The organism is Chitinophaga ginsengisoli (assembly GCF_003014595.1).
Lineage (GTDB): Bacteria > Bacteroidota > Bacteroidia > Chitinophagales > Chitinophagaceae > Chitinophaga > Chitinophaga ginsengisoli.
In genome coordinates, this window is sequence record NZ_PYGK01000013.1 from 115,343 (window position 1) to 173,013 (window position 57,671).

Sequence of the window (57,671 nt, forward strand, 5' to 3'; positions counted from 1 at the left end):
AAGCACGCTACCATTACAGGGAACGCCTGCATGGCACAGATCAGCATATTCTTATTTATTGTCATGAAGGAGAAGGTAGTATGATCATAGATAAACAGGAATATAAGATATCGCCTGGTGATTTTTATCTTATACCTGCTTTAACTAAGCATACCTATGCAGCCAATGCAGATAATCCCTGGACAATCTTCTGGATTCATTTCAAGGGAGAATCCGCTGATGACTGGGTAAAACAAATACATCAATATTTAAATAGTTACGGCGGATTTATACCAGACAGTGAAAAAACAATCCGCTTATTCAATGAAATATATACGCTGTTGGAACGGGGTTATAGTATGGAGCACCTGATGTATAGCAATATGTATCTCTGGCACTATCTGTCTACTTTTATTTATCAGGAGAAAAACAAATCCCGGATGAATAATACGGAGACTGACACCGTAGATAGTGCTATCGACTATATGCAGAAGAATGTAGATCAGAATCTGACACTGGAGAAGATCGCACAGCACGTCCAGTTTTCACCTTCTCATTTTTCCCTTTTATTTCGGAAAAAAACGGGGTTCTCTCCTATTGAGTATTATAATCACCTGAAAATGCAGCAAGCCTGCCAGTACCTGCTGTTTACAAAACGGAGGATCAAAGAAATTGCGCTGGAAGTAGGCATGTTTGACCAGCATTACTTTTCGCGGATATTTAAAAAGACAATGGGCGTTTCTCCACAGGAGTATAGAAATAAAAGAAGTTCAGAAGTAGGCACAAGCTAAGGCAAGCAGCTGGAAAATAAATTATTTTATTAAATTCGAATATGAACAATGCATCTACAGTTAAACCAGCAGACAAATTATCGGGCCTTGCCACAGGAATGTTAATGATGGCCACCTTTACCGGTATCTGGACAGTTATTGCCTATATGGGGTTAAAGGACAGCCCTTATAAATTCGCACTGATTTTGTTCCTCATATTAAGTTTGATACTTCTACGTTATGCCTTTAAGTTTATAAAAGCGTTAAAACATTCCCGGGATCAGGGTGTAGAAGTGGTTTCAGATGCAGATAAAAAACGCGACAAAAGGTTCACCCTTGTTTTTGTTGGTGAAGGGCTGGGTATTTTAATAGGGATCAACCTTGTTAACAATTTAGGTCACCCCGATCTGGTTATCCCGGTGATAGCACTAGTGATAGGATTACACTTTTTCCCCTTGGGCTGGTTGTTTAAACGTAACCAGGATTATTACGTGGCTGCGTGGTCAACAGCTGTAGCTGTGTGCGGGATACTATTTTCCATCTACAACGTGTTATCTTATTCCTGGGTAATCACATTTATTGGTGTGGGGATGGCTGTAGCAACGGCTGTTTGTGGAGGTTCTATGCTGATCAGAGGACTGAAGATGCGGATCATCGATAAATGATCATCCGCAATTCCGGCATTTCCCGAACCCATCATCTGCATCTGCGCTGTCAGCCGAAGAAGCGGAAGCATCACGCTCCTGATATCATCTTTTGGCTGCCAGGCACTAATGGCCGGCTTCACTGTTTCACATACTGATGTGCCGCACCCAATTTCTTCGTCACCATAATCCTTGCTCTGCTTAACGCCTCCCTGCTCGTAAAAAGATACCTGGCGATATTAGTCAGAGAAATCTTCTGAATGATAGCAGGACGGTGACGCATCAGAAAGCGATACCGCTCTAATGGACTTTTCAGTGATAGTATATACTGATGTTCTTCCTGTTCTTCCATTATATGCTGGTACACCTGAAGGTTTACATGTAATATACTGCTGTGCAGATCATACAATGGCCGGACATTATTGATATTAAACCTCAAAATCACAGAATCCTCCAGTGCGGTAATGTTCAGATAAGAAGGTTTATTATTATTAAAGCTTTGGCAATTGGTAAGAAAATCATCCATAAAACCAAATTTCAGGATCTTCTCGCTTCCGTCATCACCGGTAAAATTATATTTAAAATGGCCGGATAAAATAAAAGCAGCATATCGTGCTACTTTTCCGACCCGCAGAAAATGCTCTCCTTTCTTAATGTGTCTGACAGTTGCAAGTTGATCAAGCAAATGCCACTCGGCGACTGACACCTGAGGATATTTTGTTATAAGCCTTTGATAATAAGACGGTAGTGACATATTGGTATATGTTATCGGTTTATTGGGTGATACCCTCCTGTAAGTAATGTTGCAATGCAAAGTTAAACTCGGCCGGCTTTTCCATCATCGGTGCATGGCCACATTCGTTCAATATTACCAGTTTAGTATCAGGGATCATGCCTGCAAATTCCCGGGCAACGTGCATCGGCGTGATCCTGTCATTTTTTCCCCAAATTAGTAATGTTGGAGCAGATATCTGTGGTAAAAGATCCGCCACGTAATGACGCTGAGCATGTTTTGCAACCCGAAGGACACTCAGGCATTTCTGAGCATCCGTTGTAATACTTAACACTTGTGCAACAAGCGCTTCTGTCGCTATGGCCGGGTCGTGAAATGTATATTCAACTCTTGCCTTAATATAGGCAGCCGTGCTCCTTTTAGGGAAACCACCCATGTTGGTATTTTCGTATAGCCCGGAACTACCGGTTAAAATCAATTTTTTAACATTATAACCGTGACGTGAAGCGTATAAAACAGCCACATGTCCTCCCAGCGAATTACCAACCAGTATAACGTCTTTCAGGTTATTATCCTGTATAAATCCTTCCAGAAATTCCAGTAGAAAAAAAAGTGATTCCTTCTTCGGCGTATCATAAATTGGTAAAGCGGGAACATATACATTGCAGGACGTTCCAAATTGTTCAACAACACTATCCCAATTGCTAAGTTGCCCAAAAAGACCGTGAAGCAAAATCATACTTTGTTTCATCTTATAATTTTTAAGCAAAAGTAGCTGCTCCGATTATTTGCGTCCGTGACTACAATCACAATCACCATGGTATGCTGTTAAATCTATAAAACATCATAAGGCCTTCAGGAATTTTGTATTATCTTTCCTACAATACTATACCATTAAGCACTACCCAGCCTTATATACCATTCAGACTATAATATCTATTGAACATGGATACCCATGTAAACAAATCGGGGGAACAAAATAAGCGGGCAGCCGCAGATAGCGAGGCTCCAATACAAGGTGAAAGTGGCCAGGCTTTCACATTTGACGACAATCGTCCTCAATCTATTGTACAGCGCAAGCTGCAAGAGGTTATTTTGAATAGCCCCAGGGTAAAGCAGTTGAAAGCCTACCGGGAAATGGTAAATAACAGCGTTCCGCCAAAACAGTTCAATAAGATACAAGCTACCCCTGTTACTCAGTTTAGATGGGTAGATCATCCAAATAGCAATCAATCACATTGGGAAGGTCGCCACGAGCCCACCGAACGTGACTTGCGGGAATTGGTAGCGCGGGGCAGAGTACGTGTGGATCATGCATTAAACCCTGGCCTTTCTTTGGGATCATCCTCATCCCGGCCGAATGGTCTTTTTCTAGCTGCCGCTGACGGCCCGGCAGGTGCAGTAGGCGCTCCATTCCCATTACCCCCGCCCGCACCAGGACAGGTAATGCCTCAACGTGAAAGACTCACAAGTGTAGCCTGGCCACATGATGGACAACGGGTAGCCCATGAGGAGGAGCGGAGAGCCGAGAGAACAATTAATGGGGGAACAGCACGTGCCCAGGCAGCGGCTTACGGCTTGCCGGACTACCCCAGGGCCGCCCATGCGCATATTCAGCCAGATCACGCCATTCCTATTGGAGAAGATCGTGAAAATCCGGCGAATCGCCATCCTTCTACTGAAGCTGCCAATCAGCAACATTCAACCCGCGAGTATGCTCAATCCCGGATAGGACGCCAGGAAGGCATCGTCATAGCATCGCGGAGGCTAGAGGGGCCCTTGCCTGGCCGTCCCGGACTTTATGCCGGAATGGAGTTCGGAACAGGTTTCCTGACCGGCGCAGACGTTCGGACGCATAGAGATACTGTTCCCTATTTTACACATGAACCGGGAAGATATGGACAGGAGATTGAACGTTTTGAGGAATTACAAGACTTCGGTTTCCGTGCACTGGCCTCTTCTCTGAGAGACAGTGGAACCCTGTCAAGTGATGATTTCCCGGATGCTATGTATGTACCTCCGGATAGGGCATCCGTTAGGAGGAGACGCCGGAGTCGTAGTCGCAGCAGAAGTAGAAGCAGAGATAGACACAGGCGGCTCAGTCGCAGCAGAAGCAGGAGCCGATCACCTGAACCTGCATCGGGAAACAGATCCAGCCGTCCGGAGAACCGGGCTAGCCATGCTATTCCACAAGTGGGAGCGCCACGGGCATCAGCTGCTGCAGCAGCGGGGGCAACGGTAAGAGTAACAAGTGCTCCACCAGCAGCACCACAGGTAGCAGTAGGAACACAACAAACAGGGGCATCGGCTGCTGCGGCAGCAGGTGCAACATTACGGGCAACAGCATTACCAACAAATGCTCCTTCAGCAGCACCACAGGTAACAGTAGGAGCACAACAGACAGGGGCATCGGCATCGGCAGCAGCGGGGGCAACCCTTTCAGCAACAACTTCAGCTGCATCGCCCGCAGCACAAGCTGCGGCGGCACCTGCAGTCATAGCCCCTCCGGCAGTCCATAATTTGAATGCTGATCAAATGACAGCGCATTATTTAGGTATTATTCAATGGGCGCAGGCCCAGGGGACATTTAGCCGGGAGTTTCTTTTTGTCCGGGATCAACCGGATTTAGCCAGAGCCGTCCTCCAAATCGCAGGTATGGGGGCAGGACATGCCCAGGGTTATGTTGACGCCATGGCTGTACAGATCAGATTGCGCCCCGGGACAGAGCATGGATATGTTCACCCTGATATACAAAACGCTATTTTAAGACAACCAGGCCTGGATAATTATTTATTGGCAGTTATTCGCTATATGACGCGCGGATAAGAAAAAGTAACTAAAACATTAGTATTGGATTGCTGTTATCTATTCATGTGGCTCAACTCTCCTTGTTATTAAATGTGATGTGGGTCACGCAATTGCCACATAATTCCTTTGCAACTTTGCCTTGTCACTAAAACACAAAGCAATGAAAAACAATTCAAAAGTCTGGTATGTAACCGGAGCCTCACAGGGATTGGGACTCACACTTGTTAAAAAGCTGCTCGAAAGCGGTTATCGTGTAGCAGCTACCTCACGTAATGCTCAAAACTTAAAACAGGCAGTAGGTGTTATCGACACAGAACGTTTTCTTCCACTGGTTGTTGATCTGAACAACCCCGATTGTGTCAATGAATCTATCCAGCAAACGATCGCCGCTTTTGGCAACATTGATGTGGTCGTGAATAATGCCGGGTATGGCATGATGGGCGCCGTAGAGGAAATTGCCGAACAGGACATCAGGAAAATCTTTGATGTGAATGTACTGTCAGCTGTCAATGTAGTGAAGGGAGTACTGCCTTTCATGCGCAAACAACAATCGGGTTACATTGTTAACGTTGGTTCAGTGGCAGGATTTGTCGGGGCTCCCGGCTGGTCTGTTTACTCGGCTACTAAGGCTGCAATAGCCGCATTTTCGGAAGTACTGGCACTGGACGTGAAAGAATTCGGCATTAAAGTCACTGTTGCAGAACCTTCAGGTTTCCGTACCGGATTTCTTACTGAAAATTCCCTGGCCAATATTAATACCGGCATTGAGGGCTATGAAGCAGTCAAAGCGGCACGCGAACGCTACCTGGCAGGCAATGGCAAACAACCGGGCGATCCTGATAAAGCATCAGCAATACTAATTGAACTCGCAGAAAGTAAAGAACCTCCCCTGCATCTGTATCTGGGACAGGACGCATACAAACGGGCATCAGAAAAAATTGCCACCATGGCCGCAGAACTGGAAGCATGGAAGAACACTTCCATCTCGGCAGATTTCCAATAATACATCCTCCCCGGAAATTTTCCCTCATTTTTTTATAATCCCAAAAATATATTTACTTTTGAAGTACTTGACTACTCAAGTATATGGCAACAATAAATCATTCTCTTAAATTACTATTGAACCTTGCCAAAATGCAGGCAGTTATGTCGCGCAGATTTGACGGATTAAGCGTGCATGGCATAGGTTTTACAGATTTTGCGATCCTTTACCTGATTCACCAGGCTCCGGGAGGAAGACTCCGCCGGACCGACCTGGCAGAAAAGGCAGGACTCACCGCGTCCGGTATTACCCGGATGTTATTACCGATGGAAAAAACTGGCCTTGTTGCGAGAGAAGCCAGTGAAAGAGATGCGCGCGTAAGTTATGCCGTACTGACACCTGCGGGCCGGCGCATCTTTGAAGAAGCAAAGGAAACCGCCAACGCCATTGCCAAAGAGATTCTTCCCGCTGATATCACCAGGAACCAATCACTTACCGAACTATTTAAACTACTCGGCACGACTATTTAAACCCATGCAATATGTCACAGACACTCTCCCAACACATCCCTGCACCGCTGACAGCCGCAGTTGAAACGGCTTTGCAGCAAACTTTCGGCACCACCAGCGTTATGGATATTTCGCTGCTGACCGGCGGACTTTCTGCCGCTCCTGTATTTAAAATTATTATCAACGATAAACCCTATGTATTAAAGCTGGACAAAACGACCACCTTCTCCCCCAACCACAAACTGGCGGCAGCAGCAGGTATTGCTCCTCCCCTGCACTTCGAGGATACCGCAAATGGCATCTCTATCAGTGGTTTTATCGATAGTAAACCTGTGCGTACTGTTTTTGGACCAGACAGATTGCCGCAGGAACTGGCTGCGACCATCAAAGCCATTCATAGCGTGCCTTCTCATACTGACAGTAATGATCTACGGGCAACCATTGACGGCATAATAGCCGGATTCAGACAGCTTAATATGTTATCAGGACCTGTATTCGATGAGTGCTTCAGCAATTATGACATGATAAGAAGCAAATACCCCTGGAATGATGCAGAGCAGGTATTTAGTCACAATGATCTCAATCCAAGCAATGTCTTATGTGATGGAGAACGGATCTGGATCATCGATTGGGGCACCTCCTATTTAAACGACCGGTATATTGATCTGGCCAATGCTGCCAATTTCTTTGTACATACCGAAGAACAGGAACGCGCATTCCTCAGCACCTACTTTGACGGCCCGGCAGATGATTACAAAGCAGCGCGTTTTTACATCATGCGCCAGGTGGGCAGGATCATTTATTCCATGCTGATGTTCCAGCTTGCAGCGCAGGGGAAACCTAAGGACTACGTACATAACCAGGAGATGGAAGGCATCACGCTGAAAGAACTCTACCCGCAGATGGGAGCCGGTAAAATATCCCTGGCTACCTATGAAGGTCAGTTTATGTATGGGAAAGCCTTGCTGAATGAAGCTGTGCACCAGATGCGTACTCCTCGTTTTGCAGCCGCACTCACTGCCATCGGATAATTTTCCCTGCTTGTTGACAACAAACACCCTGGCCTTCGCCTGCTATAAAAAAGGACTGATCATCTTTGCAGATAATCAGTCCCTTTTATTATGCTATTGCCGGGGTTAAAACAAACTGGCAAAACTATCTTCTGATCTGATCTTTGCGATAGTATCTTCCAGCGCTTTATAAATGTGCATATTCAAAAACGGCCCGTCACTTACTCTTTTTACACCTGCCTTTTGCAAGTCATCAAACGATGGCAAGCCAGGTATACACATTACATTCACCGGCAATTTTGATGCAGCAGTAAGCTGTGTAATATCAGCTATCTTATTGACGCAGGGGAAAAACAATCCATGCACACCTGTTTCCTGGTAGACCTGTATTCGCGCCAGCGCACCTTTCAATGCACCCGGCATATCGAGTAAAAAGCTATCAGACCTCAGGTTGATAAACATTTTAATATTTTCTTTATCGAGCAGTCCCATTATCTGCCGCATTTTTGCTGCAAACTCACCTGCATCTATAATGCGTCTTTCAACACCGTTTACCACAGAATCTTCGATATTGATACCAGACACCCCTACCTCATATAAACGTTTGATATGACTGCTGATCTCTTCTGCAGTACGGCCATATCCTCCTTCGATATCCACACTTACTATTGCATCTGTTGATGCAATGATCCGTTGAACGACGAATAAATAATCATCAAAAGCCATTCCCTCGCCATCAGAAAAACCGAGGGAGGATGCCACAGCAGCACTGGATGTCGCTACTGCCTTAAAGCCCTGCGCTCCAAATACTTTTGCACTCTGTGCGTTCCATACATTTCCGATATGCAATAAGTCATTGCTGTGATGTAGTGCCAGAAATTCGTCAAATCTGTTTTTCATACTTTGTATTATTTTGAATGGATGTGTTGATTTACCAGTGATATTTAATAGCAAAGCTATCACAGCAAAACAAGGGTAAATTGTATAAAACGGAAAAGATTAACTGGCTGCCAATACCTGGTTGATGGGGGAAGCCTGCTTTGCAAAAGTATTGGGAGTTACACCTGTGAAAAGCTTGAATTCTTTAATGAAATGCGCCTGGTCAAAATAACCAGAACTGTATGCAATACTGGTCAGCTTTTCCTCGCTCTGGGAAATAAGGTTAAGGCTATGTTGAAAACGGTTGATCTTATAAAATAATTTGGGCGCTAAACCGGTGTATTGTGAGAACAACATGTTCAGATACCGGGTAGATACATTATGCCGATGGGATAACGAAACGATATTATCTTCACTGTAATTCTTCTTAAGATAATGCACAATGTCGCCCACGAATTTGATCTTGTTATGCCTCTTCTCCGATGCAGCCAGTTTCTGCCATAAATATTCCTCCAGCAATGCGATCCTGGATTCCAGCTTACGCGTCTCCAGCAACTTATCATGCAGCGTTTTTAACGATGGGCCCAGCGCATCGGCAGCATCGACTATTTTATTATTAAATTCAGATACAGGTTCGTTAAAGAAATAGGCGGCAGAATGTGGATAAAATTTAAAGCCCAGCATGATATTCCGGCCAACCGACTGTATAGCTAATGGCTTCGTGATCTGCCCCCAGAGCTCAATAGGCGGGGTAGTGTAAAAGGTATCGTCCGATTTTGATTGCCAGTTTCCTGCTCCCAGATTAAAGATCACTTCCATTGTTCCGCTGGGAAACACAATATCATCGTAGCTGCTATCCGAATCAGATTCGTAATAGTAGAAGCATTTGATATATGGCTGCAACTTTAAGCCGGGAATGATCTCTTTGAATATCATGATTACAAATATAGCCTTATTGCCGAAGGCTGCATTGTAAAAAACGGAACTGTTTTCCAGCTTATAAACTCACCGACTGAATCCCTGCTTTTACCGGTTTTTTCCGCAGCTTTACCTTTAGGAGGTTGCACTGCCCTGTGGTAGGGATTACTTTTGCTTCATGAAACAAATACTGTTTCCCGCTTGATAAACATATTTAATTATATCTTATCAATCAGATACTTATTATGAGACATCCGAATGAAACCATGCAGTTTGACGCAATTCCCCCTGTAATTTGGCGTATTTGCCTCCCTTAATATTAAGTATTTCGCACTAAGTTTGCGTTATAGGAAGCAGTATATGTAAATACAGATCAACAACAATCATCCCGCCGGAAGGCCACCGTATTCAATTTCATAAGTCTCAATTACAATTCTATGCATACAACCAGAAAGTCTGCAATTGGCTTTATTTTTATTACTTTATTGATCGACATCATGGGATGGGGACTGATCATCCCTGTTATGGCTGACTTGATTGCCCAGTTAAAAGGCATTTCAGTGAATGAAGCCAGTCCCTATGGCGCATTGTTGTTATCCGTTTTTGCTATTACGCAATTCGTTTTTGCGCCGGTAGTTGGCAATCTGAGCGACAGATTTGGCCGCCGACCTATCCTGTTGTTTTCCCTGCTGGGCTTCGGCATTGACTACATTATCCTGGCATTAGCGCCTACATACGGATGGTTGTTCATCGGACGTGTCATCGCAGGTATGACCGGCGCCAGCTTCACCACCGCTACTGCCTACATCGCAGATGTCAGCCCTGATGAAACAACAAGAGCCAAGAACTTCGGAATGATCGGCGCTGCCTTCGGTCTGGGCTTTGTACTCGGCCCTGCTCTTGGTGCATTACTGGCCACCTGGGGTATCAGAGCGCCATTTTATGCCGCTGCCGTTCTCTGCCTGCTGAACTGCTTATATGGCCTCTTTATATTGCCGGAATCTCTGAGCAAAGAAAACCGTCGTCCGTTTGAATGGAAACGTGCAAATCCCTTCGGCTCACTGAATTTCCTGACAAAACATCCTGAGATCGGTGGATTGGCCATCAGCTTTTTCCTCATCTACCTGGGCGCACAATCCGTACAGGGTAACTGGAACTTCTTTACCATCTACCGTTTTCACTGGAGTGAAACAATGGTGGGTATTTCCCTTGCTGTAGTAGGTGTGCTGGTAGGAGGCGTTCAGGCTGGACTGACCCGGGTGATCGTTCCAAAGATCGGTAACGAGAAAAGTATTTATGTCGGTCTTTTACTTTATACACTGGGATTAATCCTCTTTGCTTTCGCTACACAGAGCTGGATGATGTTTGCCTTCCTGATCCCTTATTGCCTCGGCGGTATCTGCGGTCCATCACTGCAATCCGTGATCTCCGGCCATGTACCGCGTAATCAGCAGGGAGAACTCCAGGGTGCGCTTACCAGTCTGATGAGTCTGACCACTGTCATCGGTCCGCTAATTATGAACAGCTCCTTCAGTTATTTCACATCTGATAAGGCGCCATTCTATTTCCCCGGTATTCACTTCTTAATTGGTGCAGTATGTATGCTGCTCAGTGTTATCATTACCTACAAGGTAATGACACGTGAAAAGAAAGAAAATCCTGAGCTGGCGAAAGTGATTGCTGGTTCCGGAGAACTGACAGATGCACCAATGCATTGATCTGACCCTTCATAGAAAAATATTCTGCATACAGCAAAAACGTCCCGTCATCTGATGGGACGTTTTTATTATCTCCCAACAAGATCCACCCAAAAGCCCTTTATATCAAAAACATTTTCAACACACAATCAGCCGGTGTACTATATGCCCTGGACGCTTTGTAACATTCCGTTATAATAACCGTTATACCAGCTATACTCATTTTTTATTATTTTCAAGCCATCCCGCCCCCGGCGGACTGCCAACCAAAATCTATATTTCAAGTCATTCCCTCGTAACGATGAAGTATTTAAAGTATTTATTAATCACCGGATTGCTCCTGTCCTCCAGTATGTATGCGGATGCTAACAGCAAGCCCTACTGCGACTCTCTCATTAAAAGAGGCATAGATTCTATGCTGGCAAAAAAATTCGTTCCGGCTATTACCCTGCTCACAGAAGCACAGCACCTCTCTGGCGAAAAGCACTGGCAGAAACAATTGTTCCTGGCTACCAACAATATCGGCCTCACCTACTATTTCATGCTGGACTACGGTGAAGCATTGCGGAATTTCCTCGCCGCATACAATATCGCCATGGAAGAAAAAGATGCGACACTGGAAATGACCGTCCTGAATAATATCGCCATCCTCTATTCCAAAGAGAAAAACTTCGATAAGGCGACAGAATATTTCCTGAAAACCTACAACATCGCCAAAGAAAAAAACGATAAGATCAGGATTGGTATTTACGCCTTAAACCTGGGCATCGTACATAATGAAATGCATGAACTGGAAAAAGCCAGGGAATACCTTCGGGAGGCGACCGCTTATCTGCAGCATGACGCCCGGCGATTACTGAGCGCCCAATATTCCTATGCCCAGAACCAATTCCAGCAGGGTAATACCGCTGAAGCCGACCAACTGGCCACAAAGCTGTTCGCTACCGCCCGCGATTCGGGTTACCGGGATGAACAGATCACCATCAGTACCCTGCTTGCCTCAGTGAAACTGAAGGAGAATAACCTGGACCAGGCAATCTTCTATGCGAATGAAGCCCTGGCCCGTTCTCCCAACCTGGAAGAAAAGATAGAGCTGCACCAGACCCTGTCAGACATTCACTTTAAGAATCACGCTTATGCCCTGGCACTGGCCGACAAAGACTCCATATTACGATTCCGGGATTCTATTAACATAATCAAGAACGGCCAGCAATTTGAGAACAGCAAACTGAAATTTGAGCTGCTGAATTCGAAACATACGCTCTCCCTGAATGAGGCACAGCTCAGTAGCCAGCGCCGGTTACTGTATACTGCCCTGGCCTTCATCGCCACCATTATCGCTTTTTTCATCTGGCTGATGCGTATCAAAACGGTGGAGAACCGCCAGAAAGCAGTGATCGCGGAACGGAGCCATAAGATCATGGCCCTGGAATTTGAGAACGAAAAAAGCCAGAAACTACTGCTGGAGGAACAACTGAAGGAGAAAGAAACTGCCGCCCTCCTGGAACAGGAAAGACTGAAAAATGAGATCGAGATCCGAAACCGCAAGCTTTCTGCCAAAGCCCTGTACCTCTCCGGCAGGAATGAGCTGATAGACGAGATCATCACTACCCTGTCCAAAATGCCTGATTTAAGTAAGGACAGTAGCCGGCATATTTCCCAGCTGAAAAGTTACCTGCGGACAGACGATGAATGGGACGACTTCAGCACCCACTTCCAGGAGGTGAACCAGGGATTCCTGAATGCCCTCCGGCAGAACCATTCCAACCTTACTTCAAACGATGTCCGTTTCCTGTCATACATCTACATGAACCTCAATACAAAGGAAATAGCATCCCTGCTGAACATCACGCCCGAAGGTTGCCGTAAACGGAAAGAACGGATCACCAAAAAGATGCAACTGGCTGATAATACATCACTTTTCGAATATTTGTCGGGGTTATAAGACCAATGTCACACTTTGTCCGGCCCCTGTCCTGTTAATTACATATGTGTTTTGAGAGAAGCGGGTTACTTTCACGGCAGTACCCAATCGACCAAAATACATGAGAAAAATTCTACTCTTCAACCTATTCCTCTTACTGTTTTTTTCATCCAGCGCCCAGCAGTTTTCCTATGAAGCCACGGGCGACCATGGGAAGCTATGGAACCTTGTACAGGATCCTGTAGTTCCCGAAAGACTTTATGCCATCAGCCTGATCAACCATATCATGGTCTCCAATGACAGGGGTAAGAATTGGGAGATCTTCTATTCCTTTGAGAACAGCGCTACCCAACTATCCTCTTTCAAACTACTGCCTGGTAATAAATCATTCGCTTTCACTGCCAGAGCCCCCGATATGTCAATGAATGGCCTGTATGTAGTCGACCTGGAAACCAAAGCCACTATCCGGCACTATATCACGCCGGATCAATATCTCGGTGCATGGGTAGCATCCTATGATATTTATGATGGGGAAGGAAAAACCGCGGTCCTTAATACCGAATACATGGAAGGCTTCTCCCTGGTCATCACAGAAGTCTATTTTACCAAAGATGGCGGAGAAAATATGTCCGGCATCTACTATAGCCGGGAGAACCAGAGCGTCCATGTTAATAACTCCTTTTTTCATCCCGACGATCCTAAAAAGATCTATCTCGCCAGAAGTCTTGGCTCTGAGGGGGTGAACGGAGGACTGCTCATTTCTTCAGATGAAGGTAATACCTGGCGGGAAGAACTGGCCGGCAAGGGTACATTCTCCGCCTTTGCCTTTAATCCTTCAAATCATAAAGAGTTCTTTATCGGCTCCTTCATCAATTTTGGTGCAGGGCCTGAGGCGCTTTTCCATACACTGGACAGTGGGAAGACTTTTGAACAGGTCCCCGTCACCTTTACCGACCAGACATTGAACAATATCGTCCAGATCGTATACGATCCGGGAAATAACAAGAACCTCTGGATGACCGATGAGAATGAAATACTGAAAAGCACTGACGGAGGCGCCCACTGGACCTCCACCACTTTTCAACCGAGATCACCTGTATACTACTACGGTACTTCGCTGGTCATCAACCCAAAGAACAGCAATGACCTGCTCGTCTTTTCTGATGCCTGGCCGCAACATAGCACCGATGGCGGAAAGACGTTCAACCAGCTCAAGCTGCCTTTCTGCGTCGCTTCATCAATGGCGCTGGGAAATGGCAGCAAGCCGCAATTATACTATTCTATACTGGGCGGATATGTCTCCAAAAATCTCAGCACTGGCAAATCAGCCGATTACAATATCCAGCCGTACGACATGGTCAATGTCCAGGAAATGCAGGTCATAGCAGATACTACCGTACCCGGACGTATTTTCCTGTTCCGGGCCAGCGACGGATTCTCTAATCCTGCTGAGCTGTTTTATAGCGATGACCTTGGCGTCACATTGAAACAGTTGCCTGCTGACGAGTTTGCGACAGGCCTGGGATTCATTCAACGGGATCCCAATAACAAAGACCGCTACTGGGTTTCCTATTCCTTTTACTCCTCTTTCTCTACCCTTTTCCGGCTCGATTTCAACGATCCTGCCAATCCGGAAGCGATCGCTGTACCCATTACCTTCGACGGAGTACTGACAGCCGCTTTTGTTCCTCATGGCAACAACGGTCAGACACTATATTTATCCGCCGGCAGTAAAGTATATGCTTCACAGGACGGAGGCGTCACCTGGGGAGAAAAGATCCAGGGGCTGGAACTGACAAACGGTTATGATATGGTGTGGGACCTGAAAGCCAATCCTTTCGACGAAAAAACAATGGCTGTTGCTACTACACAGGGCGTCTTCCAGACCACAGACGGCGGCGATCAGTGGACATTATCACTGCCTGCTACTGACCTGAAACAAGTGACTTATTCAAATGCTGTAAACGGGCACATTTTCGCAGCTTCTCTTTCCAGTAATTATTCAGATACCCGCCTGGCATTCAGCACCAATAAAGGCGCCAAATGGTCAAATGTATCTGCTGATATGCTGGCATACATTTCCTGTAATTCCACCATAGCATTCAAATGTTATGAAAACAGTGCGGATATTTATTTTGCAACACCAGACCTGGGAGTAGTAAAATACCAGCTGCATAACCTGCTGTCTCCTCAGCTGCTGTTCCTCACCTCTTTCACCGGCAGTCTACAGCGCGGTAATGCGTTCCTGGAATGGAGAACAAGAAATGAAGAAGGACTATCGCACTATGAACTGGAAAGAAGTACCAACAATAAAGACTTTTCCCTCATCAATACACAACAGGCAACCAACAGTAACGGTTCTTTCTACTACAAGTATGAAGACCAGGAATTCCCTGCCCTTGCAGCACAATTTGGCAACGTTTATTACAGGTTAAAACTGGTAAGTGAAGACAACAACTTCGCTTATTCGGATACCGTTAAACTGACTGCACGTGATATGTACATTTATCCGGTGCCGGCTACCGACGTTATCAATCTGCATGTACAGGGAGTTACACAGGCTGCCAAATACAGGATCTTACTGGTGGATGTCTCCGGCAGACAGTATTCCATCCAGCAGTACGATGTTCCTACAGGACAGACAACTATCACCATGCCTGTCACACGCCTCGGCAGTGGCATGTATATCATGCTGGTAGAAACCCGTCCGGGAGATATACGTAAGTTCAAGTTTATCAAGCTATAAAGCTTGTCCTATGTAACCCTGTGCCTACGAAGCGCCTCATCCGGGGCGCTTTTTTTTATGTCAGGATCATGCCTTTTTTGAACGCATTGCTTTCACCTGTTTAAGGGTCTTGTCCCTTGCAAATTGCTGGTATTCCTCAGATTCCACGGGGTAAATGGCCATCTTTCCTTCATCGTTAAAGTGGGCGCCCCAGCCATAACGTTTGGTTAATGGTGAAGAACGGAAACAGGCTTGTTCTTTGGAAAAGAACTGCATTTTTTCCTCTCCGGAGTCTTTTGTCTTCAGATGACTTTTTGCCGCGTAAACGTGAAAAAGCACATCGTCGGAAGTAAATTCATAAGGATTCTCGATCAACAACTCAAATTCAATATTAGCAATAGTTTTCTCTCCTCTCATTGGCGGAACTTCAGCTGTTTTTACGGGGCAATCTTCTGCAACCTCAATAAAGGTGTTGTAATAATTGGTCGTTTTCATCTACATACTTTTACAGGTTCAGGTTCATCCTGATATTACATTACCTGAAATATAAAAAATTCCTGGCAACATTAGTTACCAGGAACCGAAACTGTTTAATAAAAGTATATATTACTTATTTAACACCTCCTTTCTACGGCATTACTCCGCATATACTTTCTCCAGTTCTCTACTGATAAATCCAACCTCATCCGCCTTCAGTTGCAGGTTCATGGTTTGTGCATTTTGTGTTGCCTGTGCCGCATTCCGGGCGCCGGCCAGTACAATCGTAATACCGGGCTGTAAGGTAGTCCAGCGTAATACCAACTGCGACAAAGACGCATTTTTGCTTTCCGCCAGTGGAGTAATGCTATCCAGGAACGCCTTTACCTTGTCTGCAGAAAACTGACCGAAATAACCATTCCGATGGTCATCAGCCTTTAAAGCGGCATCCCGGAAGTATTTGCCTGTCAGTAACCCTCTCTCCAATGGACTATAAGCAATGATCCCGATGTTGTTTTCGATCGCGTAAGGCACCATGTCCTTTTCAATACCCCTGTTCAGCATACTATAAGAAACCTGGTTAGACGCCAGCCGGGTTGTTTTCGCCGCTGTTTTCATCAGTGGAAGATCGTAGTTGCTGACACCGGCAGCCCTGATTTTTCCCTGACTGATCAATGTATTCAACGCCTCCATGGTTTCATCTACCGGTGTGGTTGCATCCGGCCAGTGCAGTTGCAGCAGGTCTATATAATCAGTACCCAGCCGCTTCAGGCTTTCTTCCAGTTCTTTGATAATATTTGCTTTTGAAGTCAGCTTATACACAGGAATAGCTCTCCCGTTCTCCGATGCGTCAAAGAAGTACTCACCTTTTCCCTGATTACTGCCGTCCCATACCAGCCCGAACTTTGTCAACAGTTGTATCTTACCTCTGTCCTTACTTTTGATAGCAGCACCAATCAGTTCTTCACTCAATCCGAAGCCATAAAAAGGCGCCGTGTCTATCGTTGTTACACCATTGTCCAGCGAAGCATGGACAGCCGCTATAGAGTCTTTCGTTTCATTACCGCCCCACATATTACCACCTATGGCAAATGCACCATATGTAATAGCTGATAACTGCAGGTCTGTATCGCCTAATGTTCTGTATTCCATTTTATGTTAGTTCAGATTTGTAAATACATGCGTCAGATGTTCCCGGTACTGACCCAGGTCTCTCTTTACATCCGCATTCTTTTCTATATCGTGGAAATGCATACCAGGTAAAGGTTGCAATCCTATAAATGCATTCATGCGGTGAAAGCCAAACAGGATCCCCTCGTCCACACTGGTTTCTTTAAAGAACTCCCCTGGCAGGGTAAATGCTTCCTTAGGCGCATTCCAGGAAGTGGTCACCATATACTTTTTCCCATGTAACATACCACCGGTGCCATAATTAATGGCAGGGTTAGCCGCAGAACGTCCGTCGCTGCGATAAATGCCTGTACCATGCCCTTCAGTGAATACTTTGTCTATATACTGCTTGAAACCGTGCGGCAGCTGAAACCACCAGATAGGCGTGTGATAGATCACGACATCCGCCCATGTATATTTTTCTACCTCTTCTTTAAGATCGTAGTCATGATTGATGTTGGTGGTCTTAACTTCAAAACCAGGCCTGCTCCGGAAAAATTCAGCGGTAGCTGCTGAGATGGTCTCGTTGAACCGGCCGCCGGAATGGCCGAACTGCTGACCTCCATTGATGATAAATACCTTTGTCATAGTGTGTGTGTATTATTTTCTTTTTGACAGGACAAAAGTACCCCGGCCCCTGGTATTATTAAAACAAGTTAAATCATACCTTTGTATCAGAATTCTAATAGTATTCTTATGGTCAATCTCGAATGGTACAGAACATTTAAAGCGATATATAAAACAGGTACGCTGACCGGCGCAGCAGAAGCCCTGTTTATCTCACAACCCGGCGTCAGCCTGCATTTAAGCTCACTGGAAAACTATGTGGGATATAAATTATTCGACAGAACAGGCCGGAAAATGGTGCCTACAGAGAAAGGGAAAGTCTTCTATAACTTCATTATTGAGCCGCTCAATAAACTGGAAGATGCAGAAAAAAACTTTCAGAAAAGCACCGAGAAACATACGCCGACTATCAGTGTGGGCATGTGCTTCGAAACCTTTCAGATCACACTGGAACAATACATCTCCACACTACCCTTTAATGTCATCATCCGTTTTGGGGATTACCCGGAAATGCTGGATAATCTTGACAAAGGTATCCTCGACCTGATCATCACACCACAGAAAGGCACTTCCGCCAATATTGAGCACGACGCCTTTTCCTCTGAAACGATCGTGCTGGTAGCAGGCAATGAGGTAGATGCAAAAGCATTCAACAAAGTGGTGAAAGGAAAGGATACAGCAGCGATTGAAGAATGGCTGAAAACACAAAAGTGGTACGGTACCACAGGCGATATGGAGCACCTGTTCATGTTCTGGAAGTTGAATTTCAATCATCATCCTGACTTCAGGCCAAACTACATTGTACCTAACCTGAACTCTATTGTACGTTGCCTTAAAAGTGGAAAAGGCCTGGCCGTAGTACCTGATTTCCTCTGCAGAAAAGAGATCGAAAACGGGGAGATTAAGTTATTGTGGGAAGGCACTACTAAATTGAAGAATACATTGTATTTCGGTACACGCAAGAAAACAGCATATGCCGATGAAATAGACCTGATCAAGAAATTGTTCAGGAAAGTAATGCTGCCGGTATAAGAGGATAAATCCCGTCGGGGTAACAGTTCATTATCCGAACAGGAACATTTATCAGCATCCGGTATTTTTTGAGTTACTATATTATAACAGTGTTAACCCTCATTTTCAAACAAGTACGTATCTTTCAGAACAGAATCATTAAGTACATCAATCACCATAGAACAAACCATGCCAGTCACCATCAGAAGCATCACCATAACAGATAATGCTGCACTAGCAAAGATTATACGGGATACATTCGACGAATTTGATATTCCTAAGGTGGGAACTGTCTACTCCGATCCCGAAACAGACAGGTTATACGACCTGTTCCAGTTTCCGGGCAGCGCCTATTTTATCGCCGAAGAAGACGGCGTATTACTCGGCGGCTGCGGACTGTTCCCCACAGCTGGCCTTCCGGAGGGCTGCGCCGAACTTGTAAAATATTATCTCTCCGGCGAGGCCAGGGGAAAAGGTATCGGCAGAGCGCTCATGGAACACACCTTTGTGGCCGCTAAAGAACAGGGATATACGCAGATGTACCTGGAGTCCTTCCCCGATTTTGCCAAAGCCGTGAGCATGTATGAAAAAGCAGGGTTCCGGTACCTGGACAAAGCACTGGGTAATTCCGGGCACTTTGCCTGCACCGTATGGATGCTGAAAGATCTGTAATAAAAGAAAACCGCGGCCAGTACCGCGGTTTTCTTTTTCCTCCCCGTTTTCGGTTATTTCCACATTCAGAAAAAAGGTGAACCTTGCATCCGTATTCAAATGGTTTACCCCTACCGGAAAACAATACCGGCAAAAGACATCACGGAAGCCATATCCTGATTAGAACAAACACTATGCTTGATTTCCATGTTATGTTATGTGGCCTTCACCCTATCGGGTGAAGGTCTTTTTACGTTTCCCGGGGTTATCACCCTGGGCTACAAACAAGACGGCACCTGGCGGAGCCGATTACCGCGAATGATGACGTTGTGTTACCGGGTGATCTCCCGGCTACAAACAAAACGGCCCGCCGGTGGCGGGTCGTTTAATATTTTGAAATGTTACAACCATTTATCTCACGGTATCAAGGCTGTCAATGGACGATTGGATAGCTGTTAATCGGGCATGAATAGCTCCAAGTTTCAACTTTTCAGCATCTGCACGGTCTTGGGGCATACTGCAGTTCACTCTTTCATTTATATTATTAGCGCTATCCTTCAGTAATTTTTGTTCACTTAAAAGTCTGCGCTGCAGGTTATTGCGATCGCACCCACAGGCGAATATTATGAGAAGGCATAAGGTGGCTGAAAATTTCATTTGAAGTTTTTTAAACGTTGGGAATAGAATCTATATTTCGTGTAATATAATGTATAAATGACATCTTATTTACCCCGCCTGTCAAATTTCAAAATGTGATAATACCGGGTTGTCCCCCATGTAATCCCCAAACACATATTTCCGTAATTTTACAGCATGCATGCGGCGCACATATTGAACATGGATATCAACCCTGCGTTGAAGGATTCTTTTTCTGTAGAAGAGATCAGCGGACAACTGTTCGAAGACGATGCCCTGCGACGCATTTCCTTCAATGAACTGATCCTCGTTAAAGAAGGACATGGCGCTATCTCTATTGATGGTACGACATACAATATCACACCCCACAGCCTTTTCGTTATTTCGAAAGGACAGGTCTATGCAGTAAATGGTCACAATCACCTGGAAGGATATATACTGCAGTTTGGAGATTGCTTCTGGGAAAAAGCCCCGGCCAGCGCCAGTAACTGTAAAGCGGTGCTGTTCAATGACCCTTCCGGCCATCAGCAAATGCAGTTAAACCAGCCCGATGAAGACGCCCTGGTTAGCCTGATGCAAACCATACTGGATGAATTCAATACACCGGACTATGTAAACAAAGCCGATGCCCTCGCCGCTTACCTGAAGATCCTCATGATCAAAATAGCCAATATCAACAGCCTGCTACATCAGGGTCATAGTACCATTGAGCATAAAATATACCGGGAGTATGTGGAACTGGTCAGTAAAGAATACCGCAATACCCACGAGGTAAGCGAGTATGCAGAGAAACTGGGCATCTCCTACCGGCAACTGGCAGACCTCTGCAAACGCTGTAGCGGCAGAAGGGCTAAAGACATCATCAATGGTCAGCTGATAGCAGAAGCCAAAAGATTGCTGCAATTCTCTTCCAAACCTGTAAAAGAGATCTCCTATCTGCTGCATTTCGCTACGCCCTACCAGTTCAGTCACTTCTTCAAGAAAGAAACACAGGTATCCCCTAATGAGTACCGTACACAGTTTGTGAAAATTGGTATCTGATCCGTAGTTTTTAGCATTTTCCACACCTTCCCCAGCCGGTAATTTTGTGGCATAAACTGAAAGTTATGCCAGTAACAAGATTAACAAGACTAGCCGGAATAGACATACCAGACAGCCCTGTGGCGAAGCAGGCAACTGAACTGCTGCTGGAATATGGTACGGAATTTCTCTACAACCACTCCCTCCGTGTGTTCCTCTTTTCTTCACTCAATGCTCAAAGAGGCAATATCAAACATGATACTGAGTTGTTATACGTCAGCGCCATCTTCCATGACCTGGGATTAACACCCCATTACAGTAGTCCTGACAAACGTTTTGAAGTAGATGGGGCCAATGCCGCCAGAGACTTCCTGAAAAGCCACGGATATCCTGATCAGGCGCTGCAACGCGTATGGGATACCATCGCCCTGCATACCACCATTGGTATTGCTGAATATAAGGAACCGGAAGTAGCACTGATGTATTCAGGTGTGGGGCTGGATGTGATGGGAGAAGGATATGAGCACCTGCGTGAAGAGCATAGGAAGGAAATCATTCAGGCATTTCCGAGGACTGATTTCAAGAAAAAGATCATTCCCACCTTTTTCGATGGATTTAAACACAAAACAGATACCACCTTCGGGAATATCAAGGCGGATGTCTGCGCTTTTATGATACCCAACTTCCAGCGTAAGAATTTTTGCGACTGCATCCTGCATTCACCCTGGAATGAGTAAACTTGCCATGTCAACCAGATGTTGTTTAGGCGGGAGGCTGTTCAATTTTTATCGACAGCCTCCTTTATTTTTTGCCGCTTTCTTTCTTTTCCTTTTCCAGGAACTCTTCCAGCGCATCCAGTTTCTGCATCCAGAACGACTTAAACTGTTCCGTCCACTCAGACACTTCCTGCAGCTTCTGCAGATTGGCCTTACAGTAACGCTCCCTGCCCTGTTGGGTGATCATCAGCAAACCACATTCTGTCAGTATACGGATATGTTTGGACACCGCCGGCCTGCTGATGTCAAAATTATCGGCTATCGTATTCAGGTTCATTGTCTGATGTGCCAGCAGATTGATAATCTCCCGCCTGGTAGGGTCAGCTATTGCCTGGAAAACATCCCTTCTCATCGTTGATAAACGTGTTTTAAGCAACCGTTCGGTTACAAAATTAAGGAAAGCAGGGGTGCTTTCAATGGCTTCCCTTATAAATCCAGGCCATCCATTTATTGATTTTCTCCCGGATGCTTCGGAGATGCGTCGGGTATGCGTCGGGTATACGTCGGGTATAAAGCGTATTTGAGGTATGCCGGAGTCATCCATATAGTGGCATACCCGTCTCTTTTTATCAGTGCCCGGATAACTCGTACCCGCCCCCTGTTTTTATCACAGGAAATCCCCGGGCAAGGCCCCTTTCCTGCTGGGATAGATGGAAAATTTTCGTTAACTTCAGAGAAACCTCAATTGTTACCCGTGCTGAAATTTATCCTGAATAATGAAGATGTTGGTACCACCCTCCCGCCTGGTATGCCGCTGTTGGATTTCATACGTTACCATCAGCACCTGACCGGTACAAAAACCGGTTGCAACGAGGGTGACTGCGGCGCCTGCACCATCCTGGCAGGCGAGCTACTTCATGGCGTGCTGACCTACCGTTCCTTTACCTCCTGCCTGATGCCACTGGGTAATGCCCATGGCAAACATATCGTGACCATTGAAGGTATCAATATGCTGCCGGCACTCAACACCATACAACAGGCTATGGTGGACAATGCGGCCACCCAATGCGGTTTCTGTACCCCCGGTTTTGTAATGTCACTGGCGGGTTTCTGCCTCAGCAGGCAGGCGCCGACGCCTGAAAATGCAGTGACAGCCGTTGACGGTAATATCTGCCGTTGTACCGGCTATAAATCCATCGAAAGAGCGGCTGCTGCCGTTGCAGCACAACTGGTAGGCCGGAATAACGAGGAACCGGCCCAATTTGCCGCTGCACACCAACTCCTGCCTGCTTACTTCTCCGGCATAAAAGAGCGGCTTAAACGCCTTCTTTTGTCATTAAACGGGGAACTGACACCTCCTTCGGGAACAACACCCCGTTTTATGGGTGGAGGCACCGATCTTTATGTGCAACAACCAGAGGAAATACAGGAACAACCCCTCCGCTTCCTGTTCGGACAGGAAATGCTGAAAGGCATTACCCGGGAAGACAACCGCTGTGTAGTCGGTGCTGCCTGTACCGTAAACGATCTGCTGGCATCTCCCATCATGCGGACATATTTCCCTGCACTGGAAAGTTATGTCAGCCTGATCTCTTCCACGCCCATCCGTAATATGGCCACTATAGCCGGGAATTTCATCAACGCCTCCCCCATCGGCGACCTGACCATCTTTTTCCTGGCCCTGGATGCTACTATTGAACTGAGCGACGGTACCACCACGCGAACATTACCACTGCGGGAATTGTATAAAGGCTACAAACAACTGGACAAACGTCCGGAGGAATATATGACACGCTGCTGGTTTGACCTTCCCGATGCCAGTACCGGTTTCCATTTTGAAAAGGTGAGCAAACGCACCCACCTGGATATTGCCAGTGTGAATACGGCCATCTGCATCACTATGAAAGGAAACCTGATCGGCACAGTCAGGATCTCAGCCGGTGGCGTAGGGCCTGTGCCGGCATTACTTACGGATACAGCCGCCTTCCTGATTGGAAAGGCGCCCAGCGGAGCCGTCATTAAAGTGGCCTGTGCCATTGCACAGTCGGAGGTCACACCTATCAGTGATGCCAGAGGTACGGCAGTGTATAAACGGTTATTGCTGGAACAGCTCATAAAAGCGCATTTCATCACCCTGTTCCCTTCCCTGCAGGTGGAACTGTTATTATAACGTGCTATGAAGAATATTGATTCCAACACCCATGTCAGCGGTACCTCAGTGTACCTGGACGATGTGCCGGTAATAAACGGCACCTTGTTCGGAGCGGCGTTTGGGTCACCCGTAGCACATGGTACCATCAGGGAATTGATGCTGGAAGAAGCCCTGCAGATACCGGGAGTGGTGCGCATATTCACCGCAGCAGATATCCCCGGACAAAATGAGATCGGTGGCATTATCAAAGACGAGCCACTGCTGGCCGATCATCATGTGCACTTCTGTGGTATGCCCGTCGCCTTTGTAGTGGCACATACCCGGGAAGCTGCCAGGGCTGCCGTAAAGAAGATCAGGGTAAAGATCGATCCCTTACCCGTTATTACCGATCCGCGGGAAGCACAAGCAAAAGGAGAACTCATTATTCCGCCACGCACTTTCACACTGGGCGATATAGACAATGCATGGCGACAGTGTACACACATCTTTGAAGGCAGCGTGGACATTAACGGGCAGGAACACCTGTACATCGAGACACAGGGCGCCTACGTTATTCCGCAGGAGAACAACAGCCTGCGTATCTACTCCTCCACACAGGGGCCGACTGCCGTACAACGGGCGGTGACTTCCGTAATCGGACTGCCCATGCACCGCTTTGAGGTGATCGTGACCCGCCTGGGAGGCGGTTTTGGTGGTAAGGAAGACCAGGCAAATACCTGGGCTGCCCTTTGCTCACTGGCAGCCTGGCTACTGAAAAAGCCTGTCAAATACGCCCTGCACAGGATGGAAGACATGGCCATGACAGGTAAACGGCATCCTTATGCGGCCGACTTTAAAATAGGACTGAACGATGATTACAAGATCATCGCCTATGAGGCCTCCTTCTTCCAGAATGCCGGCGCTGCTGCGGATCTTTCCACAGCAGTACTGGCCAGAACATTATTCCATTGCACCAACTCTTATTTTATTCCGAACGTAAAGGCAACAGGCTGGAGCTGCCGGACAAACCTGCCACCCAATACTGCCTTCAGAGGTTTTGGCGGTCCGCAGGGAATGTACGTCATAGAAGCTGCTATTGCGAAAGCCGCACAGGCTTTACAGATGGATGCCGCAGTGATTCAGAAGAAGAACCTCATTCATACAGGACAGGAATTTCCCTATGGACAGATTGCCAAAAGTGAAGCACTGACCTGCTGGGAAAAAGCGGAAGCGCTGTACAATCCTGATGATCTTCGTAAAGTGGTTAACAGTTTCAATGCAGCGAATAAACTGTATAAAAAGGGCATTGCATTTATGCCGGTCTGCTTCGGCATTTCTTTTACCAATACCATGATGAACAACGCCCGCTCACTGGTGCACATCTATTCCGATGGCAGTGTAGGCATCAGCACGGGGGCCGTCGAAATGGGACAGGGTGTCAACACCAAGATACTGCAGGTAGCGGCGCAGACATTTGCTATTGCTCCTGAAAGAATAAAACTCAATCATACCAGCACCTACACCATCGCCAATACCTCTCCTTCTGCTGCCAGCGCTACTGCTGACCTGAACGGGAAAGCTACCTTAATGGCCTGTACCACCATCCTGGAACGGCTGAAACACGTAGCTGCCGATGGCCTGCAGGCAGCACCGGAAGATATTTCCATCGTGAATGAACAGGTTCTGGTGAAAGGCACACCTTCAACCTGGGACTGGCTACAGCTGATCACTGCTGCCTTCCGGCTAAGGGTGAACCTCTCCGAACATGCACATTACAGAACGCCTGAAATACACTTTGATGAGGTAAAAGAAAAAGGACATCCTTTCGCCTATCATGTGTATGGCACTGCCATCCTGGAAGTAACAGTAGATTGTCTGCGGGGCACTTATACCGTCGATACCGTACAGGTGGTGCATGATTTCGGTAACAGTATGAATACAGATATTGACCGCGGACAGATAGAAGGCGGCATCGTACAGGGCATCGGCTGGATGACAATGGAAGAAGTGATCTATGACAGGGACGGCAGGTTACGCTCCAATGCCTTATCCACCTACAAGGTACCAGACATCTATTCCGTACCAAAAACCATTGCAATAGACGCATTACAAACCAATGATGACAACCTGGCCATATTCCGTTCCAAAGCAGTGGGAGAACCACCACTGATGTACGGCATAGGCGCTTGGTTCGCACTCAGCAATGCAATACGGGCATTCCACCCGAACGCTGATATCCCTTTCAGTACACCTATGACACCGGAAAAAGTGTTGATGGCGCTATACTCAAAAACTAATCAGGAAACTAATCAGCATCATGAAGAAACAATTAGCCACCTGGGAATTGATCTGTAAAAGCCTGCGGCAGAATATACCAGTTATGCTGCTCTATGTACTGGACAGTAATGGGAGCAGTCCGGGTAGACAAGGCTTCTTTATGGCCGTAAACCAGGCCGGGGAACTAGAAGGCTCCATCGGAGGCGGTATCATGGAACACAAATTCGTGGAAATGGCCAAAGAACAACTGGACCATTTCGCGACCTCCTACTCCATTCACCAGCAATTCCACGATAAAGAAGCCAGGCATCAGAGTGGCATGATCTGCTCCGGCGATCAGACCATCCTGCTGTATAAATTGCTGCCCGAAAGCATCACACCCGTCAATAAGATCATTGCCTGCCTCTCACAAAACCAGCAGGGCATTCTGCAATTGTCTCCCCTTGGCCTGCGCTTTACCACCGAAATACACGGCGAGCAGGACCACTATTACACCATGCAGTCCGAACTGGACTGGGAATACCGGGAAAAGATCGGGTACCGCGATTTTCTGTACATCATCGGCGGCGGACACTGTGCACTGGCACTGTCAGACATCATGCAGAAACTGGACTTTTATGTACATGTCTTTGAAGACCGTCCGGATGTTCATACGCTGATACAAAACAATGCAGCCCATGAAAAGACCATCGTACGGGATTACAGTCAGCTGAAAGTGATGATCCCTCCAGGGGATAATCACTATGTGGTGATCATGACCGTTGGTTACCGCACGGATGATATTGCGCTGAGAGCACTGTTACATAAATCGTTCAGGTATTGCGGCATACTGGGCAGCGCGGCAAAGATTGAAAAGATGTTTGAAGCATACAGGGAAGAAGGGATCAGTGAAACATTACTGAACAGGATACATGCACCGGTGGGATTAAACATCAGCAGTCAGACGCCTGCGGAAATTGCTGTCAGCATTGCTGCGGAGATTATAAAAGTACGACATAACATTCCGGTACTACACTAAGGTTACTCTCGTGTCACTGTTGCGGTGATCAGGCCATAAGGCTCATCGGTGGCAATAAAGATCTCGTTCTCGTTCTGTATGTCGAACTGTTCCAGGTTGAAAGGGATATGGTGTTTATTGGGCATTTGCAAATGGATCTCACTGATGCCGGCATACGCTTCCAGTACCGACTTGCCCATCGCGTATAATGTCTGCTGTACAGAAAGGCTTTTATGACCCGCAAAGGTCAGCAGCAATAACTCACGTATATTGTTAAACTGTGCAGTATAATCAGCAGGCAGGTTGCCGTAGGTCCAGTTTATTTCACACTTCGTTGCCAGGATGCGGTCCGCCGTCTCTTTCAGCGTGGTATACTTGTCTTTGATGTATTTCTCAAAACCGGAATCTGTGGTTTTCAGGATCAGCAGGTCTGTAATACCGGACTGCACATTGACCTTGGTAGCCGTCTTTGTGACCCGGGTGGTCCGTTTCTCCGCGCCTCCGCCGATATATGTATGTGGATGCTCCACACCTTCAAACTGCATGCGGTGATACAGGTGTTCTGTTATTTCAATAGTAGATGCCGCTACCTGTGGCTGGGTAGTTACAAAGTAATTGGCCAGGTAGATGGCAAAGTCTTCTATGGAAGTCTTAAAATGATCTTTCGCCAGGGCATACACGGTATTTTTCTGTGTATCCGTCGGCAGGATCATGCTGTTATCACCTGTTATATGCGCCTCATCAAAATCTCCTTTCAACGATACATTTACCGTTACCTGCCGGAATTCGTGATAAGCAGGATGGCGGATGATCTTTGACAATTGCACTGCATTCTTACCGTAGCTGTTTTCTCCTAATTTGATTTTCATAATGGGGCATTTTATTTGATGATAACATACCCTAATATAAAGAATTAATTGCCTACTTTTACTTAGAACCCCACGATATGTATGACCTCATTATAAAAGGAAATAATATACTCACACCTGATGGTTTACAACAGGCGGTAGTACTCGTCAAAGACGGTAGAATACACACTATTCAGACCGATCTGCCGGATGGCGCTACTAACATCGTTGATATAGGCGATAAGGTGCTGATGCCGGGTATCATCGATCCTCATGTACATATTAACGAACCAGGCAGAACAGCCTGGGAAGGCTTTGACACCGCTACACGCGCTGCTATTGCAGGCGGCATCACCACACTGGTGGATATGCCCCTGAATGCCTTACCCGTTACAACTACGGTACAGGCGCTGGAGCAGAAGATACAGGCAGCAACAGGGCAGTTACATGCTGACTGCGCTTGCTGGGGTGGTGTTATTCCGGGTAATGAACAGGAGATTGAACCGCTGATCAGTAAAGGCGTCCGTGGCTTTAAGGCCTTCCTCGTACATTCCGGTATTGATGAATTTCCTAATGTTACAGCCGCCGACCTGGATAAGGTGATGCCTGTCATTGCCAGACATCATCTCCCCTTGCTGGTGCATTGTGAATTGATGGCGGACGACCAGCAGCCGCCTGTGCAGGAAAACAAACGCTCCCACCGGCAATATATAGCCTCCCGCCCCCAGGCCTGGGAACAGGCTGCTATAGACCTGATGATCCGCCTCTGCGAAAAATACAACTGCCGCGTACACATTGTACATCTTTCCGCGGCAAATGCTATTGAACAGATCAGGACAGCAAAGGAAAAAGGACTACCATTAACTGTTGAAACTGCCCAGCATTATTTGTATTTTAATGGAGAAGAAGTGCCCGATGGAAATACCAGTTTCAAATGCGCCCCTCCCATCCGGGAAAGGGAAAACAACCAGCAGCTATGGGAAGCATTGAAAGCGGGTGTCATAGACTTTGTGGCGACAGATCACTCCCCCTCTCCGCCTGAACTAAAAGCACTGGAGACGGGCGATTTCACAAAGGCCTGGGGCGGCATCTCTTCTCTGCAACTCGCACTGCCCGCATTATGGACAGCAGGAAGAAGCCATGATGCGACCATCCCCCAGATGGCACAGTGGCTCTGTGAAAAACCGGCAATACTGGCAGGCCTGCAAAACAGGAAAGGGAAAATAGCTGCAGGCTACGATGCGGATTTTGTGGTGTGGGACCCAGACCGCTTATTCACCGTCAATGCGGAAGAATTGTATCATAAACATAAACTGACACCTTACGTTAATGAGAAGCTTTACGGTATAGTGGAACAGACTTATATACGCGGGGTAAAGGTATTTGACCAGGGAAATTTTACGTCCCTTCACCAGGGGAAAATGATATTGAGTTCTTAATGCCCAAATGTCTGACATGGATTATTTACAAAGAGCGAACGCAGTGTTAGCCAGGATCCACGAACTGGCATGCATCAGTGAAGATCCGCATTGCGTAACCCGTACCTTCGGTTCATCCGCCTTCATGAGCGGTTGCAGTAAAGTAATGTCGTGGATGCAGGAAGCCGGTTTACAGGCAAGGATAGACAATATCGGTAATGTCAGGGGCAGATGGCCCAGCAAGGAACCCAATGCCCGTACACTGGTCATTGCCTCCCATATAGACACAGTGAAGAATGCCGGTAAGTTCGACGGTCCTTTAGGCGTGACCATGGCGCTTGACCTTATTACACACCTGCAACGGGAAGGTATCAGTCTTCCTTTCAACATAGAACTGATCGCCTTCAGTGATGAAGAAGGCGTACGCTTTCATACCACCTATCTTGGCAGTGCCACCGTTACCGGGCACTTTGATGCCAAACTGCTGGATAAGACCGACAGCGCCGGCATCACGCTCAGAGAAGCTATTCAGACCATAGGCGGGAATACAGACGCATTGGCGGCTGACGCTATTCCTGCGGAAGAATGGCTGGGTTATTACGAAATCCATATTGAACAAGGGCCTGTATTATACGAACAAAACCTGCCCATTGCCATCGTACAGGGTATAGCTGGTCAGCAGCGTATCCGCGTCAGGTTTCACGGCAGCTCCGGCCATGCAGGCACCGTGCCGATGGAAATAAGGAAAGATGCATTATGCGCCGCAGCTGAGTTCATACTGGCAGTGGAACGTATCGGCCTGCAATTCAATGATAACCTGGTAGCGACTGTCGGCCTCCTGGAGATCACCAATGCTGCCAGCAATGTGATACCGGGAGAAGTGACCTGCTCCCTCGATATCAGAAGTACAGACAGATTGCTACTTAAAAAAGTACGCCGCTCGCTGAAAGATGTGGCTTCACAGATCTGTGCAGAAAGACAGCTGACGGCCGATTGGGATATCATACAGAAAATAAAGCCGGTAGAATGTGATACAGCCCTCAATCATCTGCTGGCACAATCCATCGCAGCAGCAGGTTATAATGTGAAAGAACTTATCAGTGGTGCAGGCCACGACGCCGTTGTAGTAGCAGCCGTAGCACCAGTGTGTATGCTGTTTGTAAGATGTTTCAAAGGCATCAGCCATCACCCGCAGGAACATGTGGATGCAGCAGATATCGCTGCCGCCATACAGGTATCAGATCACTTTATTCATCGCCTGACAGCGGTATACAAAATACACTAGTATGGAAATATCAGCATTGACGAGGTCCGTAGTAAAAAGAAATCATGCCCTCATCTGCCCCGACGGACATGTGAACAGCGTAGTACCCGGATGGACCCATTGCAGGGTGAATGTCATCATCAATGAACAGATGGGCGCCAGACTGGGTCAAACACTGATCACCGCGGAAAAAGACTGTATCATTGAAGGACATACGGAAACGGCGCAGATCTTTTTCTATGTCATCTCCGGAAAATGCACAGCAAAAACAGAAACACAAACAAAGGCGCTGAGCGGCGGACAGTTTGTCTATGTCCCATCCAGACACGCTTACCGCTTAGAACAATTCAGTGAAGACACACAGATCGTTACCTTCCATAAGGTATATGAAAAGCTGGCGGGATATGATCATCCGTCGGTGATATTCGGAGACGCATCAACTGTACCCGGACCGGCCTTTCTCGGAGATCCGGCACTACGCTTACAGGTGCTGCTGCCGGAAGATCTTTCCTTTGATATGGCCGTAAATATATTCACCTACGATCCCGGCGGTCACCTGCCTTTTGTAGAAACACATATCATGGAACACGGACTCTTATACCTACAGGGACAAGGCGTGTACATGCTTGATCATGAATGGTACCCTGTTAAAAAAGGAGACGCCATCTGGATGGCCCCTTACTGCCAGCAATGGTTTACTGCAATGGGAAAAGAACCTGCTGTTTATATCTATTACAAAAACGTGAACAGGTTCCCCACTACTTTATAATAAATTCCACCCAATGACTTTGACAGCACTTAATGCATTACCACCAGAACAATTAAATGAAACGCTCAGCACCTGCTGTGGCGCTACCGCATGGATTGAAAAAATGAAAAAAGAATTTCCTGTAAAAGATGAAGCTACCCTGCTGGCAGCCGCCGCCAAACACTGGCACGAATGCACAGAACAGGATTGGCGGGAAGCCTTCAGTCATCATCCGAAAATAGGCGACCTGCATTCCCTGCAACAGAAATTTGCCACTACCGCACAATGGGCCAGCCGCGAACAGGCAGGAACGATTGACGCCTCTACCGTTATTCTACAGGCTTTTGCCAAAGGAAATAAACTGTATGAAGATAAATTCGGCTATATCTTTATTGTTTGCGCTACAGGCAAGTCGGCCCCTGAAATGCTGTCTATCCTGACTGAACGATTAAAGAACAGTCCCGAAGAAGAAATAAAGATCGCCATGCAGGAGCAGGAAAAGATCACTGCCATCCGGTTAAAAAAACTATTAAGTGCATGAGTCAGATCACCACACATATTCTCGATACTTCCAGCGGCATGCCCGCACAAGACGTAGCCGTTAGCCTGTTCCGGCAGGAAGAACAACGCTGGACCTGCGTTGTGGAAGGCGTTACCAATAAAGACGGCAGGATCACAGACCTGCTGGCAAAAGACGTGATCATACCTGCCGGCATCTACAAGCTAAGATTTGAAACGAAGATCTATTTTGAAAGCCGTGGTATCACTACCTTCTATCCCTTCATAGAAGTGGTCTTTTACATACACGGCAGTGAACATTATCATGTTCCCCTCTTATTAAACCCATTTGGTTATTCCACTTACCGTGGTACTTAAAACATCTATCAGACTATGCAACTGGCAATAGCAGAAAATGAAAAAGAACAGCTGCTGCAGGAGCTCAGGAAGGCCAACCTGCGATTCCAGCAGATATACCCGGGCGATAAACCTGACAGGCAGCCCGTACATACCGTATATGGCGGCGCTAATCTCTTTAAAGCCGATACCTGCATCCGCATGGGCGAAATTGCACTGAAACACCTGTATACATATGCGCCCAACTTTGTAGCCCTGGCAAGGGCCCTGCAACTGGAAGGACATGGCCAGTTACCACAACGGCAGGCAGATATCGCCCGCCTGGAAGAAAAGCTGGAAGGACTATCTGATACAGCCAGAAAGCAGGAACCAGCCTGGTTGTATTATACCGTATACAAGAAGATAGCAAGGAAACTTTTTGTAGAAGCAGTAGAAGATTTCCGTATTGACTTTGAGGACGGATTTGGCAATCGCCCGGACGACGAAGAAGATGCTACCGCCATTGCTGCTGCAAAAGAACTGGCACAGGGCATGCAGAACGAGACGATCTCTCCATTCATAGGCATCCGTATCAAGCCATTTACAGAAGACCTTAAACATCGTGGTGTGCGCACGCTGGATCTCTTCCTCACAACACTTTTGCAACAGACAGGCGGCATATTACCGGATAACTTCGTGGTGATGTTACCCAAGGTCACCATCCCGGAACAGGTCACCACACTGGTAAGGCTGTTTGAGCTGCTGGAGAAAGCGCATAGCCTCACACCGGGTACCCTGAAGATGGAAACGATGGTAGAGGCTACACAGATCATCATGGATGATGAAGGCAGGAATCCGCTGATGCGCATCATCAGGGCCAGCGAAGGCCGTTGCGTTGCGGCGCATTTTGGTACCTACGATTATACTGCCTCCTGTGGCATTACGGCGAGATATCAGACCATGGCACATCCTGTATGCGACTTCGCACATCATATGACGAAAGTAGCACTGGGCAGTACCGGTATCTTCCTGTCAGATGGCGCTACCAATGTGATCCCGGTAGCACCGCATAAAGGCGATCACATTACGTCTGCACAGTTGCAGGAGAATCATGACGCCGTACATCATGCCTGGCGCATAGGCTACGGACATACCATGCATTCCCTCATCAATGGCTTCTACCAGGGATGGGACCTGAATCCCGCACAACTGCCCATGCGTTATGCCGCTACGTATCACTTCTTCCTGAGCAACTATAATGATGCCCTTTTCCGGCTGAAAACATTTGTAGAACGTGCAGCTATCTCCACCCTCACAAAGGATATTTTTGACGACGCAGCTACCGGTCAGGGATTGTTGAACTTCTTCCTCAAAGCCATCAATTGCGGAGCTATTTCAGAAGAAGAAGTACTGGCCACCGGCCTGACACTCGAAGAGATCAGAAGCCGCTCCTTTTACAGGATACTGGAGGGCAGAAGAAAACACCGCTGAAGCTGCTGGCATTGGCCCGGCAATTGTATTACCGGGGATATATGCCCTCATCTGTTGTATATAGAATGCATTACGACAGGGATACCGCTACCTTGCGGATCATCTTCGTTTCAGGACTCGTCTACGACTATAAGAACGTCCCGGAAGAGGTGTATGAGGCCATGAAGCGCTCCGGCTCCAAAGGCATTTACCTCAACAAACATATCAAGGGACATTACGCATATGAAAAGGTAGTTGAAACAGGTCGCTAATGCTGCGAACGGCTCAGCGCCCTCCCAACCAGAGCAGCGCATTCAATGTGAGCTGATCCTGTTCTTTGTTGCCGAAAGTAAGGGAAAGGTCTTTGTTGGTATGATGCTCGTAATCAATATCATTGTGCCCCATATTCATATAGATCATCCGGTACTTTTTGTTTGTCCATACTACAGGATAGTAGCCGCTATGCCAGATCTCGTGCTGCTTGGGGCCGGTACCCAGCGGGAAACTGCTTGAATCGATAGACAACAGAATGGTAATGTCTCTATTGGCCTTCAGGTCGTTGGACCAGCGGTACCATTCATTAGGAGAGGATTTGAAGGTAGCAGGTATATGCTTCAGGACAGGATGCTCCGGATGCTCCACCCGCAGGATAGCAGAAGTAGGTCGCCAGGTATTACTGCCATAAGAACCCGATCCCAGAAATTCATTGTGATACCAGTCCCAGTTCTGGGGATAATCAGAAGGAGTAAGTGCGAAAGCTGAAAAGTGGAATCCCATCCAGGCGCCCCCTTTTTCCATATACTGCCGGAAAGCGTCCCGCTGTGCAGGCGTATCGGGCCGGGTATCAAGGAAGAGCACCACCTGGTAGCGGGACAGGAAGGCAGGATTCATCTTACTCCAGTCATTGGTGGAATCGTAGGTAAAGTTGTATTCTTGGGCTTTGGCAGCAAACCAGCGGTTGGCCTCATGTACAAAACTGATATGTGCCTGATCATGCAGGGCCGTATAAAAACCGATCACTTTAAAGGGCTTCCCTTTCTTTTGGGCATTCACAGTGATGAAGGTCAGGCAACAAAGGGCTACCAATAGGAACTGCCATATTTTTTTCATGAGACGTGGAATTGATATAATCCCAAAATATAACTTTATCTTTAGGTACACAACATAGCCCTGCCGTCTTCAAATCTCACATTCGCCATGAAAAAATTATTATGCCTCCTTTTCCTCCTCGGCGGCTTGCTCTATGCGCGCGCCCAGGACACTACAACTGCTAAGCTGGACTCCTTGCTCAGCACCTACAACAGGGTGTACAAATTCAACGGTACAGCTTTGATCACACAACATGGGAAGATATTGCTGCATAAGGCCTACGGCTTCCGTAATGTAGCCGACAGCGTCCGTAATGATACCGGCACCATCTTCCAGCTGGGCTCTGTCACCAAACAATTCACCGCCGTTATCATTCTGAAACTGGAAGAAGAAAAGAAACTCAGCGTGCAGGATAAAGTATCCAAATACTTTCCCGATTTCCCCAAAGGAGACAGCATTACAATACATCATCTGCTCACACATACCTCAGGTATTTACAATTATACCAATGACAGGACTTTCATGGAAAGCGAAGTCTTTAAGCCTGCCAGCCGTGAAAAACTGATGGCCCTGTTCAAAGACAAACCACTCGATTTTCCTCCCGGCACCAGATGGAATTATTCCAACTCAGGATATTGCCTGCTGGGATATATTGCCGAGAAGGCGGCCAACAAGCCCTATGAACAATTGGTGAGGGAGTATATTTTTAATCCCCTGCACATGACCAATAGCGGCTTTGATTTCAAACGTCTTAACAACAAAGAAAAATCCACCGGCTACTTTTTCATCAACCAGGATAGCAGTAAGGTAGCGCCAGGTGTAGACTCCTCCGTATCATTCGCTGCAGGCGCGATGTACAGCACCACCAGGGACCTGTACAAATGGCATCAGGCAGCACAACAATATAAGATCCTCACTAAAGCTGACTGGGAAAGAGCCTATACGCCGGTACTGAACCATTATGGCTATGGTATGAACATTGATTCCACAGAAGGAAAGAGAAGAATCTCCCATGGTGGTGGTATCCATGGTTTTATCACCACACTTACCAGGGTGCCTGAAGATGATGTATGTATCATCCTGCTGGACAATGCATCAGATAACACGATCGGCAGAATCAGTGAATCCGTTCAGTCCATACTCTATAACAGACCTTATACACTGCCTAGAGTACGGAATGCCATACAGGTAGCAGAGACTACACTACAGCAGTATACAGGCGAGTATGACATGAAAGGGTTTACGATCACCATTGCAGTGAAAGATGGCATGCTGACAGGACAGCCCACCGGACAGCAACCAGCTATCTTATACGCAGAAAAGGAGGACTTCTTTTTCCTGAGCATAGCTGATGTACAGATCAAATTTACCCGTGGCGATAAAAATGAAGTAAATGGTATGATCCTCTATGAGAATGACAGAGAAAAAATTGGTACGAAAGTAAAATAACAACCAAAAGCATCCGGAGCTTTTCAGATCAGTAATACGAATCTGAAAAGCTCCGGATATGCGTTTTTTAATATTATTGTTTCCCCATCTTCTGTTTAGGCCAGGCGTACATTTTCTACCACCGCATGCTCTAAAGGACGCTGCTGCAGCGCCAGGATCACATTTCTTGCCGCAATCGCAGCCATCTTACTGCGTGTATCCACAGTGGCAGAACCGATATGCGGCAGTATGGCAACGTTTGGCATGTTCAATAAAGGATTATCTGCGGCCATCGGCTCCGGATTGGTAACATCCAGTCCAGCGCCCCAGATGGTGCCATTTTCCAGTGCCGCGATCAGGTCTTCTTCATTATGCACACCTCCCCTGGCTGTGTTGACAAAGATGGAGGACGGTTTCATCTTGCTGAAGGCGTTTTTATCAAAGAGGCCTTTCGTTTCCGGCGTCAGGGCCGTATGCACAGACACTACATCACTCTGCTGCAGCAACTCATCAAAAGAAACACGCACCGCACCAAAGGCTCTCTCCGCTTCTTCATTTCTGCCACGGTTATGATAGATGACCTTCATATCGTACGCACCTACACATCTTTTTGCCAGTTCAAAACCGATCTTGCCCAGGCCAACAATACCCAACGTTTTGCCGCCCAGCTCCAGTCCGAGGTTAGCAGTAGGGTCCCAGAAATTCCAGTTGCCACGTATAATTTCCTTATGCATGTGGAAGGCTTTCCGGGAAGACGCCAGCATCAGCAGGAAAGCAGTATCTGCTGTTGCACCGCTTAATACACCAGGTGTATTTCCAACGGCAATGCCTAATGCTTTTGCTGCCTCAGTATCAACGTTATCGTAACCGACTGACATCAGTGAAACGATTTTCAAATGACGGCAGGACTCCAGGAAATGACGGTCTACTTTTACAGGACCCGATACCAGCACCGCATCATACTGCTGCAGCACCTTAATCAGTTCATCTTCAGGCTGGTGGTAACTTTCCGTCCAAACGGTAATGTCAAGACCAGCATCTTTCAGCAGCTTCAGCCCGGCTTCGGGGATGTTCCTTGTTATATATACTTTCATATCACTATATGGTTTGCATTTACATTCTGTAACAAAATACATAAATGCCGGATTTCAGGGATACTTTCCACAAACTTGTTCTGTAATTTTGCAGTGCATAATAAAGATCGCCTTTTCCCTCGTGCCATTTGAGAACACAGGTCAATGGTTAAAGCGCTTAGTTTATTTGTTTATTTTAGTCTAGTCAGGAAAGCCTCTTAAGTGCTACTTAAGAGGCTTTTCCGTTAGATATGTATTCCCCTGTCCTCGTGAGAGTTTCTGCAGAGCAAGATATACATTTATGCTTCTGTGGTTTAGCACGGGAACACTATTTTTTCCGATAGTCATACCTCTTATTGTTTTGTTAAAGCCCTGAATTCTGTTCCCTGCACATTGTAATAATTGGTGAATAATGATAACTTGCACACGGTTCAATTGCCCGCCCCTACAGCGTTAACAATTGATTTAAGATACTAACAATCTGTTTAAGATCATAACAATTCATTTAAGATTCATCAGTATGAGAACGTTTCTGACAGCAATGTTCATTATCGCGATCAGCGGGAAACAACTATATGCACAACAGGTAAAAAGTGAGATACTATCACCGGGGGCTACATCAACTATATTTACAGACGATGTTGTTAAGCAGATCAACCTGCAATACCCCATCAGAAGAGTGTACAATTATCAGGATCAATCCGGCACTTACTATCTCGTTCTTTGCGAAAGCATTGATGAAATAAGAAAGGATGATACACTGCATCAGAAGATCAATGCTGTCAACCTGAAGAAAGATGGTAACAGCTTTACCAAAACATGGGAACTGAAAGATTTCATCAACAGCAATAACGCCAGCGATGGCCAGGAGCTTTCCATCTGGTTCTGGACAAGGTTCTGCGAAGTGAAAGACCTTGATGGTGATGGTAATATTGATCCGTTGGTCATTTATGGTAGCAGTATTGGTAACGGGTATGACGATGGAAGGATCAAGATCATTCTCAACTATAAAGGGCAGAAAATTGCTGTCAGGCATCAGAACTCAACGATGGACGAAGGACGGCATATCCAGGTAGACGAAGCCTTTTATGCACTTCCGCAATCAATACAGTCGCATATACGGACACTAATGCGGACGCTGTCTGCAACGGGCTTTGCATTATATCCCCATGGGTATGAAAAAGCGATGGCTGAGCAGAAACTGTTGATAAGGTAATAAACCAACAAACTTTGTATGAAACCAACATTTTATAAACCTGCAGCCCTGCTGGGCTTCCTCTCCCTCCCTCTTCTCCTGTCTGCACAAACAACTACAGCAACAAAAGAGACTGTGCCCGTCGTGAGTAAAGAGGCTACACATGAGATCATTGAAAAGATCAGCAATGGACTGGACCAAAGCTATCCCTTCCCGGATATATCAAAGAAATATATCGCTACTTTAAAAAGCCAGGAAGCGAAGAAGGCATACGAGAATCTCCCTGCTGACCAACTTGCAAAAAAGATCACAAAAGACCTGCGTGAAGTGCATAAAGATGTGCACCTGACTATATTCTACAGCGTAGATTATTACAACAGGATCACAAAAGAAACTACCAATACCAGCACACCTGAGGATGAACAGCGTGAACTGGAAAGAAAAAGACAGAATAACTATGGCTTTGATGCGGTAGAGCTGGACAAAAAAACATCTACTGCCTATATCAAAATATCCGGTGGTTTCCACGGCGACCAGGAAGCTTTTGAAATGGCTACCGCTGCCATGAACATGGCCGCTTATTCAAAGAACATCATTATCGATATCAGGGATAATGGTGGTGGTACTGGTATGATGGGCCGTTTCCTGGCAGGTTATTTCTTTAACCCGGGAGATGAACGTTATTACCTGCACGGCTATCATAAAGACAGAACAAAAGATATCCAGGAATGGACATATCCTTTCGTGCCTGGCAAAAGAATGGCAGACAGCAAACTGTATATCCTGGTAAATAAACGCACGGCTTCTGCTACAGAAGGTTTCGCCTTTGCTATGCAAAAGATGCACAGGGCTACTGTTATTGGCGATACTACTGCCGGTGCAGGTATTGCAGGCTCCATGATACCACTGAAAGAAAACCTGGTCGTATTCCTGCCGGTGAAAATGGTCGCTGCACCAGATTCTGACCAGGGTTGGGAAGGTATTGGTGTGCTTCCTGACGTACCTGTAAAAGGTGAAGATGCAAGAACGGAAGCAGAACGCATCATCAAAAAAGAACAGGAAGATGTTGCTGCTAAGACCAAATAAGCAAACATAAATATCAATATAAGAAAAGGGAGTGTATGCCATTGCTACACTCCCTTTTTTTATATCATTATGGATGCTGTGAATAGGCAACAATAGAAGCCTTTGCCAGCAGGTTCAGGTTGAGGAATACGCCCACATATGCAGCAGGTGCATTTTTCTCCAACTCCAGTTTTGTTTTCAATGCATATACTGTGATCAGATACTGGTGAGGAAGCCCGGGAAGTGGTGCAGGACCGATATAACCCGGTGCGCCTGCATCATTGATACCATTTACAGTACCGGCAGGTAAAAGGTGACGGCTCAGATCTCCCGCGCCTGCTTTCAGGTCCTTTACATCCGCAGGGATATTGTATACCACCCAGTGCCAGAATCCGCTGCCTGTAGGCGCATCTACGTCATACATGGCAACAGCAAAACTCTGTGTTCCTGCAGGCGCATTCTCCCAGGATAGTTGCGGAGAAACATTCTTCCCATGATATCCCATTTGATTCCATAACTGATCATTTACAAATTGTCCGCCGAGATCATTGCTTTTCAGTGTAAACGTCTGTGCCATAGCAGCAGAACAACCGAGGATGATCACTGCTATCAGTGTGCTTATTCTTTTCATAGTGCCTTGATTTAAAGTGATACAAAGCTACTATGCAGCGACAGGCAGGTATTAGGGCTAACAGGTCAAATACTACGGTTAAACAGTCAATTTCTGTTGCTGATATTCACTGGGTGTCACCCCATAGATCTGTTTGAAGGACTGTGTAAAACTGGAATGATTCTCATAGCCCACTTTATGATAGATCTCACTGGGCTTTTCTCCCCTTGCCAGCAGCATGGTGGCGGCCATCTCCATCCGCTTCTGCAGGAACCATTTTGTGGGTGAGGTGCCATACACCTTGCTGAACTTCCTTTTATAGGTAGACAGGCTCATATTACAGAGGAATGCCAGTTCCTCTACCGTCACATTATTATACAGGTTTGTTTCTGCCGATTTCCTGATAACAATATCTTCGGATGTTTCCTGCACAGTAACCCTTAGGCTTAGTAACTGCTGCGGATAATGATCTGCCATGTACAGCAACAGCTCTTCAAACTTCAGCTGCTTCATATCCCTGGATAATGGTTTTCCCCTTTCCAGCATCAGCCATAAGGAGTCTATAAAGTTTCGCAGGAAGCCGTCTTTATTAAAAACAAGGAAAGGTTCGCCTACTGCATTATTCTCCGGCCTCTCCGGGCAGGCTTGCGGATATTTCAGAAAGAAACCGCTCAACACGTTCGGCTCAAAGGAGAGCATAACACTTTTATAGATTCCCTCCTCAGAGATATGCTTTTCACTCATAATACAGTTGCCCGACGACAGCAGCAGGAACTGCGAATTATCTATCACCGCCTGTTTCTCTGCATAGTACACATGCTTCTCTCCTTCCATCAGAAAACTGAAAAGGTGATGCCCCAGCATGATCTTACTTTTCATCCTGTTTTCGTTGGATTGAAAAGATAAGACATGGATATCATCCTGTCTGACATCAGCAGAAAGCAGGAAATCAGGGAATGTATAGCTGTCTGGAATTATCATAATAATAGGCAAAGTTACACAAATACAGGATCAGGGTATACACCTTACCTGTACTGATGGAAAATGCCTTTATCGAAGGGCGTCCATAAAGCGGCTTTCTGTCCGCAGCTTTTCAACCCACTGTTCGCCCAGGTATTACAGGTGTGAAACAGGCTGTAACTTCCTTTTGCCTCATAGAAGGCGTCCGTATTGCCGTAGTTGGCATTGGTAACAATATGTATGATATTTCCAGCGGCATCCCTGTCAAAACTCTGCCGGATATAACCGATCAGTCTTGCATATTGTGCGCTGTCGACATGCAGCCTGATACAGTCATTGCTTTCTCTGATACCGCGGTAATAGGTGGCATGAATAGCTGAAGTACTCAATCCCGTTGCCGCCTTAAATGCGGTGCTGAACTTCAGGTCCGCCCAGGTAGGTGTTTCCAGGTAAAAGCCCTTATCCCCCCAGCCGAAAGCGATCCATTGGGCAGTAGTATCCCTGCCCTTTGTATTTTCAAAAAGCACCTCTTTACTCCAGTCTATCTGCTGATTGCGCACAGGCATTACCAGGTCGGTATGTACGCCATTGGTAAGGATATAAAGCGGGATATCTGCACTGGCAGTTTCCTCCTTCGCTACGGAGATGCGGGATAATACATAAGCTGCTGACAGGTACAGGGCGACTAATAATACGGGGGTTAAAATCGTCCACCCGATGATCTTAAACGTCTTCTTCAAGTTGTTGGTATTTACGGGGAATGGTTGTATCCCCGCGTAAAGGTACTATTCTAATCGCAGCTCACACCGACTGTGAATACTTCTCCAATGTATCCCGTTCCTTCTTCGTAAGACTTTTTATCCCCTTTTTATGGATCTTCTCCAGCAGGAAATCAATCTCCTGCTGCCGGTCCATCCTGCCCAGGTTATAGCGGTCGTCAATATCATAATCGCCGATATGGGTTTTAAAATACTGGTTATCGACCAGCAGCAATTGAGGACGGGTGATGATCAGATAAACGGCCAGGGCGCCCGGGAAAAGAATGGACAGTATAGTGGGATAATTCTCCCTGATGGCTTCCGGTACGATGCATACTGCCACCAGCATGCCGATAAGCGCGCCGCCAAGATGTGCTTCATGCCCGATATTATCCTTTTTCGACCGGATACCATAAATGGAATAGAGCACATATAACAACCCGTATATCCAGGCGGGAATGGAAAAGGGCAAACCGAAGAAACCTATTCTCATACCCGGGAAAAGGGCAATAGAGGCAAAGATGATCCCACAAACAGCACCGGAAGCGCCTACCGCGCTATAGTCGCCATGATTGCGGTGTATCAGTAAAGACAGGAGATTCCCTCCTACCAGGCTGGCAAAATAAAGCGTCAGGAAACTGGATGGGCCCATCCGCAACTCCAGGCTGGTGCTGAAAGCGTATAATGCAAACATGTTGAACAAGAGGTGTATCCAGCTGACATGCAGGAACCCCGACGTGACAAGCCGCTTGTAATCCTTGTACACAAGGATATTGTCCACTTGAAACGAATACCTGTCAAAAAAGGAATGATCTTTCAATCCTTTGTATGACATAACAATGTTTACAACAATCAGTGCCAGGTTAATGAGACCAATGTATGCCATTCAGTGTGGGTTTTAGAAAACTATAGGGAACGTCAGCTGAATATCTTGCTCACTGCAATATTGCGATTAATGCAAATATATCCAAATCTGCCGCCATGAATTCGCGCTTTACGGAAATTTATTTAATATTAGCAAAAATCGCACCCATGATATCGAAACCTCAACCTGGCGAATTTCTACCCTATCAGGGCGTCTACATCGACGCTGTAGGCAACGCCGAAGTCCCCGCTATCCTGCAGGAATTAAGAGATAGCACGTATGCTTTTTTCACTTCCATCCCGGAGGAGAAAGCAAGCTACGCCTACGCTCCCGGTAAATGGACCATTAAAGAAACACTGGGACATTTGATCGATACAGAAAGGGTATTTGCCTACCGGCTCTTATGTTTTGCCCGGGGAGAGCAACAGGGGTTACCAGGCTTTGAGCAGGACGATTACGTCCTGAATTCACATGCCAATGACCGCACCTTGCAGGACCTGGCAGATGAATTCAGGATCGTTCGTGAATCGTCTATTTACCTGTTACGTCATCTGAAGAAAGACGAGGAAGCCATTATCGGTAAGGCGAACAACAACCCTATTTCAATAAGGTCGCTGGCCTATATGATCCCTGGTCATGAATTACATCACTTAAGGATATTGAAAGAACGTTACTTAGTTGGACTTGGCATCCAGATCTAACCACTCATTCACGGTAATGGTACCTGTTTCCAATACGATCTTATAAAAGCGGGATGGCAGTTTTGTTACATCCAGCAGCGCATGGCCGTCCTGTACGGGTACTTCTGCCAGCAGATGGTACTCGTCAGTACCGCCGGTCTTGAAAAGGTTAGTCGTCGTTACCCAGATCTTCACCTTACCGGTATCCTTTAAAGCCGCCCATTTCATGTTGATATGCCCCTCTGCAAAATTAGCTGAGGGCTTCGCTATCGCCACATCTCCGATCATTGGGATGCCATCCACTTCTCGGGCCGTTTCCTGTGGAATATCCATGTTCAGGTAACGGGCAATAGTCGGCATGATATCCACAATAGCCGGCACGTAAAAACGGGCATATTCATTGGTAGGCTGATAGTTGGTCACCATCCAGGTGCTTCTCTGACGGTCGGACTGCCCACCGTGATTACGGCCGGTCTTTTCATCACGGCCATGGTCTGTCGTAATCACGAGCATCCAGTCTTCCGCAAAATGCTGCTGCCTGTAAGTAATGGCTTCCCAGAGGCGGCCCATCTGCTTGTCCATCATTTCCACAGCATTGTAGAACTGCGGACTATCGCCATAGCGATGTCCCATATCATCTGTATATTCCAGATATACCCATGTCAGGGAAGGTGCATCCTTCTTAATACCGGCACTTGCCTCATCGATCACCTTTTCGTCAATGCGATGCATGTATTCCGATTGCTTATCATGAGGGAAATGAACAGTATCCAGTTCAAAGCCATCTGCATGCAGGTCTATCTTTACGTTACCAGCTGCTGCCAGTCCATCACCGGCCAGTTTGGTACGGTTATCCAGCCAGCTGGAATAAATAGCCGTCTTCTTTTTCGGATACTGTGTTTTAAACAGCCGGAAAAGGTTATAATAATGGTAGTTAGGCGCTTTGATATCGTTGTCAGGTACATTGTGCTTATTCACCCATACGCCTGTCAGCAGGCTGTTATACCCCACTGCCGAGATGGTAGGCGTCTCATTGTAGGTACCCTTGTCTCCACCCACATGCATGCGGGTATACCTGCCCACGGCAGTAATACGGTCAATATTGGGCTTGTTCACTTTTTCAAGCACATCCGCCGGAATACCGTCCGCAATAACAAATACTACTTTCTTCTCCCGTTGTTGCTGGGCCTGAAGGCCCCCTGCCAGCAAGAGGCTGAGGCAGGAGGCCAGGTATATTTTCTTCATCATGAACATAAAAATATAAAATACAATTTATTCTGCCTTCAACAACCACATTACGCCGTTGATATTGTCATCTCCGGCAAACTGGCTGTTAATAGCAGCATTCACATTTGTCTGATTGGTCTGCAATTCCGTTACAGGATACATCCAGCGTTTAGGCACCTTCTTGTTGTTCAGCACACCGGCGCCTGATACATCAAATACCGGCAACCCTGTACGACGCTGCTCAAAGAAGAAATGCCAGTCGCTGTTCATAAACGAAGCGATATATTTCTGTGTCATGATAGCGGCCAGCTGGTTCGTAGCAGGGAATGTGTTCAATGCCAGGTAAGCATCGATGGACGCCTGATCAATATTATAGAACAACATAGACGCCTGTACACCTTTCTTATAATAAGCAGCGGCATCTCCATTGATCCAGCCACGCACTACTGCTTCTGCCAGGATGAATTGCAGTTCTGCATAACCGATCGCGATGCTTGGTTCATTCACCGGATCATCCGTATAGCGTTTTTTGATCCTCGATACTTCACCTGCAAGTACTTTGCGGCTGATATCATCGACAGGATCACTTCCTTTAGCACCGCTATAAGCAGCAAAATCATTATCAGGTAATGATACAGACTGAGGCGCTTTTTCTGCAAAACTGAATAAACGCGGATCTTTCAGTCCCTTCAACAGATCAATGAAAGTACCATCCAGGTAATAAGCTGTCTTCAGATCATTGTCGTTATAAGTCGGATAACGGGTGCCCAATACGTCAAAGAAGGCTAGCTGGCCATTATCAGCATTACCTGTCATCAGTGGATAAGTAGCAGGATCATTCACAATCTTTGCAAACCGTGCCTTGACATTCAGCGCCGCATTATTTTCTTTTAGTGATAAACTCATCAGGATGCGAAGCGAGAATGTATTGATCAATCTTTTCCATTGCTGCATTTTGCCCTTATATAAAATATCGCCATCTACTGCTGGCGTTGTAGTATTGATCAATGCATTCGCAGCATCCAGATCATTCAGCACAGCTACAAAAATATCCTGCTGTTTATCATAAACAGCATTGAATGTATCCCGCTCACCCTTCAAAGCCGAAGTGTAAGGAATATCACCAAATGTATTGGTCAGCTGCATAAAATAGTAGGCCTTAAAGAATTTCACCAGCGGAATATACTCAGGTTTCTCCACCCTGTTGGCTTCTTCTTCCATCTTGATCACCTGGCGCAGATTACCATAGGTAGTAAATTCTGCTCTATTCCATCCATAATATTGTTCATTTGAAGCAGCGTTGATAAACACCATCTGACGGTTAGCCAGGGCCGCTCCCAGGTTGGTTGACTGAAATGCTTTCTGAATAACAGTATTCAGGAGCAGATCAGGACCAGCCTTTGTTGGTTTGTTAGGATCTGTCTGAAAATCTTCAAACTTTTTACAACCTGCTGCAATGATCAACAGCAGTGCAGCTATACTATATATCTTTCTCATGGTTGTTGATATTAGAATTTAAGGTTAAGGTTGATACCAAAACTTCTGGTAGAAGGCGTCTGCAGATTATCTACACCGGCATCAGGATCCACGTTTGGCATTTTGGTAAATAACAGCAGGTTACGACCTACAGCAGAAATATCAGCAGCGCGGAAAATATGTCCTTTAAACAATCTGGATGGCACCCTGTAAGTAAGTGTTACCTCCCTCAGCTTCAGGAAAGACTGGGAATAGTAGTTATAGTTTACAAACTGGGCATTGCTGGTATTTGTCATGTAAGAGATATAGTTTACACCCTTTGTATTAGGAGCAAACGTTCTGTTATCGCTGACAATATTACCATCACGATCATAGCTTACGCTACCGGAAGTCACTACTACGCCCTGGCCTACATAAGTTGATTTCTGTTCATTGGCATCATCCCTGAAATGATTTACAGTACCCGGATGTGTACCGCCCCACCACATTTTCTGATTGGTAGTAGAGTACATTACACCGCCAAGACGGCCATCTACAAGGAAACGGAAACTAAAATTGCCATAAGAGAAACTGTTCTCCAGGCCATAGATCAGGTCAGGGTCACCGTTTCCAACAAAACGTTTGATATTATCTGTCAGCGGTAAGCCATCTGGCTTATACACTACATTTCCTGCCGGATCTTTCTGATAAACGGTAGCATAGATCCTGTCTGTTCTGTCGCCCACTTTCAGATAGTCAATCCTGTCGCCGCCAGTGATCGCCTTCACATAACGTCTGTAGGTACTGAGGTTCAGCAAAACATCCCATCTGAATTTCTCTTTACGAATGGGAGTAGCTGTAGTGACGAGCTCTATTCCCTTGCGACGGTATACGTGCCCGTTTAATTGACGGAACTGGAACCCGCTGCCCCATGATATAGGGATCTGCAGAATATTGTTATAGTCTTTGGTCTGAAAATAGGTAAGCTCAAATCCCAGCCTGTTGCTGAAAAACTTAGCATCCAGACCTGCTTCCCAGCTGTCTGATGTCTGTGGATGTAAGTTCGGGTTATTGATCACCCCTTTGTACGTCAGGCTTGGTAACTCGTCCCAGGTAATACCTTTATCATAAGAAGGCAGATAAGCATAAGTATAACTGTTATCCAATGTACCGCTGGACACTCTTGATACCGCACCTCTTGCCTTCAGGAAGGAAAACCACTGAGGCAGATGCGTGAGCTGTGATATGATCACTGATCCCGATAAAGACGGATAGAAAAAGCTATTGTTCTTAACCGGCAATGTAGAAACCTTGTCATTACGTCCTGTCAGGGAGAGATATACGGCATTATAAAGCTCTACGTCAACAACGCCGTACAAACTTGCGGTTCTGCGCTCTTCCAGCCAGTTGGTTGACTGTACTGCTTTAATGGAATTACCAAGATTATATAGGCCGGGAACATTCAATCCGTCGGTATTGCTGGAATCACCTTTCAGGTTCCTATAGTAGTTGGAACCGCCCGCCTGTGCATGGATCTTGAAATGATCACTGAATGTGTGGTTATAATCCACTATCAGATCAGATACGATATCGAAGTAAGTGGTTGAAGTAACAGTATACTGTCCTTTTGATTTATCACTGTAACGAATATAGCTCTTAGGCTCGTTGTAGTTGCGGTTCAGGCTGTACTGGTTAATACCGGTACGGAACTTGGCACTGAAAGAAGGACTGATCTTATAGTTAAAGTCAACAGACGCAAAGGTATTGTTCTTGTCATATCCCCTCAGGTATTCATAGGCCTGGAAGTAAGGGTTGTTATAATAAGAGGTATTATAGTGACGCTGTTGTACACCCTCTTTACCAGGTGCCCAATAGTTACGCAGGTCGCGTACGTCGATATCCGGACCGGTCCATAGTACCAGGTTATACAAGTAGTTTGCCGGACCATAACCTGTTTCAGGGAAGTTATGCGTATACTCTTTGTTATAGCTGATACGGCCATTCATGCTGAAATCCTTACTCAGGTTGTAAGTGCCTGCCATGTTGAAGGAAGTATTTTTCAGATCAGTATTTGGCACAATACCCTGCTGATAGATATGTGAAGCAGAAGCCCTGAAACTACCATTCTCACCGGCTTTTGTAAAACTGATATTATTGCTGGTAATAACTCCGGTACGGAAGAAGTTCTTCACATTGTCCTTACCGCGCGACAGGAATGGTAATGGTACAAGTTGACCGGTAGTAGGATCTACAGGACTATTGAACTGCGGTGTTTCCCAATAACCACTTGGCGTGGATGCATCACGCTGATCGAGTTTCGGTCCCCAGATCCATCCACCGCCTTCAGGTCCGTCGCCATTACCATTGATATATTTGTACTGACCCTGGTAACCATTACCATAGGTAGACTGTACCTTAGGTATACGGATAAAGCTGGTCTGGAACTGTGCAGAAGAGTTGAAGTCAACACTCAGGTCTTTTGAACCACCTCTTTTAGTCGTGATCATGATAGCACCATTCGTACCGATAGAACCATACAATGCAGAAGCAGAAGCACCTTTCAGCACAGTCATGCTCTCGATATCATCTGCATTGACCTTATACAGATCGGCAGTCTGGTCAGGAATACCATCTATTACGATCAATGGTTTAGCACCACGCAGGGAGATACCCGGGTCCTGGAACAGGTCAGTTGTATTCCTGATAGTCAGACCAGCTACGCGGCCTGTCAGAGAGCTGATCACGTTTGGTTCACGGGCTTTCACGAGGTCAGCGCCTTTTACTTCCTGGGCGGCATAACCTACTTTTGCTTTTTCCTTTTTGATACCCAAAGCGGTTACCAGTACTTCGGATAATTTCTTTTCATCATCCTGCAGCGTTACATGGTAATTGGCACCTTTATCTACAGTCAGCAGGAAAGGCTGATAACCCGTAAAGAAGAACTGTAATACTTCTCCCTCATTTGCTTTGATCTGGAAGTCGCCATTCTCGTTGGAGATAGTACCACGCTTTGTACCTTTCACCATGATAGATACACCAGGCAATGGCTGTTTCTTTGCATCAGTCACTTTACCTGAGATGGTCTTTTCCACAGGATCTTCAACGGCCACAGGCACAGCACCTGCTTTTACGATGATGTTGTTGTCCAGGCATTTGTAGTTAAAAGCCGCCTGACCTGCCAGCTGCTGTAATACATTTTCAAGTGTGGTATTGCGTGCATTCAGGTTTACCCTCCTGGCCATCAGCCCGGACTGGTCCATGCAGATAATAGCATAATGCGTCTGCTGTTCGATCATTTCGAACACTTCTTCTAAAGACTTATTCTGTACGATCAGTGAACAGGGCACCTTATGCAGGTCTACCCTTGCTCCCGCCTGTACGGATGTGAATGGAAAGGATAATACACAGCAAAACAACAGGCATAAGATGGCTTTACTGCGTGTGATACTCAGATGTTGGTAAAAACGAAACATAAATTCAGGCATTTAGCGTGAGTGATAGGCATTATTTTGTGGTGAAACGGATCTGTTTTCCGTTGATCGTGTAGTCAAGATTGTCCGTTGCTTTGATCACATCCAGTATGTACTTCAATGGCTTGTCATTGAATTTGGCAAACAGTTTATAACCGGCCATGGCAGGATGAGCGAAAGAGATCTCGACATCGTATAGTTGCTCCAGTTTATGTGCTACGACTGACAGTGGTTCATTACGGAATACCAGTAAACGGGAAGTCCATCCTGTAATGGCTTCCACATCATAATTCCGGGTATAGGCATGTTGGTCATGGCTATCATAATATAATTCCTGTCCCGGCTGCAGTTCATAAGGTTGTTGCTGTGCAGGCACATTCACCTGTACCTTTCCATCCACCAATGATACGGCCGCACTGTCCACTCCTTTATAATATGTTATATTAAATCGGGTCCCCAATACCCGTACAGACAGATCGCCTGCCTGCACTGTAAAAGGCTGGTGCGCATCTTTGGTCACTTCAAAAAATGCCTGCCCTTCCAGGAGGATCCTCCTGTCGTGCTTTCCAAACGCCTGTGCATACCTGATGCTACTCTGCGGTGCCAGATGTACAATCGTACCATCAGGCATCGTGTCTTTCAACACCTGCCCGGGCTGTGCCTTCTTCTCTACATAAGCGAGCGTCTGACGATGTGGCTGTTGTCTTAAAAAGAAGATGCTACTTGTAATAATACCTGCAACAGCAGCAGCCACACCTGTCTGCCAGCGGTATCTGCTTATAGCAGCGATGAAGCCTTTCTGCTGACGGCCACGGATGCGTTGCTTTACATCCCGTAAAGCATTTATAACCAGTTCTTCATCATGCTGCTGCTGGCTGGCCAGCCATATCTCCTGCAGGATGCGATAGGTTTCTCTGTTTTCTTCTGCACTTTCCAGCCATTCAGCCAGGAAGTCTTCTTCCCATGGAGCGGCCTGCTCATTAAAATGCCGGGTGATCAGTAAATAAAGTTCTTTTTGTTCCAATCCTTTTCTGTTTACAAGACTAGGACGAAAAGAACGATCCTGCTCGTGACAGAAAAAACGGAGTTAACATATTGGTAATATTGGGTAGGCTGTCTTGAGGATTTTCAATGCGCGGAACATATGTGTCTTCACGGAGTTAAGCGATATATTTAACAGATCTGCAATTTCATCATAACTAAATCCTTCATAACGGTGCATCTTAAATACCAGCTGCATCTGGGGAGGTAACTGGGTGATCAGCTGTTGTATCTGTATGGTAACATCTTTATACATCAGCTGATGGTCAGGTTGCTGATGGTCTTCACCGGGCGTCTCCACTAATACATCTTCCGTAAGGTTAAACATCGTTTTCCGCTTGCGGTAATAGTCAAACACCCTGTTCCTCACAGACACATATAAATAGGCACTTAAAGTAGTAGAAATAGCTATCTGGCGGCGGCTGTGCCACAGCGTACAGAACATCTCCGCAACGACGTCTTCTGCTTCGTCGGTGGGGTAGGGCAAAAGCACTTTTGTAAACTGCAACAATCCTTCATAGTAACGTTTAAAGATAGCATCAAACGCATCTTCGCTACCGGAGATGAAGAGCTGCAGGTATTTTTCGTCGTCAAAGGAATGGCGTGCCATTAGCGCAAAGCTAAGGGGTGGGAGTGGCTTTCAATGTTAGGTTTTTATTAAGTCTGGAGTAACATACTACCGGCACCAAAGTTCTGTGTCCCTCTATTAATTTCTTATTATTAATATCTTCGTTGTAATAAATGCAGCTTCCCTTTAATGAAAGAAAAGGTAATCAGGGCCTTATATGACGAGGATACAATCACTGTCTATCAGGCTTACAATAAGACAATTGCAAACCATGCGATAGCATCCCAGACATTCGTTTGTCCACCCTTTAAAAAAGAAAGAATGACCTGGATCAAACCTTCTTTTCTTTGGATGATGTACCGGTCGGGATGGGCCACCAAAGAAAACCAGGAGTATATTTTAGCTATTAAGATAAAGAGAGAAGGATTCGAATGGGCTTTAGAAAATTCCTGTCTGTCACATTTTGATAATGCTGGCAATACGACCTTCGAAGATTGGAAAACAAAGTTGCAGATATCACCAGTGCGTATTCAATGGGATCCTGAAAGGGATATTTTCATGCAGGCATTACCGCAACAACGTGCTATTCAAATGGGATTGTCGGGAATTGCAGTAGAGAAATACATAGATGAGTGGATTGTGAGTGTAGAAGACATCACTGCATATTCACAAAATATCCGACAGCTTATTAAAGCTGATAAAATAGATCAGGCAAAGGATTTGTTGCCGGTTGAGAGGCATTATCCTTTGCCTGATGGCATCGGGTCGATGCATTGATTGAAATTAATACGTGCTAACTATTCCTTTCCTGGCATATCTTATAATCGGTAAAATAAAAATCGGGAATAAACCCCAAAGTATTATATAACATGACCCTGGTTATCTGCATTCAAAGTTCCTGGTTTATAATAACCTAAATACTCAAAGGCCCTAATTCAGTATTCGTGAAAAAACGAGTATCCAAATTAAAAACTGGCTCGTATCCACAACAATACATTTTGGCGTTAAGATCATCTGCTAATATTCTTACTGAATTTTGCAAATCAGCAATTGATATACCTAATTTATCAAAATGGCTCTCAGGAAAATCAATACTTAAATCATAAGAGTTATCATATTTGTGTACTTGAATACCGGCCTCGGGAAGCTGTAATTTAAGCAGCCGAAAAGATGAAAACCTAAAATAAAAATAGCTATTAGAAGCGCTTTCAAAACGTTGCTTCAATTCTAACAAAGAAGGCAATTGGAGATTCTCAGATTCATCCAATGTAGTTCGGTAGTATTGTAGCTTGCTTTCAGCATTCAAAGTTGAAAGCAATACCATGACTTCCGGTATTAAAACATCCTCTAACAAAATTTCTATATTTTCTGCCATATAAATATTTTACTCAACAAATCCTTTAAATGATCCATCCAAATTAAGCCTTATTCCTCGTCTAATGAGAAGGTATAGTATAACAAAAATTTAAGTAAATTCGCTTAACAATCCCCAGCATCTCTATCCCCTATCATATTGTCACATCATTTAACTCCAATGATTATGAAAGCGTTTATACTAACCATTTTCATACTGTGCATCTCTCATTCCATACTTGCCCAGGAAAAGGACACTATCACTCACTACGGGCAACTGGAAGAAAAGTACCAGCGACTAAAAGACTCTGTCTCGCGCCTGTCTCCTTTTATTCCCGCTGTATCGTCTGTACTCGTCAATTACAAACAGATAGAGCTAAACTTCTTTGCATCGATCATATCTGCTAACAATTTCAGAGATGACGACGGACACCTGGGCGATCTCAATGGCCGTCAGACATACCTTTACCAAACATTACAGGCAACATTCGGCACAACAAAACGTGCACGCTTCAATGTAGGGTTCGATGTTAATATGGTGATGGGAAGAATAGACCAGGACAGGACCAGTTCTATGTTTAAGGTCTTTGACTCTGGTGTAGAAGGTAACAGCAGATATGCAAGAGCCATTACATCTCTGGCAGCAAGGCTCCGGTGGAGGCCTTTAAGAAGGAATTACAATTTCACAATACAAGGCAGTTTCATCTTCCCGACAAATGTCAGTAACGAGAAGCAGCAGGTATTAGGGTACAAACAAACCTTTCTCGCGTTGCAGTTCCTGTACAATCAACCTTTGAGTGAACGCCTGTTCCTCTTTTCCCAGTTAGGTTTGCAATATGGGTTTAAGAGAGCGAATGTTTCAGATGTATTCTTCTCTCCCATTTCCCTGTATTTAAGTTATTTAATCCCCAGAAAAACGATCCCTTTTATACTGTTTAATTATATTCCTATGTTCAGCAAGTATGACAGCTGGACTTATAGCCGTTATACGATGCAGGTAGGCGGCGGACTACAATACCAGTTCAACCGCAGGCTTCTGGCCAATGCTTATTATGCCAATAACATTAAAGGAAAGAACTATCCCGATTTTAACACTTATAGCCTGAGCGTACGATATGTGCTGAACTGACAATTCATGGATCACATACCAGATCAGGCTCATTCTTTTTCCTGTCAAACGTACATGTTGAGACAAGACCTGTTTTAGATGAGATCAGCACCATTTTTAATACACAGGGATTAGCTGATGAAGAAGAGAATTGTCCTGCGAAGGTTTCTCCTGTCTTTTTGTTGGTGAACTCAATGTAGTTAAGGTCGTTATAGTCTTTCGTTGTATTGAAGTGATATTCATAAGTGCCGGTCACGTCATAGTTGAACGTGCCGTCATCTGTTTTGAGATCAACGAAGTTATTCCCATCCTGTTTCGAGAATAGCCCACAGGTCCAGTCATTGGAGATGGTAGGCACATAGTTGGGAGGAGGAATGGCAATAATAGAGAAGTTAACACTGGCAGGTCCGGCAGGTGGCGCTCCTGATACCTGAAAGTTAAGCGTAGACGTCCCCTTGACAGTCGCCACCTTTACGGTCACGGTACCGGTCGGCAGGTCTTTCGGTACTGTAGCAGTGATCACTTTTTTATTGTTCGTATAAACAACCGCCTCTTTATCATTGAAGGTGACATGGATCGCACCTGAAAGATTATCCCCATAGATCAGCACAGGGTATTCTGTGAAGTTAGCCGCAGGAATGATCTTACTGAGTGTTGGTGGTGCAGGATCTACATTGTCCGGTGTTTTTTCTACTTCAAACTGTAACTCATTAGACTTGCCTCCGCCGGTCTGCACCACTATCTTATTCATACCTGTTGTAGCGCCTGTAGGCACAACTGTTGTAATAACCGTACCAGTATTCGACACAATAGTGGAAGCGATACTATTGAACGTTATCTTATCCGCATTGCCCATGTTCTGACCATTCACCGTTACAGGCTCGCCTATAATACCTTTCACTGGCGACACCGAACTAAGCGAAGGCACCGGAATAACTTCTTTCTTGGATTTGCCGCACTGCGGACCGGTAAACAGTATGATCAGCAACAGCAGGTATAGCTGGTTGATCCTTATCAACTGCTTCATAAGCGTTATTTTATAGTACTGGTAATAAGCTGTCGGTTACATCGCCAGTCGGCTTAAAAGGGTCTGTGCTCTATTGTCCAGTTCCTGCAACCTCCTTTCCAGTTGCAGTTGCGAGGCTTCTATCTCCCGCATAATGGTCTCTTTGAAGTCCTTTTTCTTCCCACCTTTGATCTCTCCCCTGTTATAATCGTTGATGTCTCTTATCTTTAAATTCAAGGTGAAGATATTAGCACTATGGAGTTCCCCCAATGCATAATTGAACCATTCCGTTACTTCAGTGGCTTTTGCTTCACTCTCCCAGAGATCAGCCACCATCTTTTCATATCCCGTATGTTTTCTGTTGATATCTTCGAATGCTTCATTGTAGCTATTCACGGCGTCTATGAGTACCTGCATGGCCTGTGGATCATCAAATGCATGCCGCGCAGTGAACTTAAAAGCATCCTTCAGGTCTTTGGCCTCATTCGTATAATTGTTGATAGCAGCAGCCAGCTGAGGGTAAAATTCCTTTCTTCTTCTGTCAAGATCTATCTGGTCTTTCAGATCTTCCAGCTTGATATTGGTCATCTTCTGGATCTCATCCCTGAAAGCAACTAAAGACTGCTCTATGCCATCTTGTTTTACACCCAGTTGCAGCAACCCGTTCTTGATCTCATTATTACTTCTGGCAACCGCACGAGTGAGGATATCCTTGGGAGAATCTCCGACAATGAATACAGTAGCAACGCTACTATCCCTGGGCACGGCTACACTCCCTCCGGGTGGATACAGGATGCTCTGATCACTGTCCACCAGCTCCAACGTTACTGTACTGACGTTGTTGTTAATGGGGATGATGAATTGCCCGTCTGTACCGGTCGTTCCTCTCCCTTGGTCCACCAGCCTGACAGAAATATTATTCAATGCTTTACTTCCATCGAAAAGCACCACTCTTCCTTTAAACCTTCTGACGTTCTGGCTGAAACAAACATGTGTAAGCAATAGCAGGCATATTGCAAGGCAGCATCTCAAACATCCTTTTGGCATATGTATAAGATTAAGGGGTCTTATCTATTCTCAGATCAATTGGTATTGTTGATGAAATAGTCACTACTTCGTCGAACCGTGTAATCCCATCGGTGACAATCTTCAGCTGTGTCTTTTCTCCCGAAGGCAATGGTACTGTCAGCGAAAAGTTCCCATTGGGATCCGTATAACAGGTAGCCAATCCACTGGAAAAATCAAGAAATGCATTTCCTACCGCCATATTCTTTTGATCCAGCACAGAGCCTCTGACCAGTGTAGACATTGACTCCTGCGTTCTCCTAACATGGATATCCACATAGTCTTCGTTCTTAGAGATCAGTACTTCATTAGAATCTGCCAGTTGATAGTTCCTAATGGAAGGTACTATCCTAACCTTCCGATTATGATATTGCTCTGGTATATTATAGAATGCTACTTCTCCATCATGAATATTCACGGTCTTTGGCTCTTTTCCTATATACAAGGTCACTGTACCTTCATTCAAAGCCTGCAGCGGTTGATTATCGGCAACAATACGCATCTTCAGGTCAAACTGTTCTTTCTTATTGTAGTTCGGCATGATAAAGCCACCGCCTACAACAAGGGCAAATATCACGATAGGTCCAGTTAGCTGTAGCTTCCCGTAAGTGATGTTCTCATTTGAGGTAAAGGAAGCATAAGATTTCATGGCGCCGGCAAGGAATGCTGCACTGCTGAATCCAAGGGGAATAAGAATGATGTAATAAATATTTCCTGTGATCCCAAGGTCCGCTAACTGTTTACCAAAGAAGATCAATATGCCTGCGGCCAGTAAGGACAACAGGAATGCGCCCCCACTGATCCATATCCAATTCATACGGCGCCTTGGGGTTGGACGTCCGTTTCCAATATGCTTCATGATATCATTCACATGAACTTATAAACAAGCTTCAAGAAATAACTCTATTAGTGATCAGGCATACTCTATCGCCCGGCTATATACTGGATTATTACTTTTAATGACGAATGAAATATTGTAGCCTCACATGTATTTCATCTTCGTGTTGCGCGCTTTAACCATCATCTTATTCGCGTAGAGGAAATTGGGGTGAGGGATCTTATACAACGTAATTGCTTATGTTAAGTTATAAATATTTTTTCAAATTGCTATCAGTATTTTTTGCTACTGTATAAATTTGATTAATAGGTGAAACGCAATACAGGTAATGATTATAGGAGATTATTATAATTTATTTATTTTAATTATCGACAGGCAGTAATAGTGCTCGCACTAGAAAGACGAAACTGCCAAAGCTAAAGCGGGCTCACTTTGTTTTTGTATAAGGCTGTATAAAGTACTATATACTGGTACTAATAATCTGAAGAACATTTATGGGATAGAATAGCATAGGTGGTAGCGAACTTTTTTGACAGACATTTAGGCTTTGGGGTTACTTTCTTTCCTGGATTCTGGGCTAAAGCCCAATAATCCTACTTCTTCGACCGCGCCTCAGTTATCATTACTAACATAACCATGTTATTATTGCACAATTAATGTTAACAATATAATATTTAACTATTTATAACAATTTAAACGACCGGTAAAAATCTATAAAACACGTATATTTGCACAATAACATAACCCATGTTATTGTCTAAAACAGACGTTATGGTTTCAAAATTGACTGAAATTGAAGGATATATAAAAATGACCCTGGGCATTGAAGCTACCTTCGACCCTGTTGCAAGTGAACAGATAAATAATTTGCCCTTGCACGTGGTCCGTGCCTACGATTTGTATGTATCCATGTTAGAAAGTCAGAAATGTGTATTTGCATTGGCTAATGAAACGGAAGATGCTACACCAGTTCGCCTAAAAAAAGATGGCGAACTTATATCAAA

General features: G+C 45.7%; 54 protein-coding genes (2 of these 54 running past the window's edge). 30 read left to right on the forward strand and 24 right to left on the reverse strand.

The genetic code is table 11. The features are described from left to right. Positions 1–770: the 3' portion of an AraC family transcriptional regulator gene (locus CLV42_RS25090; RefSeq protein WP_106604681.1), read on the forward strand. 139 nt of this gene lie to the left of the window's left edge; 770 of the gene's 909 nt are visible here — the last part of the coding sequence; its start codon lies off the left edge, out of view; it ends in the stop codon at positions 768–770. A 41-nt stretch (positions 771–811) separates the two neighbouring features. Further along, positions 812–1,414 (forward strand): DUF7010 family protein, encoded by a 603-nt coding sequence (locus CLV42_RS25095; protein WP_106604682.1) that lies wholly within the window; start codon positions 812–814, stop codon positions 1,412–1,414. Between the two features lie 118 nt (positions 1,415–1,532). Here the strand turns inward: CLV42_RS25095 and CLV42_RS25100 are convergent, their stop codons facing one another. Together CLV42_RS25100 and CLV42_RS25105 are read right to left on the reverse strand one after the other, a co-directional pair. Beyond that, positions 1,533–2,099 carry a Crp/Fnr family transcriptional regulator gene (locus tag CLV42_RS25100; RefSeq protein ID WP_245901732.1) on the reverse strand — a complete coding sequence of 189 codons (567 nt, stop codon included), beginning with the start codon at positions 2,097–2,099 and terminating at the stop codon, positions 1,533–1,535. Between the two features lie 67 nt (positions 2,100–2,166). Continuing rightward, entirely contained in the window at positions 2,167–2,877 is a 711-nt protein-coding gene (locus CLV42_RS25105) for an alpha/beta fold hydrolase (RefSeq protein WP_106604684.1), read from the reverse strand. Between the two features lie 194 nt (positions 2,878–3,071). On the opposite strand from CLV42_RS25105, the gene CLV42_RS25110 reads away from it, so the two are divergent. From CLV42_RS25110 to CLV42_RS25125, 4 genes are all read left to right on the forward strand, one after another. Then, positions 3,072–4,952 carry a hypothetical protein gene (locus CLV42_RS25110; protein WP_106604685.1) on the forward strand — a complete coding sequence of 627 codons (1,881 nt, stop codon included), beginning with the start codon at positions 3,072–3,074 and terminating at the stop codon, positions 4,950–4,952. Between the two features lie 142 nt (positions 4,953–5,094). Further along, positions 5,095–5,937 carry an SDR family NAD(P)-dependent oxidoreductase gene (locus tag CLV42_RS25115; protein WP_106604686.1) on the forward strand — a complete coding sequence of 281 codons (843 nt, stop codon included), beginning with the start codon at positions 5,095–5,097 and terminating at the stop codon, positions 5,935–5,937. Positions 5,938–6,080: 143 nt separating this feature from the next. Continuing rightward, a complete protein-coding gene (locus tag CLV42_RS25120; RefSeq protein ID WP_245901733.1) occupies positions 6,081–6,446 on the forward strand; it encodes a MarR family transcriptional regulator in 366 nt (121 codons plus the stop codon). Between the two features lie 11 nt (positions 6,447–6,457). After that, entirely contained in the window at positions 6,458–7,456 is a 999-nt protein-coding gene (locus CLV42_RS25125) for a phosphotransferase (protein WP_106604688.1), read from the forward strand. A gap of 105 nt (positions 7,457–7,561) precedes the next feature. Here CLV42_RS25125 and CLV42_RS25130 read toward each other — a convergent pair whose 3' ends face one another. Beyond that, positions 7,562–8,335: an isocitrate lyase/PEP mutase family protein gene (locus tag CLV42_RS25130; RefSeq protein WP_106604689.1), complete on the reverse strand. Its 774-nt coding sequence runs from the start codon at positions 8,333–8,335 to the stop codon at positions 7,562–7,564. Positions 8,336–8,434: 99 nt separating this feature from the next. After that, positions 8,435–9,250 (reverse strand): helix-turn-helix domain-containing protein, encoded by an 816-nt coding sequence (locus CLV42_RS25135; protein ID WP_106604690.1) that lies wholly within the window; start codon positions 9,248–9,250, stop codon positions 8,435–8,437. Positions 9,251–9,669: 419 nt separating this feature from the next. On the opposite strand from CLV42_RS25135, the gene CLV42_RS25140 reads away from it, so the two are divergent. The 3 genes from CLV42_RS25140 to CLV42_RS25150 all read left to right on the forward strand — a co-directional run bounded on the left by CLV42_RS25140 (position 9,670) and on the right by CLV42_RS25150 (position 15,599). Then, positions 9,670–10,950: a TCR/Tet family MFS transporter gene (locus CLV42_RS25140; RefSeq protein WP_106604691.1), complete on the forward strand. Its 1,281-nt coding sequence runs from the start codon at positions 9,670–9,672 to the stop codon at positions 10,948–10,950. 280 nt (positions 10,951–11,230) lie between these two features. Beyond that, a complete protein-coding gene (locus CLV42_RS25145; protein ID WP_106604692.1) occupies positions 11,231–12,874 on the forward strand; it encodes a tetratricopeptide repeat protein in 1,644 nt (547 codons plus the stop codon). 100 nt (positions 12,875–12,974) lie between these two features. After that, on the forward strand, positions 12,975–15,599 hold the full coding sequence (locus tag CLV42_RS25150; protein ID WP_106604693.1) for a T9SS type A sorting domain-containing protein: 2,625 nt from the start codon (positions 12,975–12,977) through the stop codon (positions 15,597–15,599). Positions 15,600–15,665: 66 nt separating this feature from the next. Here CLV42_RS25150 and CLV42_RS25155 read toward each other — a convergent pair whose 3' ends face one another. From CLV42_RS25155 to CLV42_RS25165, 3 genes are all read right to left on the reverse strand, one after another. Then, the gene (locus CLV42_RS25155; RefSeq protein ID WP_106604694.1) at positions 15,666–16,073 is read right to left on the reverse strand and encodes a DUF6157 family protein; all 408 of its coding nucleotides are present in this window, start codon (positions 16,071–16,073) and stop codon (positions 15,666–15,668) included. A 141-nt stretch (positions 16,074–16,214) separates the two neighbouring features. Next, positions 16,215–17,207: an aldo/keto reductase gene (locus CLV42_RS25160; RefSeq protein WP_106604695.1), complete on the reverse strand. Its 993-nt coding sequence runs from the start codon at positions 17,205–17,207 to the stop codon at positions 16,215–16,217. Between the two features lie 6 nt (positions 17,208–17,213). Next, positions 17,214–17,813 (reverse strand): NAD(P)H-dependent oxidoreductase, encoded by a 600-nt coding sequence (locus tag CLV42_RS25165; protein WP_106604696.1) that lies wholly within the window; start codon positions 17,811–17,813, stop codon positions 17,214–17,216. 108 nt (positions 17,814–17,921) lie between these two features. Here CLV42_RS25165 and CLV42_RS25170 point away from each other — a divergent pair, with 108 nt between their 5' ends. The 4 genes from CLV42_RS25170 (at position 17,922) to CLV42_RS25190 (ending at position 21,847) form a co-directional block, all read left to right on the forward strand. Further along, positions 17,922–18,824, forward strand: coding sequence for a LysR family transcriptional regulator (locus CLV42_RS25170; RefSeq protein ID WP_106604697.1), 903 nt, complete (start codon positions 17,922–17,924; stop codon positions 18,822–18,824). Positions 18,825–18,992: 168 nt separating this feature from the next. Beyond that, entirely contained in the window at positions 18,993–19,475 is a 483-nt protein-coding gene (locus CLV42_RS25175; protein WP_106604698.1) for a GNAT family N-acetyltransferase, read from the forward strand. A 792-nt stretch (positions 19,476–20,267) separates the two neighbouring features. After that, on the forward strand, positions 20,268–21,131 hold the full coding sequence (locus CLV42_RS25185) for a helix-turn-helix domain-containing protein (RefSeq protein WP_106604700.1): 864 nt from the start codon (positions 20,268–20,270) through the stop codon (positions 21,129–21,131). Positions 21,132–21,196: 65 nt separating this feature from the next. After that, positions 21,197–21,847, forward strand: coding sequence for an HD domain-containing protein (locus tag CLV42_RS25190; RefSeq protein ID WP_106604701.1), 651 nt, complete (start codon positions 21,197–21,199; stop codon positions 21,845–21,847). Between the two features lie 64 nt (positions 21,848–21,911). Here CLV42_RS25190 and CLV42_RS25195 read toward each other — a convergent pair whose 3' ends face one another. Beyond that, entirely contained in the window at positions 21,912–22,238 is a 327-nt protein-coding gene (locus CLV42_RS25195) for an ArsR/SmtB family transcription factor (protein WP_106604702.1), read from the reverse strand. Positions 22,239–22,580: 342 nt separating this feature from the next. Here CLV42_RS25195 and CLV42_RS25200 point away from each other — a divergent pair, with 342 nt between their 5' ends. Genes CLV42_RS25200 through CLV42_RS25210 form a run of 3 tightly spaced genes read left to right on the forward strand, consistent with a single transcriptional unit; the run spans position 22,581 to position 27,252 of the window. Continuing rightward, positions 22,581–23,996 (forward strand): FAD binding domain-containing protein, encoded by a 1,416-nt coding sequence (locus tag CLV42_RS25200; protein WP_170117641.1) that lies wholly within the window; start codon positions 22,581–22,583, stop codon positions 23,994–23,996. Positions 23,997–24,002: 6 nt separating this feature from the next. Further along, entirely contained in the window at positions 24,003–26,312 is a 2,310-nt protein-coding gene (locus tag CLV42_RS25205) for a xanthine dehydrogenase molybdopterin binding subunit (protein WP_106604703.1), read from the forward strand. Next, positions 26,275–27,252 (forward strand): XdhC family protein, encoded by a 978-nt coding sequence (locus tag CLV42_RS25210; RefSeq protein WP_106604704.1) that lies wholly within the window; start codon positions 26,275–26,277, stop codon positions 27,250–27,252. The genes CLV42_RS25205 and CLV42_RS25210 overlap by 38 nt, the downstream gene beginning before the upstream one ends. 2 nt (positions 27,253–27,254) lie before the next feature. Here CLV42_RS25210 and pucL read toward each other — a convergent pair whose 3' ends face one another. Continuing rightward, on the reverse strand, positions 27,255–28,100 hold the full coding sequence (pucL, locus tag CLV42_RS25215) for a factor-independent urate hydroxylase (RefSeq protein WP_106604705.1): 846 nt from the start codon (positions 28,098–28,100) through the stop codon (positions 27,255–27,257). 77 nt (positions 28,101–28,177) lie between these two features. Here pucL and allB point away from each other — a divergent pair, with 77 nt between their 5' ends. Genes allB through CLV42_RS25250 form a run of 7 tightly spaced genes read left to right on the forward strand, consistent with a single transcriptional unit; the run spans position 28,178 to position 34,085 of the window. Further along, entirely contained in the window at positions 28,178–29,518 is a 1,341-nt protein-coding gene (gene allB, locus CLV42_RS25220) for an allantoinase AllB (protein WP_106604706.1), read from the forward strand. A 16-nt stretch (positions 29,519–29,534) separates the two neighbouring features. Next, positions 29,535–30,782: an allantoate amidohydrolase gene (locus CLV42_RS25225; RefSeq protein ID WP_106604785.1), complete on the forward strand. Its 1,248-nt coding sequence runs from the start codon at positions 29,535–29,537 to the stop codon at positions 30,780–30,782. A gap of 1 nt (position 30,783) precedes the next feature. Next, positions 30,784–31,530: a (S)-ureidoglycine aminohydrolase gene (gene allE / locus CLV42_RS25230; protein WP_106604707.1), complete on the forward strand. Its 747-nt coding sequence runs from the start codon at positions 30,784–30,786 to the stop codon at positions 31,528–31,530. Positions 31,531–31,543: 13 nt separating this feature from the next. Next, positions 31,544–32,050, forward strand: a complete 507-nt coding sequence (uraD, locus tag CLV42_RS25235; protein WP_106604708.1) for a 2-oxo-4-hydroxy-4-carboxy-5-ureidoimidazoline decarboxylase — start codon at positions 31,544–31,546, stop codon at positions 32,048–32,050. After that, on the forward strand, positions 32,047–32,385 hold the full coding sequence (gene uraH, locus CLV42_RS25240; RefSeq protein ID WP_106604709.1) for a hydroxyisourate hydrolase: 339 nt from the start codon (positions 32,047–32,049) through the stop codon (positions 32,383–32,385). Before uraD ends, uraH begins: the two co-directional genes overlap by 4 nt. Before the next feature lie 15 nt (positions 32,386–32,400). Continuing rightward, positions 32,401–33,834, forward strand: coding sequence for a DUF6986 family protein (locus tag CLV42_RS25245; RefSeq protein WP_106604710.1), 1,434 nt, complete (start codon positions 32,401–32,403; stop codon positions 33,832–33,834). Between the two features lie 41 nt (positions 33,835–33,875). After that, the gene (locus tag CLV42_RS25250) at positions 33,876–34,085 is read left to right on the forward strand and encodes a KTSC domain-containing protein (protein ID WP_106604711.1); all 210 of its coding nucleotides are present in this window, start codon (positions 33,876–33,878) and stop codon (positions 34,083–34,085) included. A gap of 13 nt (positions 34,086–34,098) precedes the next feature. On the opposite strand, the gene CLV42_RS25255 is transcribed toward CLV42_RS25250, so the two are convergent. Next, positions 34,099–34,923, reverse strand: coding sequence for a ThuA domain-containing protein (locus tag CLV42_RS25255; protein ID WP_106604712.1), 825 nt, complete (start codon positions 34,921–34,923; stop codon positions 34,099–34,101). Positions 34,924–35,010: 87 nt separating this feature from the next. On the opposite strand from CLV42_RS25255, the gene CLV42_RS25260 reads away from it, so the two are divergent. Beyond that, positions 35,011–36,351 carry a serine hydrolase domain-containing protein gene (locus CLV42_RS25260; protein WP_106604713.1) on the forward strand — a complete coding sequence of 447 codons (1,341 nt, stop codon included), beginning with the start codon at positions 35,011–35,013 and terminating at the stop codon, positions 36,349–36,351. Positions 36,352–36,446: 95 nt separating this feature from the next. Here the strand turns inward: CLV42_RS25260 and CLV42_RS25265 are convergent, their stop codons facing one another. Beyond that, on the reverse strand, positions 36,447–37,424 hold the full coding sequence (locus tag CLV42_RS25265; protein ID WP_106604786.1) for a 2-hydroxyacid dehydrogenase: 978 nt from the start codon (positions 37,422–37,424) through the stop codon (positions 36,447–36,449). Between the two features lie 499 nt (positions 37,425–37,923). Between CLV42_RS25265 and CLV42_RS25270 the strand changes: the two genes are divergently transcribed. Then, positions 37,924–38,619 carry a M949_RS01915 family surface polysaccharide biosynthesis protein gene (locus CLV42_RS25270; protein WP_106604714.1) on the forward strand — a complete coding sequence of 232 codons (696 nt, stop codon included), beginning with the start codon at positions 37,924–37,926 and terminating at the stop codon, positions 38,617–38,619. An 18-nt stretch (positions 38,620–38,637) separates the two neighbouring features. Next, positions 38,638–39,684 (forward strand): S41 family peptidase, encoded by a 1,047-nt coding sequence (locus CLV42_RS25275; RefSeq protein ID WP_106604715.1) that lies wholly within the window; start codon positions 38,638–38,640, stop codon positions 39,682–39,684. A gap of 67 nt (positions 39,685–39,751) precedes the next feature. On the opposite strand, the gene CLV42_RS25280 is transcribed toward CLV42_RS25275, so the two are convergent. The 4 genes from CLV42_RS25280 to CLV42_RS25295 form a co-directional block, all read right to left on the reverse strand. After that, positions 39,752–40,294 carry a YbhB/YbcL family Raf kinase inhibitor-like protein gene (locus CLV42_RS25280; protein WP_106604716.1) on the reverse strand — a complete coding sequence of 181 codons (543 nt, stop codon included), beginning with the start codon at positions 40,292–40,294 and terminating at the stop codon, positions 39,752–39,754. Between the two features lie 78 nt (positions 40,295–40,372). Continuing rightward, positions 40,373–41,254 (reverse strand): helix-turn-helix domain-containing protein, encoded by an 882-nt coding sequence (locus tag CLV42_RS25285; RefSeq protein WP_106604717.1) that lies wholly within the window; start codon positions 41,252–41,254, stop codon positions 40,373–40,375. 44 nt (positions 41,255–41,298) lie between these two features. After that, entirely contained in the window at positions 41,299–41,973 is a 675-nt protein-coding gene (locus tag CLV42_RS25290) for a TIGR02117 family protein (protein ID WP_106604718.1), read from the reverse strand. 61 nt (positions 41,974–42,034) lie between these two features. Continuing rightward, a complete protein-coding gene (locus tag CLV42_RS25295; protein ID WP_106604719.1) occupies positions 42,035–42,877 on the reverse strand; it encodes a rhomboid family intramembrane serine protease in 843 nt (280 codons plus the stop codon). A 146-nt stretch (positions 42,878–43,023) separates the two neighbouring features. On the opposite strand from CLV42_RS25295, the gene CLV42_RS25300 reads away from it, so the two are divergent. Further along, the gene (locus tag CLV42_RS25300) at positions 43,024–43,557 is read left to right on the forward strand and encodes a DinB family protein (protein WP_106604720.1); all 534 of its coding nucleotides are present in this window, start codon (positions 43,024–43,026) and stop codon (positions 43,555–43,557) included. Here CLV42_RS25300 and CLV42_RS25305 read toward each other — a convergent pair. From CLV42_RS25305 to CLV42_RS25325, 5 genes are all read right to left on the reverse strand, one after another. Then, positions 43,531–44,784 (reverse strand): alkaline phosphatase family protein, encoded by a 1,254-nt coding sequence (locus CLV42_RS25305; protein ID WP_245901734.1) that lies wholly within the window; start codon positions 44,782–44,784, stop codon positions 43,531–43,533. The two genes, CLV42_RS25300 and CLV42_RS25305, sit on opposite strands and share 27 nt — an antisense overlap. A gap of 24 nt (positions 44,785–44,808) precedes the next feature. Beyond that, complete coding sequence (locus CLV42_RS25310; RefSeq protein ID WP_245901735.1) at positions 44,809–46,260, reverse strand: SusD/RagB family nutrient-binding outer membrane lipoprotein; 1,452 nt, start codon at positions 46,258–46,260, stop codon at positions 44,809–44,811. A gap of 11 nt (positions 46,261–46,271) precedes the next feature. Then, complete coding sequence (locus CLV42_RS25315; protein ID WP_106604788.1) at positions 46,272–49,691, reverse strand: SusC/RagA family TonB-linked outer membrane protein; 3,420 nt, start codon at positions 49,689–49,691, stop codon at positions 46,272–46,274. Positions 49,692–49,722: 31 nt separating this feature from the next. After that, entirely contained in the window at positions 49,723–50,712 is a 990-nt protein-coding gene (locus tag CLV42_RS25320; protein WP_106604722.1) for a FecR family protein, read from the reverse strand. A gap of 63 nt (positions 50,713–50,775) precedes the next feature. Beyond that, entirely contained in the window at positions 50,776–51,339 is a 564-nt protein-coding gene (locus tag CLV42_RS25325) for an RNA polymerase sigma factor (protein ID WP_106604723.1), read from the reverse strand. Positions 51,340–51,486: 147 nt separating this feature from the next. Here CLV42_RS25325 and CLV42_RS25330 point away from each other — a divergent pair, with 147 nt between their 5' ends. Then, complete coding sequence (locus CLV42_RS25330) at positions 51,487–52,074, forward strand: DUF4291 domain-containing protein (protein WP_106604724.1); 588 nt, start codon at positions 51,487–51,489, stop codon at positions 52,072–52,074. A gap of 136 nt (positions 52,075–52,210) precedes the next feature. Here the strand turns inward: CLV42_RS25330 and CLV42_RS25335 are convergent, their stop codons facing one another. Continuing rightward, a complete protein-coding gene (locus CLV42_RS25335; protein ID WP_106604725.1) occupies positions 52,211–52,672 on the reverse strand; it encodes a hypothetical protein in 462 nt (153 codons plus the stop codon). Positions 52,673–52,837: 165 nt separating this feature from the next. Between CLV42_RS25335 and CLV42_RS25340 the strand changes: the two genes are divergently transcribed. Beyond that, positions 52,838–53,779: a hypothetical protein gene (locus CLV42_RS25340; RefSeq protein ID WP_106604726.1), complete on the forward strand. Its 942-nt coding sequence runs from the start codon at positions 52,838–52,840 to the stop codon at positions 53,777–53,779. 4 nt (positions 53,780–53,783) lie between these two features. Here the strand turns inward: CLV42_RS25340 and CLV42_RS25345 are convergent, their stop codons facing one another. The 3 genes from CLV42_RS25345 to CLV42_RS25355 are packed head-to-tail and all read right to left on the reverse strand — an operon-like array spanning position 53,784 to position 56,646. Further along, positions 53,784–54,785 carry an IPT/TIG domain-containing protein gene (locus CLV42_RS25345; protein WP_106604727.1) on the reverse strand — a complete coding sequence of 334 codons (1,002 nt, stop codon included), beginning with the start codon at positions 54,783–54,785 and terminating at the stop codon, positions 53,784–53,786. Between the two features lie 36 nt (positions 54,786–54,821). Then, the gene (locus tag CLV42_RS25350; protein WP_146154476.1) at positions 54,822–55,811 is read right to left on the reverse strand and encodes a hypothetical protein; all 990 of its coding nucleotides are present in this window, start codon (positions 55,809–55,811) and stop codon (positions 54,822–54,824) included. Positions 55,812–55,821: 10 nt separating this feature from the next. Continuing rightward, positions 55,822–56,646 (reverse strand): hypothetical protein, encoded by an 825-nt coding sequence (locus tag CLV42_RS25355; protein ID WP_146154477.1) that lies wholly within the window; start codon positions 56,644–56,646, stop codon positions 55,822–55,824. 792 nt (positions 56,647–57,438) lie between these two features. Between CLV42_RS25355 and CLV42_RS25360 the strand changes: the two genes are divergently transcribed. Further along, positions 57,439–57,671: the 5' end (the start) of a hypothetical protein gene (locus CLV42_RS25360; RefSeq protein ID WP_146154478.1), read on the forward strand. 751 nt of this gene lie beyond the right edge of the window; 233 of the gene's 984 nt are visible here — the first part of the coding sequence; the start codon lies at positions 57,439–57,441; its stop codon lies off the right edge, out of view.

Coding starts and splice junctions, on each gene's coding strand:
- CLV42_RS25095 (WP_106604682.1), top strand. CDS start 812: ATGAACAATGCATCTACAGTTAAACCAGCAGACAAATTATCGGGCCTT.
- CLV42_RS25105 (WP_106604684.1), bottom strand. CDS start 2,877: ATGAAACAAAGTATGATTTTGCTTCACGGTCTTTTTGGGCAACTTAGC.
- CLV42_RS25110 (WP_106604685.1), top strand. CDS start 3,072: ATGGATACCCATGTAAACAAATCGGGGGAACAAAATAAGCGGGCAGCC.
- CLV42_RS25115 (WP_106604686.1), top strand. CDS start 5,095: ATGAAAAACAATTCAAAAGTCTGGTATGTAACCGGAGCCTCACAGGGA.
- CLV42_RS25120 (WP_245901733.1), top strand. CDS start 6,081: ATGTCGCGCAGATTTGACGGATTAAGCGTGCATGGCATAGGTTTTACA.
- CLV42_RS25125 (WP_106604688.1), top strand. CDS start 6,458: ATGTCACAGACACTCTCCCAACACATCCCTGCACCGCTGACAGCCGCA.
- CLV42_RS25130 (WP_106604689.1), bottom strand. CDS start 8,335: ATGAAAAACAGATTTGACGAATTTCTGGCACTACATCACAGCAATGAC.
- CLV42_RS25135 (WP_106604690.1), bottom strand. CDS start 9,250: ATGATATTCAAAGAGATCATTCCCGGCTTAAAGTTGCAGCCATATATC.
- CLV42_RS25140 (WP_106604691.1), top strand. CDS start 9,670: ATGCATACAACCAGAAAGTCTGCAATTGGCTTTATTTTTATTACTTTA.
- CLV42_RS25145 (WP_106604692.1), top strand. CDS start 11,231: ATGAAGTATTTAAAGTATTTATTAATCACCGGATTGCTCCTGTCCTCC.
- CLV42_RS25150 (WP_106604693.1), top strand. CDS start 12,975: ATGAGAAAAATTCTACTCTTCAACCTATTCCTCTTACTGTTTTTTTCA.
- CLV42_RS25155 (WP_106604694.1), bottom strand. CDS start 16,073: ATGAAAACGACCAATTATTACAACACCTTTATTGAGGTTGCAGAAGAT.
- CLV42_RS25160 (WP_106604695.1), bottom strand. CDS start 17,207: ATGGAATACAGAACATTAGGCGATACAGACCTGCAGTTATCAGCTATT.
- CLV42_RS25165 (WP_106604696.1), bottom strand. CDS start 17,813: ATGACAAAGGTATTTATCATCAATGGAGGTCAGCAGTTCGGCCATTCC.
- CLV42_RS25170 (WP_106604697.1), top strand. CDS start 17,922: ATGGTCAATCTCGAATGGTACAGAACATTTAAAGCGATATATAAAACA.
- CLV42_RS25175 (WP_106604698.1), top strand. CDS start 18,993: ATGCCAGTCACCATCAGAAGCATCACCATAACAGATAATGCTGCACTA.
- CLV42_RS25185 (WP_106604700.1), top strand. CDS start 20,268: ATGCATGCGGCGCACATATTGAACATGGATATCAACCCTGCGTTGAAG.
- CLV42_RS25190 (WP_106604701.1), top strand. CDS start 21,197: ATGCCAGTAACAAGATTAACAAGACTAGCCGGAATAGACATACCAGAC.
- CLV42_RS25195 (WP_106604702.1), bottom strand. CDS start 22,238: ATGAGAAGGGATGTTTTCCAGGCAATAGCTGACCCTACCAGGCGGGAG.
- CLV42_RS25205 (WP_106604703.1), top strand. CDS start 24,003: ATGAAGAATATTGATTCCAACACCCATGTCAGCGGTACCTCAGTGTAC.
- CLV42_RS25210 (WP_106604704.1), top strand. CDS start 26,275: ATGAAGAAACAATTAGCCACCTGGGAATTGATCTGTAAAAGCCTGCGG.
- pucL (WP_106604705.1), bottom strand. CDS start 28,100: ATGAAAATCAAATTAGGAGAAAACAGCTACGGTAAGAATGCAGTGCAA.
- allB (WP_106604706.1), top strand. CDS start 28,178: ATGTATGACCTCATTATAAAAGGAAATAATATACTCACACCTGATGGT.
- CLV42_RS25225 (WP_106604785.1), top strand. CDS start 29,535: ATGGATTATTTACAAAGAGCGAACGCAGTGTTAGCCAGGATCCACGAA.
- allE (WP_106604707.1), top strand. CDS start 30,784: ATGGAAATATCAGCATTGACGAGGTCCGTAGTAAAAAGAAATCATGCC.
- uraD (WP_106604708.1), top strand. CDS start 31,544: ATGACTTTGACAGCACTTAATGCATTACCACCAGAACAATTAAATGAA.
- uraH (WP_106604709.1), top strand. CDS start 32,047: ATGAGTCAGATCACCACACATATTCTCGATACTTCCAGCGGCATGCCC.
- CLV42_RS25245 (WP_106604710.1), top strand. CDS start 32,401: ATGCAACTGGCAATAGCAGAAAATGAAAAAGAACAGCTGCTGCAGGAG.
- CLV42_RS25250 (WP_106604711.1), top strand. CDS start 33,876: ATGCCCTCATCTGTTGTATATAGAATGCATTACGACAGGGATACCGCT.
- CLV42_RS25255 (WP_106604712.1), bottom strand. CDS start 34,923: ATGAAAAAAATATGGCAGTTCCTATTGGTAGCCCTTTGTTGCCTGACC.
- CLV42_RS25260 (WP_106604713.1), top strand. CDS start 35,011: ATGAAAAAATTATTATGCCTCCTTTTCCTCCTCGGCGGCTTGCTCTAT.
- CLV42_RS25265 (WP_106604786.1), bottom strand. CDS start 37,424: ATGAAAGTATATATAACAAGGAACATCCCCGAAGCCGGGCTGAAGCTG.
- CLV42_RS25270 (WP_106604714.1), top strand. CDS start 37,924: ATGAGAACGTTTCTGACAGCAATGTTCATTATCGCGATCAGCGGGAAA.
- CLV42_RS25275 (WP_106604715.1), top strand. CDS start 38,638: ATGAAACCAACATTTTATAAACCTGCAGCCCTGCTGGGCTTCCTCTCC.
- CLV42_RS25280 (WP_106604716.1), bottom strand. CDS start 40,294: ATGAAAAGAATAAGCACACTGATAGCAGTGATCATCCTCGGTTGTTCT.
- CLV42_RS25285 (WP_106604717.1), bottom strand. CDS start 41,254: ATGATAATTCCAGACAGCTATACATTCCCTGATTTCCTGCTTTCTGCT.
- CLV42_RS25295 (WP_106604719.1), bottom strand. CDS start 42,877: ATGGCATACATTGGTCTCATTAACCTGGCACTGATTGTTGTAAACATT.
- CLV42_RS25300 (WP_106604720.1), top strand. CDS start 43,024: ATGATATCGAAACCTCAACCTGGCGAATTTCTACCCTATCAGGGCGTC.
- CLV42_RS25305 (WP_245901734.1), bottom strand. CDS start 44,784: ATGATGAAGAAAATATACCTGGCCTCCTGCCTCAGCCTCTTGCTGGCA.
- CLV42_RS25310 (WP_245901735.1), bottom strand. CDS start 46,260: ATGAGAAAGATATATAGTATAGCTGCACTGCTGTTGATCATTGCAGCA.
- CLV42_RS25315 (WP_106604788.1), bottom strand. CDS start 49,691: ATGTTTCGTTTTTACCAACATCTGAGTATCACACGCAGTAAAGCCATC.
- CLV42_RS25325 (WP_106604723.1), bottom strand. CDS start 51,339: ATGGCACGCCATTCCTTTGACGACGAAAAATACCTGCAGCTCTTCATC.
- CLV42_RS25330 (WP_106604724.1), top strand. CDS start 51,487: ATGAAAGAAAAGGTAATCAGGGCCTTATATGACGAGGATACAATCACT.
- CLV42_RS25335 (WP_106604725.1), bottom strand. CDS start 52,672: ATGGCAGAAAATATAGAAATTTTGTTAGAGGATGTTTTAATACCGGAA.
- CLV42_RS25340 (WP_106604726.1), top strand. CDS start 52,838: ATGAAAGCGTTTATACTAACCATTTTCATACTGTGCATCTCTCATTCC.
- CLV42_RS25345 (WP_106604727.1), bottom strand. CDS start 54,785: ATGAAGCAGTTGATAAGGATCAACCAGCTATACCTGCTGTTGCTGATC.
- CLV42_RS25350 (WP_146154476.1), bottom strand. CDS start 55,811: ATGCCAAAAGGATGTTTGAGATGCTGCCTTGCAATATGCCTGCTATTG.
- CLV42_RS25355 (WP_146154477.1), bottom strand. CDS start 56,646: ATGAATTGGATATGGATCAGTGGGGGCGCATTCCTGTTGTCCTTACTG.